Origin of the sequence: Streptococcus sp. IsoGale021 (assembly GCF_031142795.1) — a bacterium.
Taxonomy (GTDB): Bacteria; Bacillota; Bacilli; order Lactobacillales; family Streptococcaceae; genus Streptococcus; species Streptococcus hominis.
This window is the reverse complement of the sequence record NZ_JAKZJH010000004.1, coordinates 115,344-173,014: the sequence shown is the minus strand read 5'-3', so window position 1 is coordinate 173,014 and position 57,671 is coordinate 115,344. Positions and strand designations below refer to the sequence as shown.

At 38.9% G+C, this 57,671-nt stretch carries 52 protein-coding genes, 5 pseudogenes and 1 riboswitch (2 of these 58 cut by a window edge); of the genes and pseudogenes, 7 read left to right on the top strand and 50 right to left on the bottom strand.

Annotation, left to right across the window (positions count from 1 at the left end; translation table 11 throughout):
• On the top strand, window positions 1-479 hold the 3' portion of the coding sequence (locus tag RG565_RS04870; RefSeq protein WP_247905526.1) for a YitT family protein. It extends 385 nt beyond the left edge of the window; 479 of the gene's 864 nt are visible here — the last part of the coding sequence; its start codon lies off the left edge, out of view; its stop codon occupies window positions 477-479.
• A 66-nt stretch (window positions 480-545) separates the two neighbouring features.
• Here the strand turns inward: RG565_RS04870 and RG565_RS04865 are convergent, their stop codons facing one another.
• The 13 genes from RG565_RS04865 to RG565_RS04805 form a co-directional block, all read right to left on the bottom strand.
• Entirely contained in the window at window positions 546-1,202 is a 657-nt protein-coding gene (locus tag RG565_RS04865; RefSeq protein ID WP_003025613.1) for a CBS domain-containing protein, read from the bottom strand.
• A gap of 146 nt (window positions 1,203-1,348) precedes the next feature.
• Window positions 1,349-2,059 (bottom strand): ABC transporter ATP-binding protein, encoded by a 711-nt coding sequence (locus RG565_RS04860; RefSeq protein ID WP_003034327.1) that lies wholly within the window; start codon window positions 2,057-2,059, stop codon window positions 1,349-1,351.
• Entirely contained in the window at window positions 2,059-2,823 is a 765-nt protein-coding gene (locus RG565_RS04855; RefSeq protein WP_003034299.1) for an ABC transporter ATP-binding protein, read from the bottom strand. The genes RG565_RS04860 and RG565_RS04855 overlap by 1 nt, the downstream gene beginning before the upstream one ends.
• On the bottom strand, window positions 2,823-3,773 hold the full coding sequence (locus tag RG565_RS04850; RefSeq protein WP_268732233.1) for a branched-chain amino acid ABC transporter permease: 951 nt from the start codon (window positions 3,771-3,773) through the stop codon (window positions 2,823-2,825). Before RG565_RS04850 ends, RG565_RS04855 begins: the two co-directional genes overlap by 1 nt.
• Before the next feature lie 3 nt (window positions 3,774-3,776).
• Window positions 3,777-4,646, bottom strand: coding sequence for a branched-chain amino acid ABC transporter permease (locus RG565_RS04845; RefSeq protein WP_247936808.1), 870 nt, complete (start codon window positions 4,644-4,646; stop codon window positions 3,777-3,779).
• A gap of 397 nt (window positions 4,647-5,043) precedes the next feature.
• A complete protein-coding gene (locus tag RG565_RS04840) occupies window positions 5,044-6,207 on the bottom strand; it encodes an ABC transporter substrate-binding protein (protein ID WP_049512488.1) in 1,164 nt (387 codons plus the stop codon).
• An 82-nt stretch (window positions 6,208-6,289) separates the two neighbouring features.
• On the bottom strand, window positions 6,290-6,559 hold the full coding sequence (locus RG565_RS04835) for a YlbG family protein (protein ID WP_247936807.1): 270 nt from the start codon (window positions 6,557-6,559) through the stop codon (window positions 6,290-6,292).
• 91 nt (window positions 6,560-6,650) lie between these two features.
• Window positions 6,651-7,265 (bottom strand): ATP-dependent Clp protease proteolytic subunit, encoded by a 615-nt coding sequence (locus RG565_RS04830; RefSeq protein ID WP_223349572.1) that lies wholly within the window; start codon window positions 7,263-7,265, stop codon window positions 6,651-6,653.
• A gap of 88 nt (window positions 7,266-7,353) precedes the next feature.
• Window positions 7,354-7,983, bottom strand: a complete 630-nt coding sequence (gene upp / locus RG565_RS04825; protein WP_003025639.1) for a uracil phosphoribosyltransferase — start codon at window positions 7,981-7,983, stop codon at window positions 7,354-7,356.
• Window positions 7,984-8,080: 97 nt separating this feature from the next.
• On the bottom strand, window positions 8,081-10,735 hold the full coding sequence (gene mgtA / locus RG565_RS04820; RefSeq protein ID WP_247936806.1) for a magnesium-translocating P-type ATPase: 2,655 nt from the start codon (window positions 10,733-10,735) through the stop codon (window positions 8,081-8,083).
• Window positions 10,736-10,985: 250 nt separating this feature from the next.
• A riboswitch (M-box (ykoK) riboswitch) is annotated at window positions 10,986-11,138 on the bottom strand.
• A 69-nt stretch (window positions 11,139-11,207) separates the two neighbouring features.
• On the bottom strand, window positions 11,208-12,374 hold the full coding sequence (locus tag RG565_RS04815; RefSeq protein ID WP_247936805.1) for a MalY/PatB family protein: 1,167 nt from the start codon (window positions 12,372-12,374) through the stop codon (window positions 11,208-11,210).
• Window position 12,375: 1 nt separating this feature from the next.
• Window positions 12,376-13,470 (bottom strand): cystathionine gamma-synthase, encoded by a 1,095-nt coding sequence (locus tag RG565_RS04810; RefSeq protein ID WP_195673655.1) that lies wholly within the window; start codon window positions 13,468-13,470, stop codon window positions 12,376-12,378.
• Between the two features lie 235 nt (window positions 13,471-13,705).
• Window positions 13,706-15,334 carry a polysaccharide biosynthesis protein gene (locus tag RG565_RS04805; protein ID WP_247936804.1) on the bottom strand — a complete coding sequence of 543 codons (1,629 nt, stop codon included), beginning with the start codon at window positions 15,332-15,334 and terminating at the stop codon, window positions 13,706-13,708.
• A gap of 85 nt (window positions 15,335-15,419) precedes the next feature.
• Here RG565_RS04805 and RG565_RS04800 point away from each other — a divergent pair, with 85 nt between their 5' ends.
• The gene (locus RG565_RS04800) at window positions 15,420-16,865 is read left to right on the top strand and encodes a UDP-N-acetylmuramoyl-L-alanyl-D-glutamate--L-lysine ligase (protein WP_247936803.1); all 1,446 of its coding nucleotides are present in this window, start codon (window positions 15,420-15,422) and stop codon (window positions 16,863-16,865) included.
• Window positions 16,866-16,978: 113 nt separating this feature from the next.
• On the opposite strand, the gene RG565_RS04795 is transcribed toward RG565_RS04800, so the two are convergent.
• From RG565_RS04795 to treP, 8 genes are all read right to left on the bottom strand, one after another.
• The gene (locus tag RG565_RS04795) at window positions 16,979-17,737 is read right to left on the bottom strand and encodes a CPBP family intramembrane glutamic endopeptidase (RefSeq protein WP_151379954.1); all 759 of its coding nucleotides are present in this window, start codon (window positions 17,735-17,737) and stop codon (window positions 16,979-16,981) included.
• A 101-nt stretch (window positions 17,738-17,838) separates the two neighbouring features.
• On the bottom strand, window positions 17,839-18,510 hold the full coding sequence (locus RG565_RS04790; RefSeq protein ID WP_247936802.1) for a DUF1803 domain-containing protein: 672 nt from the start codon (window positions 18,508-18,510) through the stop codon (window positions 17,839-17,841).
• Entirely contained in the window at window positions 18,503-19,015 is a 513-nt protein-coding gene (locus tag RG565_RS04785; RefSeq protein WP_247936801.1) for a YiiX/YebB-like N1pC/P60 family cysteine hydrolase, read from the bottom strand. Before RG565_RS04785 ends, RG565_RS04790 begins: the two co-directional genes overlap by 8 nt.
• Window positions 19,016-19,064: 49 nt before the next feature.
• On the bottom strand, window positions 19,065-20,000 hold the full coding sequence (locus tag RG565_RS04780; RefSeq protein ID WP_003025664.1) for a manganese-dependent inorganic pyrophosphatase: 936 nt from the start codon (window positions 19,998-20,000) through the stop codon (window positions 19,065-19,067).
• 140 nt (window positions 20,001-20,140) lie between these two features.
• A complete protein-coding gene (gene pflA / locus RG565_RS04775; protein ID WP_003043316.1) occupies window positions 20,141-20,938 on the bottom strand; it encodes a pyruvate formate-lyase-activating protein in 798 nt (265 codons plus the stop codon).
• Between the two features lie 168 nt (window positions 20,939-21,106).
• Window positions 21,107-23,317 (bottom strand): endonuclease/exonuclease/phosphatase family protein, encoded by a 2,211-nt coding sequence (locus RG565_RS04770; protein WP_247936800.1) that lies wholly within the window; start codon window positions 23,315-23,317, stop codon window positions 21,107-21,109.
• A gap of 128 nt (window positions 23,318-23,445) precedes the next feature.
• Window positions 23,446-25,077, bottom strand: a complete 1,632-nt coding sequence (gene treC, locus RG565_RS04765; RefSeq protein WP_247936799.1) for an alpha,alpha-phosphotrehalase — start codon at window positions 25,075-25,077, stop codon at window positions 23,446-23,448.
• A 206-nt stretch (window positions 25,078-25,283) separates the two neighbouring features.
• Entirely contained in the window at window positions 25,284-27,296 is a 2,013-nt protein-coding gene (gene treP, locus RG565_RS04760; RefSeq protein WP_247936798.1) for a PTS system trehalose-specific EIIBC component, read from the bottom strand.
• A gap of 179 nt (window positions 27,297-27,475) precedes the next feature.
• Here treP and treR point away from each other — a divergent pair, with 179 nt between their 5' ends.
• Entirely contained in the window at window positions 27,476-28,186 is a 711-nt protein-coding gene (gene treR, locus RG565_RS04755; RefSeq protein ID WP_025271928.1) for a trehalose operon repressor, read from the top strand.
• A 152-nt stretch (window positions 28,187-28,338) separates the two neighbouring features.
• On the opposite strand, the gene RG565_RS04750 is transcribed toward treR, so the two are convergent.
• The 4 genes and pseudogenes from RG565_RS04750 to RG565_RS04735 all read right to left on the bottom strand — a co-directional run bounded on the left by RG565_RS04750 (window position 28,339) and on the right by RG565_RS04735 (window position 33,351).
• Window positions 28,339-29,679 carry a hemolysin family protein gene (locus tag RG565_RS04750; protein WP_049507515.1) on the bottom strand — a complete coding sequence of 447 codons (1,341 nt, stop codon included), beginning with the start codon at window positions 29,677-29,679 and terminating at the stop codon, window positions 28,339-28,341.
• 116 nt (window positions 29,680-29,795) lie between these two features.
• Window positions 29,796-31,442 (bottom strand): phosphoenolpyruvate carboxykinase (ATP), encoded by a 1,647-nt coding sequence (locus RG565_RS04745; protein ID WP_247936797.1) that lies wholly within the window; start codon window positions 31,440-31,442, stop codon window positions 29,796-29,798.
• A 221-nt stretch (window positions 31,443-31,663) separates the two neighbouring features.
• Window positions 31,664-32,788 (bottom strand): AI-2E family transporter, encoded by a 1,125-nt coding sequence (locus tag RG565_RS04740; RefSeq protein WP_106384591.1) that lies wholly within the window; start codon window positions 32,786-32,788, stop codon window positions 31,664-31,666.
• 124 nt (window positions 32,789-32,912) lie between these two features.
• Window positions 32,913-33,351: pseudogene (locus RG565_RS04735) on the bottom strand (GNAT family N-acetyltransferase).
• Between the two features lie 63 nt (window positions 33,352-33,414).
• On the opposite strand from RG565_RS04735, the gene RG565_RS04730 reads away from it, so the two are divergent.
• Entirely contained in the window at window positions 33,415-33,828 is a 414-nt protein-coding gene (locus tag RG565_RS04730; protein ID WP_174721002.1) for a MarR family winged helix-turn-helix transcriptional regulator, read from the top strand.
• Between the two features lie 235 nt (window positions 33,829-34,063).
• On the opposite strand, the gene ileS is transcribed toward RG565_RS04730, so the two are convergent.
• The 14 genes and pseudogenes from ileS to typA all read right to left on the bottom strand — a co-directional run bounded on the left by ileS (window position 34,064) and on the right by typA (window position 48,750).
• Window positions 34,064-36,856: an isoleucine--tRNA ligase gene (gene ileS / locus RG565_RS04725; protein ID WP_247936796.1), complete on the bottom strand. Its 2,793-nt coding sequence runs from the start codon at window positions 36,854-36,856 to the stop codon at window positions 34,064-34,066.
• Window positions 36,857-37,118: 262 nt separating this feature from the next.
• A complete protein-coding gene (locus RG565_RS04720; RefSeq protein ID WP_003028356.1) occupies window positions 37,119-37,904 on the bottom strand; it encodes a DivIVA domain-containing protein in 786 nt (261 codons plus the stop codon).
• 9 nt (window positions 37,905-37,913) lie between these two features.
• Complete coding sequence (locus tag RG565_RS04715) at window positions 37,914-38,705, bottom strand: RNA-binding protein (protein WP_247936795.1); 792 nt, start codon at window positions 38,703-38,705, stop codon at window positions 37,914-37,916.
• A 4-nt stretch (window positions 38,706-38,709) separates the two neighbouring features.
• Window positions 38,710-38,973: a YggT family protein gene (locus tag RG565_RS04710; protein ID WP_003028359.1), complete on the bottom strand. Its 264-nt coding sequence runs from the start codon at window positions 38,971-38,973 to the stop codon at window positions 38,710-38,712.
• A 4-nt stretch (window positions 38,974-38,977) separates the two neighbouring features.
• Window positions 38,978-39,343: pseudogene (locus RG565_RS04705) on the bottom strand (cell division protein SepF); the annotation flags it as partial.
• A 96-nt stretch (window positions 39,344-39,439) separates the two neighbouring features.
• Window positions 39,440-39,523 (bottom strand): annotated as a pseudogene (locus RG565_RS09035) (cell division protein SepF); the annotation flags it as partial.
• A gap of 9 nt (window positions 39,524-39,532) precedes the next feature.
• Window positions 39,533-40,204, bottom strand: coding sequence for a YggS family pyridoxal phosphate-dependent enzyme (locus RG565_RS04700; protein WP_003028361.1), 672 nt, complete (start codon window positions 40,202-40,204; stop codon window positions 39,533-39,535).
• A 1-nt stretch (window position 40,205) separates the two neighbouring features.
• Window positions 40,206-41,480 (bottom strand): cell division protein FtsZ, encoded by a 1,275-nt coding sequence (gene ftsZ / locus RG565_RS04695; protein ID WP_003025701.1) that lies wholly within the window; start codon window positions 41,478-41,480, stop codon window positions 40,206-40,208.
• A gap of 18 nt (window positions 41,481-41,498) precedes the next feature.
• A complete protein-coding gene (ftsA, locus tag RG565_RS04690; RefSeq protein WP_049533486.1) occupies window positions 41,499-42,884 on the bottom strand; it encodes a cell division protein FtsA in 1,386 nt (461 codons plus the stop codon).
• Window positions 42,885-43,006: 122 nt separating this feature from the next.
• Window positions 43,007-44,065: a cell division protein FtsQ/DivIB gene (locus RG565_RS04685; protein WP_247936794.1), complete on the bottom strand. Its 1,059-nt coding sequence runs from the start codon at window positions 44,063-44,065 to the stop codon at window positions 43,007-43,009.
• On the bottom strand, window positions 44,062-45,132 hold the full coding sequence (locus tag RG565_RS04680; RefSeq protein WP_247936793.1) for a UDP-N-acetylglucosamine--N-acetylmuramyl-(pentapeptide) pyrophosphoryl-undecaprenol N-acetylglucosamine transferase: 1,071 nt from the start codon (window positions 45,130-45,132) through the stop codon (window positions 44,062-44,064). The genes RG565_RS04685 and RG565_RS04680 overlap by 4 nt, the downstream gene beginning before the upstream one ends.
• 1 nt (window position 45,133) lies before the next feature.
• Complete coding sequence (gene murD, locus RG565_RS04675; protein WP_247936792.1) at window positions 45,134-46,486, bottom strand: UDP-N-acetylmuramoyl-L-alanine--D-glutamate ligase; 1,353 nt, start codon at window positions 46,484-46,486, stop codon at window positions 45,134-45,136.
• Window positions 46,487-46,559: 73 nt separating this feature from the next.
• Window positions 46,560-46,844 carry a DUF3165 family protein gene (locus tag RG565_RS04670; RefSeq protein WP_247936791.1) on the bottom strand — a complete coding sequence of 95 codons (285 nt, stop codon included), beginning with the start codon at window positions 46,842-46,844 and terminating at the stop codon, window positions 46,560-46,562.
• 64 nt (window positions 46,845-46,908) lie between these two features.
• Window positions 46,909-48,750, bottom strand: coding sequence for a translational GTPase TypA (gene typA / locus RG565_RS04665; protein WP_247936790.1), 1,842 nt, complete (start codon window positions 48,748-48,750; stop codon window positions 46,909-46,911).
• Window positions 48,751-48,926: 176 nt separating this feature from the next.
• On the opposite strand from typA, the gene RG565_RS04660 reads away from it, so the two are divergent.
• Window positions 48,927-49,652, top strand: a complete 726-nt coding sequence (locus RG565_RS04660; protein ID WP_247936789.1) for a pseudouridine synthase — start codon at window positions 48,927-48,929, stop codon at window positions 49,650-49,652.
• A gap of 19 nt (window positions 49,653-49,671) precedes the next feature.
• On the opposite strand, the gene RG565_RS04655 is transcribed toward RG565_RS04660, so the two are convergent.
• From RG565_RS04655 to RG565_RS04645, 3 genes are all read right to left on the bottom strand, one after another.
• Window positions 49,672-50,052 (bottom strand): rhodanese-like domain-containing protein, encoded by a 381-nt coding sequence (locus RG565_RS04655; protein WP_003025722.1) that lies wholly within the window; start codon window positions 50,050-50,052, stop codon window positions 49,672-49,674.
• Window positions 50,046-50,270, bottom strand: a complete 225-nt coding sequence (locus RG565_RS04650) for a YqgQ family protein (protein ID WP_003043479.1) — start codon at window positions 50,268-50,270, stop codon at window positions 50,046-50,048. The genes RG565_RS04655 and RG565_RS04650 overlap by 7 nt, the downstream gene beginning before the upstream one ends.
• A gap of 274 nt (window positions 50,271-50,544) precedes the next feature.
• Window positions 50,545-51,072, bottom strand: coding sequence for a Dps family protein (locus RG565_RS04645; protein WP_003032411.1), 528 nt, complete (start codon window positions 51,070-51,072; stop codon window positions 50,545-50,547).
• A gap of 153 nt (window positions 51,073-51,225) precedes the next feature.
• On the opposite strand from RG565_RS04645, the gene RG565_RS04640 reads away from it, so the two are divergent.
• Window positions 51,226-51,885, top strand: coding sequence for an A24 family peptidase (locus RG565_RS04640; RefSeq protein ID WP_247936788.1), 660 nt, complete (start codon window positions 51,226-51,228; stop codon window positions 51,883-51,885).
• 162 nt (window positions 51,886-52,047) lie between these two features.
• Here the strand turns inward: RG565_RS04640 and RG565_RS04635 are convergent.
• Window positions 52,048-52,209 (bottom strand): annotated as a pseudogene (locus tag RG565_RS04635) (tryptophan synthase subunit beta); the annotation flags it as partial.
• On the opposite strand from RG565_RS04635, the pseudogene RG565_RS04630 reads away from it, so the two are divergent.
• Window positions 52,206-52,643: pseudogene (locus RG565_RS04630) on the top strand (transposase); the annotation flags it as partial. The pseudogenes RG565_RS04635 and RG565_RS04630 sit on opposite strands and share 4 nt — an antisense overlap.
• Window positions 52,644-53,031: 388 nt before the next feature.
• Here RG565_RS04630 and RG565_RS04625 read toward each other — a convergent pair.
• From RG565_RS04625 to hpf, 7 genes are all read right to left on the bottom strand, one after another.
• A complete protein-coding gene (locus tag RG565_RS04625) occupies window positions 53,032-53,562 on the bottom strand; it encodes a VanZ family protein (protein ID WP_247936787.1) in 531 nt (176 codons plus the stop codon).
• On the bottom strand, window positions 53,555-54,637 hold the full coding sequence (rlmN, locus tag RG565_RS04620) for a 23S rRNA (adenine(2503)-C(2))-methyltransferase RlmN (RefSeq protein WP_022525296.1): 1,083 nt from the start codon (window positions 54,635-54,637) through the stop codon (window positions 53,555-53,557). The genes RG565_RS04625 and rlmN overlap by 8 nt, the downstream gene beginning before the upstream one ends.
• Before the next feature lie 33 nt (window positions 54,638-54,670).
• Window positions 54,671-55,234, bottom strand: coding sequence for a YutD family protein (locus RG565_RS04615; protein WP_003043206.1), 564 nt, complete (start codon window positions 55,232-55,234; stop codon window positions 54,671-54,673).
• Window positions 55,235-55,373: 139 nt separating this feature from the next.
• The gene (locus RG565_RS04610) at window positions 55,374-56,429 is read right to left on the bottom strand and encodes a SepM family pheromone-processing serine protease (protein ID WP_070670941.1); all 1,056 of its coding nucleotides are present in this window, start codon (window positions 56,427-56,429) and stop codon (window positions 55,374-55,376) included.
• Window positions 56,410-56,907 (bottom strand): pantetheine-phosphate adenylyltransferase, encoded by a 498-nt coding sequence (gene coaD, locus RG565_RS04605; RefSeq protein WP_021001374.1) that lies wholly within the window; start codon window positions 56,905-56,907, stop codon window positions 56,410-56,412. The genes RG565_RS04610 and coaD overlap by 20 nt, the downstream gene beginning before the upstream one ends.
• A complete protein-coding gene (gene rsmD / locus RG565_RS04600) occupies window positions 56,897-57,445 on the bottom strand; it encodes a 16S rRNA (guanine(966)-N(2))-methyltransferase RsmD (protein ID WP_025271932.1) in 549 nt (182 codons plus the stop codon). Before rsmD ends, coaD begins: the two co-directional genes overlap by 11 nt.
• Window positions 57,446-57,632: 187 nt before the next feature.
• Window positions 57,633-57,671, bottom strand: partial view of a ribosome hibernation-promoting factor, HPF/YfiA family gene (gene hpf, locus RG565_RS04595; RefSeq protein ID WP_003025754.1) — the 3' end only. 504 nt of this gene lie beyond the right edge of the window; only the last 39 of its 543 coding nucleotides appear in the window; the start codon falls outside the window, past its right edge; the stop codon is at window positions 57,633-57,635.

Genomic DNA, 57,671 nt, shown 5'->3' with positions numbered 1-57,671 from the left:
CTGGCGGTACCGATATTATTGCTCGAATCGCTAACAAGTATACGAATATCTCCATGGGAAAATTGATGTTTACTGTAGACTTCTGCGTCCTTATTTTTGTTATACTTGTTTTTAAAGATGTTCGCTTAGTGACTTATACCTTGATTTTTGTCTTTATCGCTTCGCGAGTAATTGACTTGATTGGTGAAGGCGGTTATGCCGGCAAGGGCTTCATGGTTATCACTAGCCGTCCAGAAGAATTAGCAAAGAAAATTGACGAAGATCTCGGTCGTGGAATTACTTTTATCAATGGACAAGGCTACTACAGCGAGAATGATCTGAAACTCATTTACTGCGTTGTTGGACGAAACGAAATGCAATCCATGAAAAAAGTTATTCATAGCGTCGATCCACATGCCTTTATTACCATTACAGATGCCCATGAAATCCTTGGTGAAGGCTTTACCTTAGATGTCAATAAGCAACCTATTCAGAAATAATCTTGCTCCCATTATAAAAAACGCATGATCACAGTTAAAAGACTGCTCTCATGCGTTTTTGTTATTTTATAATGCTTTTGCTGAAGTACGGGTAATGTCTTCTACCTGAATGCCTTTGTCTTCAAATTTCGCTTTTAAAGCCGGCAAATCCACATTGCCATCGATTTGAACTTCAATGATAACCTTGCCATCTTTGCGTGGGATATTAACAGCATTAGAGATATTGAGATTTTCTTCGACAATCAAATGCACAATCTTCTCCAACACACCGACTTCATCTTCTGTAATGAAACGCACGCGAATGCCTTCTTCACCATAGCCAGCAATTTCAAGAAAGGCTCTGAAAACATCACGATCTGTAATGACGCCGTATACTTGCTGGTTGTCCACCACTGGCAAAATGCCAATTTTATTTTTCAGCATCAAGTAAGTAGCATCTTCCAAGCTAGCAAATTGTGACACCGTCACCACATCACGAATCATGACATCTTTAATTTTGGTCTTGTTTAGCAAATAATTCATCTCATAGATAGACAAGCTGGTCGCTTTTGAAGGACTTGCTTCGGCAATCGTTCCTTCAGTCACCAAACCGACCAATTGGTCATTTTCAATAACCGGAAGCCGGTGCAATCCTTGCTCCCGCATAATATCCGCCGCATGCGCTACCGTCGTATCTGGGCTAATGTATACCACTTTTCGTGTCATAAAATCTTTAACAGCCATGGAAATTCTCCTTTATCTCTAATTTTCAGTTCTATTATACTGTATTTTATAGTTTATTTCAAACGCTTTCAATCTACTTACCTATGTTTTCAAGAATATTATTAGTGAATAAAAAAGAAGTAGAAAACCACTTCTTTCTCCTTTTTTCACCCACCGAGATAAGCCTTGCGGACTTCATCGGAAGCGAGCAATTCTTTTCCTGTGCCAGACAAGACAATATTTCCTGTTTCTAAAACATAGCCACGGTCGGCAATTGAGAGGGCTTTGTTAGCATTTTGCTCAATCAATAGAACCGTTGTGCCTTGCTTTTGAATATCTTGAATAATATCAAAAATTTCTTGAATGAAGAGAGGAGCCAGTCCCATTGAAGGCTCATCTAAAAGCAGAAGTTTGGGAGTAGACATAAGAGCTCGTCCCATAGCAAGCATCTGCTGCTCACCTCCAGAAAGAGTTGCAGCATCTTGATTTTTACGTTCTTCTAAACGCGGAAAGCGTGAGAAGACTTTTTTTAGATTCGCTTGATTTTCATCACGATTTGTTTTTAAGAAAGCACCCATTTCTAGGTTTTCCAAAACAGTCAGGCCTGAGAAAACATGGCGTCCTTCGGGTACCTGAGAAAGCCCTGCTGCCACAATTTTCTGAGCAGGAACTTTTTGAATTTCATTTCCTAAAAACTCAATTTTTCCTGAACTTGGACGAACCAGTCCTGAAATGGTTCGAAGAATCGTTGTTTTTCCGGCACCATTGGCACCGATGAGAGAAACAACTTCGCCCTCGTTGACTTCAAAGCTGACATCTCGGACAGCCTGAATCATGCCATAATGGACGGAAAGATTTTCAACTTTTAGCATAGACATTAGGCTTCACCTCCCAGATAGGCTTCAATAACACGCTTATCATTTTTAATCTCGTCAGGAGTTCCGTGTGCAATCAAACGACCATACTCCAATACATAAATTCGTTCCGTCACTTCCATAACTAGGCTCATGTCATGCTCAATCAGCATGATTGTGATTTGGAATTCATTTTTTATGCGACGAATTAACTCTGTCAATTCTGCTGTTTCCTGCGGATTCATTCCCGCAGCAGGCTCATCAAGAAAGAGAATTTTAGGCTCTGTTGCTAGAGCACGTACGATTTCCAAACGGCGTTGTTGACCGTAAGCTAAATTCTTAGCAAGCGTTTCTGCTTCACCGTCTAGGTCAAAGATTTTTAGCAATTTCAATGCTTTCTCACGCAATTCTGCTTCATTTTTATAGAAAGCTGGCAAACGAAAGAAGCTAGCAAAAACATGTGCTTTGTGGTGATTTCCAAAAGCAATCAAGACATTCTCTAGGACTGTCAAATCTTTAAACAAGCGAATATTTTGGAATGTCCGACTGAGTCCTAAAGAAGCAATCTTATAAGGTGCCTTGCCATTGAGCAAATGCCCATCCAAGGTCACGCTTCCTTCACTTGGTTCATAAACACCGGTCAGTAAGTTAAACAAAGTTGTTTTTCCAGCACCATTTGGACCAATGAGACCGACTAATTCTCCCTCATTCAGCTCCAAGGTCACATCGCCAACAGCAGTCAGCCCGCCGAAATTTTTTGTTAAGTTTTTTACATCAAGAAGCGCCATTAGTTGACCTCCTTATCTTTTTTAAAGAAGCGTGATAAGCTCAATTCCCATGTGCCAAGAAGTCCTCCCGGACGGAAAATCATCACCAAAATTAAAGCAAGAGAGTAGATAATCATCCGAATGCTTGCTACATTTTGAAGCACCATGTTTAAAATTCCCAAAACAATCGCTGCAACAATGGTACCAGTCATAGAACCAAGACCACCAAATACCACGATAATCAAGACATTGATACTATTGATAAAAGTATAATCTTTCGGCACAACAGAGCCAATAAATCCTGCTTGGAGTGAGCCTGCGATACTAGCTGTCATCGCTCCAAAAACAAAGGCAATGACTTTGATTTTAGTGGTATTGACCCCCACAGATTCTGCTGCAATTTCGTCTTCGCGAACCGACAATGTTGCTCGACCAATTGAGCTGCGCAAGAAATTGATGGTTAAAATAGTTGTGATAACTACAAAGAAATACACCATTTGCCAATTGGTAAAAGCAGGAATACCCAAGATACCTGCGGCTCCGTTGGTTAAATCGCCTCCGTTGATGATTAAAATCCGAATGATTTCAGAAACCCCAAGCGTGGCAATTGCTAGATAATCGCCCTTCAAACGAAGAGTAGGAATCCCGACAATCAAAGCGACTGCTCCTGCAATCAATGCCCCTAACACCATGGCTGCAAAAAAGGCAGGATAGGTAGCAGATTTCGAACCAATAATTGCGGCTACATAAGCACCAATTGCCATGAAGCCAGCATGTCCCAGAGAAAATTGACCAGAAAAACCGACAATCAAATTTAAACCTACCGCCAAAATGATGTTAATACCAATTTGTTGTAAGATTTGTAGATAAAAATCATTCAAAACTCCTGCACTAGCAAGCAAGGTAATCAACCCATACCCAGCAAGAAGGAGAACAAACCATAAAATATTTATTTTTAAATTCTTCTTCATAGCTTACACCTTCTCTTTCACATTCTTACCAAGAATCCCTGCAGGACGAACAAGCAAGATTAAGATTAAAATACCATACACAATTGCATCGCGGAAATCTGACATACCAAAAGCTGTCGCAAAGGTTTCTAATAGACCAATGACAAAGCCCCCCAGTGCTGCTCCGGGGATAATACCAATCCCACCAAGTACCGCAGCGACAAATGATTTCAACCCTGGTGTCATTCCCATCAAAGGCTCAAGGGAATTATAATAAAGCGCGATGAGTACACCTGCTGCTCCTGCCAAAGCAGAACCTAAAGCAAAAGTGAAACTAATCGTACGATTGACATTGATTCCCATTAACTGCGCTGCATCACTATCAACAGAAACTGCCCGCATGGCCTTTCCCATTTTGGTTTTTTGAACGATAACCTGCAGCAATACCATTAAAATCAAGGAAATAAGCAAAATCATCAATTGGATATTGGTGAGACTAATCGGGCCAAAATTATAACGAACCGTTTCAATCACTTGTGGGAACGAACGAGTATTGGCTCCCACAAAATAGACCATCACATATTCCAAGAAAAACGAAACACCAATCGCAGTAATCAAAGCTGCAATCCGAGTCGAATTTCTCAATGGACGATAAGCCAGAAACTCAACCAGCACACCTAAAACTGCCGTCCCAATCATTGCCAAAATCAAGGCAAGGAAAAAATTAAGATGAAGAGAGTTAATCAGGAAATAGCCCATAAAAGCGCCCATCATATAAATATCTCCATGAGCGAAGTTGATAAGCTTGATAATCCCATAAACCATGGTATAGCCGAGAGCGAGCAAAGCATAGACACTCCCTAAAATTAGACCATTAACAAGTTGTTGGAGCATGGCCACCACACTTTCTAATTATAGTATAATAGTATAGAAGAAAGAACTATGTGATCGTTCACATTTTCTTATCTATCGTGAAAAAAGAGCGAGTCAAGTCATCATTTCAAAAAAAATTGATTTTTCTCACTCATCTATTCTAAGTTTGAGAAAATGAGACCTTTAAACCTTTTAAGTCTCACTTCACAGTTGATTACTTTTCAATAGCTTAAAACATATCTAACAATCAATCACTATGTCTTACAAACCTTAATGAAACATATTTTTAAGACTAAGACTTTTATCCCGCCTCTTTTCTTTTAACCCGTATAAAGAGAAGTAACTATCTACGATGTTCACCATAAATAGTTACTCTTTTATACACTATAAAATATATTTTAAGCAATCCTGCAAATGATTATGGCTTAACTGTTTCAGCTGCTGTGACTTTCCCATTATTCATGGTCATCATAAAGGCTGTTTTAACAGTATTATGATTCTTGTCAAAGCTGGTATCACCTGTTACACCTTCAAAATTCTTTGTCTTGGCAAGATTGTCTTTGATGTCAACAGATGTTTTCGCACCTTTGGCAGCATTGGCAACAAGATAAACAGAGTCGTATGCTAACGCTGCAAATGTTGAAGGTTCTTCATTGTTGTATTTCGCTTTGTAAGCTTCAAGGAATTTCTTAGCTTTCGCTGAGACATCAACTGTTGAAGAGAAGCCTGAAATATAGTAGATATTTGAAGCTTTAGCTGGTGTCGCTTGTTGGACAAATTCTGCGCCATTAAAGCCATCACCACCAACGATTGGCTTATCAATGCCCATACCACGCGCTTGGTTGACAATTTTACCAGCTTCCGTATAATAACCAGGAATGATAATCGCATCAAAATCTTTTCCCTTCATCTTGGTAAGTGCTGCTTGAAAATCTGTATCACCAGCGACAAACTTTTCATCTGCAACAATCTCACCTTTGTAGGCATTACGGAAAGCTTTTGCGATACCTTTGGCATAATCACTTGAGTTATCTGTATAAAGTACAACTTTTTTCGCTTTTAACTTTTCTGTAACGTATTTAGAAATGATTTTCCCTTGGAAACTGTCTTGGAAAGTTCCGATGAATAAGTATTCTTGATTTTTCGTCAAACCGTCTTGTGTCGCACTAGGTGAAATCAAAGGCACACCTGCTTTTGTCGCATTGGGAACTGCCGCTGCTGTTGCACCAGAAGTTGCAGGTCCTACGACTGCATTTACTTTTGATTGGGTTACCAAGTTAGTCGTGACAGAAGCTGCTTCTGCTGTTTCAGATTTATTATCCTTGTCAACAACTTCAAGTTTCTTGCCATCAATACCACCAGCTTTGTTGATCTCATCAACAGCCAGTTGGGCACCTTTTTGTTCGGCTGTTCCATAAGCTGCTGTTGCACCAGTTTCTTCAAAGTTGAATCCGATTTTAATAGTCTTATCAGCAACTTTTGTACCAGTTGCATTGGAGCCACCTGACTTTACTTCCCCACAAGCGGCAAGAAGGGCAACACTTGCAAGGGCAACAAATGATAGAGCAAATTTTTTCTTCATATTCTTATCTCCTCGTTCCGAAATGATATGTTTAGAATATATCGAATTATCTGACAATTGTCAAGTGGTAAATGAGATTTTTTTATATGTTTACGTTTTCTTTATCTCTAAACAAGTTTCCAACAAAGTCTGTGTCCAATTCTTGAATGTGACAAACCCGTACTTGTTTGACATATTTTTCTTTAGGTAACTTTTGCATCGTCTCTTCTACTTGCTCTGTCGGAATATACAACTGGAGGTAACGATGCTTTTTAGAATGGTAGACAATATCGCCAATAGTTTCTATTTTTTTCACATCTCGATTGTAATACAAATACACAATCAAACCTGTTCGTTCTTCTTTTTTAAACATGAATTTTCTTTCTAATTTATTTTTATCATTTATAAGTATATCAAAAAAATGCCCATCAGAGGACATTTTTCGTACAGTAATAAACAAATGATTAGTTTAAATTATTATTTGCCATGATTTCATCAATGAAACCATAATCCAAGGTTTCTTGAGCACTCATCCAATAATCGCGTTCTGCGTCTTTATGTACTTGCTTAATGGTTTTCCCTGAATTATCCGCAAGGATTTTCTCCAAGTTATTCCGGGTTTTCAGCAAATGCTCAGCCGCAATCGCCATATCAGTTTGTTGCGTACCGCTACCAGTTCCGCCCATTGGTTGGTGAATCAGGTATTCTGCATTCGGCAACATGAAGCGCTTGCCTTTAGCACCACTTGAAGCAATAATGGTTCCCATGGAAGCAGCCATCCCCATGACAATTGTTTGAACATCTGATTTGATGAAGTTCATGGTATCAACAATCGCTAGACCAGCTGATACAGAACCGCCTGGCGTATTGATGTAAAGATAAATATCTTTGGTATTATCCTGCGCATCAAGAAAAAGTAATTGCGCAATAATGGAATTAGCCATATTGTCCTCAACAGGACCCGTCAGCATAATAATGCGATCTTTTAATAAGCGTGAGTAAATATCGTAGGAACGTTCTCCACGGCTTGTTTGTTCAATAACTACAGGAATCATTGTATTCTCCTTTTCATCTGATATTTTAATCTGACTAACAATTTTTAGTGAGATTTTTCAAATATGAGACTATTATAGCCTTTTGGTCAAAAAAGGTCAAACATAAAACTCATTATTTTGTACCAAAAAGACGATCTCCTGCATCTCCCAATCCTGGAACGATATAGCCGTTTTCATTCAAATGATCATCAAGGGCTGCTGTAAAGATTTCCACGTCTGGGTGAGCTTCTTGTAAGGCTTTCACACCTTCTGGCGCTGAAACAAGACAGACAAATTTAATATTGTGCGCACCGCGTTTTTTCAATGAATCAATGGCTAAAATAGCTGAACCACCTGTCGCCAGCATGGGATCTACCACAAAGATTTGACGTTGGCTAATGTCTTCTGGTAACTTCACAAGGTACTCAACTGGTTTTAGGGTTTCTTCGTCGCGATACATGCCAATATGTCCGACTTTAGCAGCTGGCACAAGGCTCAAAAGACCGTCCACCATACCGATACCTGCACGTAAGATTGGGACAATGGCTAATTTTTTACCAGCCAATTGTTTTTGAACCGTCTTTGTAATGGGCGTTTCAATTTCCACATCTTCTAATGGTAAGTCACGTAAAACTTCATAGCCCATCAGCATAGCAATTTCATTTACTAACTCACGAAAAGCCTTAGTAGAGGTATCCGTACGACGTAAGATAGACAATTTATGCTGAATGAGCGGATGTGCGATCACTTGAAATTTTTCCATGATTGGTGTTCCTTCTTTCAATTTATTCTTCTTATTATATCAAAAAAACATAAAAAAGGCTCGTGACAAACAAGCCTTTTCAAAGATTGTCAATTGCTTACAACCATTCATGGTATTTCTTAATATAAAGATGCTTCACAAACGTAATACTTGCCATATACAAAATCATGACAAGGATTAAGAATAAGAAATAAGTACCGTTTAATGGAGCCACTTTTAAAAGCGCTGCAAAAGGACCGTAGGGCAATAAGGTTACAAAGAACACGGCTGCTAGCGTTGTCATAACTACAGACAAAGCCGGTCTGCTTTGAATAAATGGCAGTTTAGGTGAGCGCAGCATATAGATAACCATGGTTTGCGTCCACATGGACTCAATAAACCAACCTGTTTGGAAAATGGTGATGAATTCGCTAGACATCCCATGATGGTAAACAGAACCTGTCATCATCGGTGCAACGATAAAGAACAAAATCAAGAAGGTCATACAGTCAAAAATAGAACTGATTGGACCAATCCAAGCCATGAAACGAGTAATGGATTTTGCACTCCAAATGCGCGGTTTTTGTAAAAATTCACAGTCGACATTGTCAAACGGCAAAGCGATACAAGAAATGTCATACACCAAATTTAGCACAATCAGATGAATCGGTGCCATAGGCAAAAATGGTAGGAAAATACTTGAAATCAACAAGGAAAAGATGTTCCCGAAGTTGGAACTGACTGTCATCTTGATATATTTGGTCATATTAGCATAGACTTTGCGACCTTCCACCAAGCCTTTTTCAAGCACCAACAAGTCCTTATCTAATAGGATAACATCAGCTGTTTCTTTAGCAATATCGACAGCTGTATCAACTGAAATCCCTACATCAGCTACTTTCATAGAAGGTGCATCATTGATGCCGTCTCCCATATAACCAACCTTGTGCCCATTTGCTTTCAGCTGCAAAATGATACGCGCTTTTTGGTCAGGAGATAATTTTGCAAAAACAGTTGTAGTTTCAACTACCTTGCTCAATTTTTCATCTGACATCGTTTCAATCACAGAGCCAAGTAGGATATGTTCTGCATCTAAACCAACTTTCTCACAGACCGCTTCTGTGACTTTTTCATTGTCACCTGTCAAAATTTTGGTGGCAACACCATATTCTGCTAAAGCCTTGATAGCAGGCGCCGCAGAAGGTTTTGGCGGGTCAAGAAAGGCAAGATACCCCGTCAAAATCATATCAGATTCATCTTCTACTGTGTATTCATAGTCAGCATCTAAGTCTGAGCGATAGCTGACGCCCAGCACGCGCAGTCCTTGTTCATTTAACTGTGAAACTTCTGCTAAAATTTCTTGACGAATTTCTTCCGTCAAAGGAAGGATTTTCCCTTTATCTTCGACATAATTTGAAATGGATAGCATTTCCTCCAAAGCACCTTTTGTTACCATGCTAACGACATTTTCATCATCTCGAACTAGCACACTCATGCGGCGGCGTTCAAAATCAAAAGGCAATTCATCAATTTTCTTAAAAGTTTGGTCTAAATTACGAACAATTTCGTGCTTTTCTGCTTCTTTTTCTGTCCGATTGATAATAGCACGATCCATCAGATTTTTTAACCCTGTTTGATAATACGAATTGAGATACGCCCTGCGAAGAACGGCTAAATCAAGGTCTCCATGAATATCAAGCGGATATTCCAAGACAATCTCATCTTGTGTCAGCGTTCCCGTCTTATCCGTGCAAAGAATATCAATCGCTCCCAAATCTTGAATGGCATTAAGTTTCTTGATAACAACTTTTTCTTTTGCCATAAGAATGGAACCCTTAGCCAAACTCGCAGTGATGACCATAGGCAGCATTTCTGGTGTCAAACCGACACCGACACTAAGTGCAAATACACCAGCCTCCAGCCAATCTCCGTCTGTCAGACCATTGATAAGAAAGACAACGGGTACAAGTACCAACATGAGACGAATGAGCAACCATGAAATGCTGTTCATTTCCCGCTCAAATGAAGTTGGTTCATCATAAGTATTGAGCGTTTGCTCAATAGCACCCATCTTGGTATCATCTCCAACGACCAGAACAAGGGCAATGGCACGACCAGAAATCACATTGGTTCCCATAAAGCCAAGTGCTTCAGATTCAAGCAAGCTATCTGCCTCTTTTGTCTCGCATTTATCCAGCGCCATTTTTTCAACAGCATCACTTTCGCCTGTCAAACCTGACTGTTGCACAAAGAAGTCGCGCGAATCCAAGATTAGCACATCTGCTGGTAGCATATCTCCTGCACTCAAGCGGATAATGTCTCCTACTACTAATTCTGTAATCGGAATTTCTTGCTCTTTTCCCTCACGAACAACTGTCACTGTATTGACAATCATACGTGAAAGATTGCTGGCTGCTTTGTCGCTCCGCAATTCTTGCACAAAGCGAATGCTGCCAGACAACAAGACAAGGACAACGATAATGATAAATGTTGTCGGGTCTTCTTGCCCAGGCTTTGCCAGCCAAACATTGGTCACCAAAGACACCAATGCAATGAGTAAGAGAATAACGGTAAAGGGATTGATAATGGACTCATAAATCTTTTTAAAAATTGAATCTTCTTGCCCTTTTGTCAATTCATTTTCGCCATATAAGTCGCGATTTTCTTCAACTTGCTCTTCTGTCAGTCCTGCTCTGGAAGTGTTGAAAAAGGTCATCGTGTCCCCTACAGACATACGAAGAGCATCTGTTAATCTTTCTTTTGCTGTTTTCACTGATTTTCTCCTCTATCTAAGACTATCTGAGCTGCAATATTTCTATTGATCTCAGATTCCTTCATTTGTTAGAGTCGATTACAAAGGGAGCATGAGGAATACTCATGTATGGTAATCGACTGATTTTCTGTTGACTCGGGTGATCATCATTTGCCATATTCCTCACTCCTTTCCCCTGCAGTTTCCTTTTAAAAAATCAGCTAAAAAACAATAAAATCCTACCATGAAAAACATGGCAGGACTGTATGTCTTGTGTTACCGTTCAAGCTTTAACTCCGTAGGGCGGTGAAATGACATTAGTCGAAACCTTAGCGATCTCAACTGCTAACCAACGCGTAGTGTCTCCACTACTTTGCGGTAGTCATCCATATCCCTATGGTAGCCTCACCTACCGATTTTTCATACTAACTATACTCCACTTAAGAATGATTGTCAACCCCAAATGGCTGTTTCTGAAAATTTCTTTTCATTCTTATTGTGGCAAACAACGTACAATTCTCTTGCAAATCTCTTCTACTAAAGACTTAGGCGCTGCAATATTCAGCCTTGCATGAAGTTCGCCCTCTTTTCCATAGTCACTTCCTCGATTGAGAATGACTTTGGCTTGGTCATGCAACAAAGTAAAAAGTTCATCATCTGTCAAACCATAATCGCTAAAATCAAGCCAAATTAGATAAGTTCCTTGTGGTTTCATAACTTTTAATCGCGGAGCTTCTTTGGCAAAATAATCCACCGCAAATTTAATATTTTCTTCTAAAACAGCTTTTAGTGCCACTAACCAAGGTTTGCCATAACGATAGGCCGTTTCTGTCGCAATATAACCTAAACTTGACACTTCATGGTGGTTATTGGCAAGCTGCTGACGTTTAAACTGCGCACGTAATGAAGGATTTTCAATAACAGCATAGGAATTTTTAGTCCCTGCAATATTAAAGGTCTTGGTAGCACTAGACAGTATGATGGCAAATTCTTTAAAATCAGGTGAAATGGTATTAAAGGAAACATGCTCATGACCAAACAAGGTCAAATCTTGATGAATCTCATCTGATACCAAGATAACCTGGTGTTTTTGACAAAGATGACCGATTCTTTCCAAAACCTCTCTTTCCCAAACACGTCCTCCGGGATTGTGCGGACTGCAAAGAAGATACAATTTCACATTATTTTCGACAATCTCTTTTTCCAATTGCTCAAAGTCAATTTGAAACAAACCGTTTTCTTCTTTGAGAGAATTAGATACCAATTTTCGATTGTTTAAGCGAACGCTACGAGCAAAAGGTGGATAAACAGGAGAATTGATTAAAACAGCGTCTCCCTCTTTGGTAAAGGCTTGAATCGCAAGAGAAATAGCTGGCACAACACCTTCTACAAAAACGATATCTTCCTTATCAAACGAATACCGATGTTCGCTCTTTTCCCAATCCAACACCGCTTGGAGCAGCTCATCACTCGCATAAGTATAGCCATAAACCAACTGCTCTGCATAGTCATGAATCGCATTTTTTACTTCCGGCATGACCTCAAAGTCCATATCTGCAATCCACGCCGGCAGTAATTGAGGGTCTGTCTCTGTCTCTTTCCACTTATAAGTGTGGTGAGATAAGCGATTCGGTGCTGTTTGAAAATTGTATTTGCTCATATTATACCTCCAAAGCAAATTTTAAATCTGTGATCAAGTCTTGGCTGTCTTCGATTCCAATGGACAATCGCAATAAGTCATCTGTTAAACCGTAGGATTTCCGCACGTCAGCTGGAATATCTGCGTGTGTCTGAGTCGCAGGATAGGTAATCAAACTTTCTACTCCCCCCAAGCTTTCTGCAAAGGTAAAGACTTTTAACGTATTTAGCAAATGTGGAATAACTGCTTCATTTTTGATTTTAAAGGAAATCATGCTGCCTTTTCCCGGATAGAGAACCTCTTTTACTGCTGGCGAATCTTTCAAGAAAGCTGCTACAGCTTGTGCGTTTTTTGTTGAACGTTCCATACGTAGAGACAAAGTTTTCAAACCTCGAAGCAAGAGATAACTATCAAATGGAGATAAGACAGCTCCTGTCGTATTGAGATTGTAGAATAGATTCTTATAAAGCTCTTTGTCACTCGTCATAAGAGCACCAGCCAGAACATCATTATGTCCTCCTAAGTACTTAGTTGCTGAATGTAGCACAAGATCCGCTCCATTTTCCAAAGGACGTTGATAGATTGGAGTATAAAATGTGTTATCTACAATAACCTTTGCACCTTTTGCATGAGCTTTTTCTGCAATAGCCGCAATATCAAACTCAAGCATTAACGGATTCGTCGGGGTTTCCAGATACACCACATCTATATCCTCTGTTAAAGCGGCAAGTAATTCTTCTTCCGTATTTGCATATGTAAAGTGAAAGCGCCCTTCTTGCTCCACTTGATGAAACCAGCGAAAAGAACCGCCATAAAGGTCACGAACTGCTAGAACCTTGCTTCCAACTGGAAAAACACTAAAAGCCAAAACAATGGCGCTCATTCCTGAGCTCGTAGCTAATGCATAATCCGCATACTCAATGGCTGCTAACGTCTTTTCCAAGCTGCTTCGCGTTGGGTTTTTCGTGCGCGTATAGTCATATCCAGTGGATTTTCCAAATTCTGGATGCTGATAGGTCGTTGAAAAATGCAAAGGAGTTGTCAATGCACCTGTTGCTTCATCTGTTTTAATACCAGCATGAGCTAAAAGAGTATCTAATTGTAATTTTTTATCCATAATAAGCTCCATAAGATCGAAATAGAATCAATCAACCTTTATTATTCTAAGTGATTCTATTGTAACATCTTACGAAAATACTGTATTTTGTTCTTTTCAAGAGCTAGATATAGTTAATAACTATAATAGCTATTAAAAGATTATCAAATCATAGATGTTTATTCTCACAATAACCAATTTCATTATATCTTAATTCTTATAAATTTTCTACAATATTAAAAAGCCTTTCGGCTTTTTAATGAATATGAAATTTTTGACGTAAGGTTTGAGCTTTCTCACCAATAAAGCGGTCTAGCAAACGGACTCGCAAAGCCATTGCTCCATAAATAGCCATGCCCAAGCCACCGATGATAACCAAATAAATCATACTCGAAATGCGTCCACTTGGATGAAAGACAAAGCCAAGTACGACTTCCACAATGGCAATCAAAAGAGCCATAACTGCTGTTAAAATCCCAATCAACAAACTCCGTTTGAAGAGAATGGTTTGATTGAGTCCAGTTACTTGACGAATGTGTTGGTACATCAGAATGATTGGAACAATAAGTCCAATAGTAGTCGCAAGCAAGGGGCCGTAAGCTCTGAACAGATAAATAAATGGAATTTGCAAAATGAGCTTAACAAGAACTCCATAACCAAAATAGATAATTGCTTTACGATTTTGGAAAAGCGCCTGAATCATTGGCGATAAGACAGTATAGACGCCAAGAATAATCGTCTGTAACATAGCAAAAATGAAGAGCCCCAAGGCCAAACTATCTGGTCGTCCGTAGAAAATCGTGTATAATGACCGCGCTACTAAGACAGAACCAATCGTTGCTGGTAAAAGAAACAGCAGTAACATACTCAAATTATCTTGAACTAAGCGCGCAGCCGCCTTTAAATCACCTTTGACATAGTTTTCTGTCAGCAAGGGAATCCCCACACCGCCGATCGAAGTTGCTACTGCAATCAAAATCATGGTAATCTTATTTGGATTGGCAGAGAAATAACTGAACATAACCACCAGCTGAGAATTGCTATAATTGGTGAACCATTTCATCGTATTGATAAATGTCATCTGGTCAATGATTTGGAAAAGCTGAATAGCAGAACCCGTGATGATAAAAGGAATGGCTTCACGAATCGTATCCACCAGCAAAGCACGGCTGTTGATTTCAGCACTATTAGCCGGTTTGTGTAAGATAGATGTCAAGAGATTGGTCTTCCAAAGAAAATAAACCAAAACCGCCATACTGGCAAACATACCGACAAAGGCTGCAAAAGTAGATTGGGTCACTGCAGCAACATAATCTTTAGTGCCCAATTTCATAATGAAGAATGTTGCAAGTAACATCCAAATCACACGAATGACTTGTTCAGCAATCTGGCTCATGGCATACGGTTTTAAATTGTTAAAACCTTGGAAAAATCCACGAATAACACTCATGGCTGGAAATACTAGCACAGCCCACGACAAACTTTGCATGACCGGAATCAGCTCTTTCCCAACTCCTGATACACGCGCAAAGAACGGTGATAAAAGATACATCACAACTGCAAAAATGACCCCCAACAAGAGCATGAATTTCAAAAATTCACGAATGAGAGTAAAACTATGATCTTTTTGATCCATCGTATTGTACTTGGCGACTTGCTTGGCGACTGCAACTGGAACTCCTGCCGTAGAAATCAGAAGAAACCAAGCATAAATATTGTAGCCCATAGTAAACAATCCATTGGCCTCTGCACCGTGTTTCCCCATCCAGATATACCAAGGAATGATATAAATTGCCCCTAAAAAGCGGCTAATAAAGTTACTAGCTGTCAGCCAAGCTGTTCCTAGCAGCATTTGTTTTTGTTGATTTGTTGTTTGTTGGTCCATACATAACCTCTAAAAATAGTCTCATCTTATTATAAACTTTTCCTTTCCGCTTGTAAAACCTCGCCATTAAGTTTACAATAGAAGTATGATAACAATTGAAAACGCATTAAACATTTTAAAAAACGATCACAATTTCCGCGAGATTATCGACAAGGGACAATATTTTTATCATTATCGTAATCTTGTTTTTGAAAAAATCAGCTATGACAGTCGTGAAGTGGATGCTTCCACTCTTTTCTTTGTCAAGGGTGACAATTTTAAAAAAGAATTCTTGGAAAACGCAGTGACAGCAGGTCTACGGCTTTATATCAGTGAAATGGATTTTGAAGTGGGAATTCCTGCTCTCATAGTCAATGACGTAAAACAAGCCATGAGCCTTCTTGCCATGGAATTTTATGGCAATCCACAAGATAAACTCAAATTGCTCGCTTTTACAGGAACCAAAGGAAAGACCACTTCTGCTTATTTCGCCTATCATATCCTCCAGCAAAGTCATAAGCCAGCCCTCTTGTCTACTATGAACACGACGCTCGACGGAGAACATTTTTTCAAATCTGCTTTGACAACACCGGAAAGCTTGGATTTGTTCAAAATGATGGCGACAGCTGTTGAAAATGGACGGACTCATCTCATCATGGAAGTTTCCAGTCAGGCTTATCTGAAAAAGCGGGTTTATGGTTTGACCTTTGACGTTGGTGTTTTCCTTAATATCAGCCCTGATCATATCGGACCAATTGAACATCCGACATTTGAAGATTATTTTTATCATAAGCGACTCCTCATGGAAAATAGCCGAGCTGTTGTCGTTAATAGCGAAATGGACCATTTTGAAGTTTTGGCTGAGCAAGTTGCTTCCATGGAGCATGATTTCTACGGACAGCATTCAGACAATCAAATTCATCATTCGCAAGCCTTTTCTTTTGAAACAAGCGGAATCCTCACAGAAAAATTTGACATTCAGCTAATCGGACGTTTTAACCAAGAAAATGCACTTGCTGCTAGCCTTGCCTGTCTACGCTTAGGTGCCACTATTTCTGATATAAAAAAAGGCATTGCTGCTACGCGTGTCCCTGGACGTATGGAAGTGCTGACTCAAAAAAATGGTGCCAAAGTGTTTGTGGACTACGCACACAATGGTGTCAGTCTCGCTAATCTCCTATCGGTCGTTCAAGAACATCAAAAAGGTAAGATTATTTTGGTGCTCGGTGCAACTGGAAATAAAGGAGAAAGCCGTCGCAAAGATTTTGGTCTACTAATCAATCAACATCCAGAATTGACCGTTATCCTGACAGCAGATGATCCAAATTACGAAGATCCAATTGCCATCGCAAAAGAAATTGCTTCTTACATATCCTTTGATGTTGATATGATTGCTGACCGCAAAGAAGCCATTAAAACAGCCCTTAGCTTAACTAACAGAGAAGGCGATGCTGTCATTTTAGCTGGTAAAGGCGCAGATTGTTACCAAATTATCAACGGAGAAAAAGCAGACTATCTAGGTGATTATGCCATCGCTGAAAAATATTTATAGAAAACAATAAAGGTCGAAACAAACGTTTTCGACCTTTAATTATTTAAGAAAATTTATACTAGCAAGGAGAGATGAGCACAATTCTTCAGAAATCAAAATCTTGCTTTATGACTTTACTTTCTCCAACTAATCAAAACATACATCAGACTTGACCCAAACATATCTGCAAGTGCATGCACGAGGAAGAATGGTAAGAGGTTTTTAACCTTATATTTGTAAAGAAAATAATAGAGAATTCCAAAGCCAACACCAATTGTCAGTGCCCAGAGCATTCCTTGATAGGTATGGAAAGAAACGCGAATAATCGTCGAATAAAGAAGAACCCACCACTTATATTTATCTTTTACTGAGGTCAATAAACCTAAAAAGAAAAATTCTTCATAGAAGCCATTGAGCAAAGCATAGAGAATAGCCATAGGTGTCAAATCAATAAATTTGCGGAAAATTTCCGTCAGATCAATATATTTCCACAATTGCGGATCAAAATAATTGTATTCTCCGCTAAGGGTCGTCACTGTATCCGCGAGAATCCCCATAACCGCAAAGATAAATGGAACCCAAAAGAGTACAGACCACGATAAACGAATTGGCAACTGCTTAAAGTCAAAACGGCGAAGTATTAAATAGGCTATCGTCAAAGCTAACATGAGAAGCTGCAATTCTAAATTACTGGAATAAGCTGCTCCGTCACTTGCTATTTTACTAGCTGTATCTGTTACTGCTGCCGTAGTGGACGGTGACAAGCTCGCAAGATAAAGTTCTGTTGAACGATAAATAAATTGTCCAAACAACAGAGCTGTCACAATGACAATATCAAACCATTTCAAATACTTCAACGGCTGAGACGGACGAATTTTTGCTAAAAGATTCACGATACATTCCTTTCATGAAATGATTTAGTGACTACCAATTCTTGCTAAACTTAAACCTTATACTTATAAATCTATCAAATAAACCTTAAAATTTTATTATTCTAAGGTTTATCTAATGCTTTCTTTACACGAAAGGTCAATGTTTCCTTATCAAAATCCAATTTTAATTCATATTTCCCAGTCTCGTTAGGCGCAATATAACCTAAAATCACTAGAGCATCTACAAAAATATCACGCCGTTTCTGCATCAGCTCAGTTTTGCGACCATATTTTAAGAGGAAGGTCGTCATATATTTTAAAGCATACTCAGGATTCACATCTCCTACCAAATCATAGAGTTTTCGTTGCTGATTGGTCAATGGATATTGTTGTTTCAACCTATAAAAATAATTGGAAAGCGTCAACTGCTCTCTGAGAAAATCCGTTTTTTCTACTAAAATAGCTTGGTTTGTTTGATTGGTTAAATGCGTCTCAAAACGCATATTCAGCAATTCTTGATAAAGAGGACTGTCATCTCGCACAAAGACTTCCTGATCCAAAGACAAAGCCGTCACATTTTCCAACAGAGGAACGCTTTGATGATAGCGTTTATTTTCCCGAAGCACATAGCCTGCCTTGATATAATCCTCTATAGAGCGATCAATATTGGGAAAATTTGCAAACTCACGCTTTATCTCTCGCAAAGTAACATCGTCATGTTGATCTAAGTAATTTATCAATTCATGAAAAAAGGGCTGATGTGTCAAACGACTGGGATTGATTACTTTAATCATCTAATCTTCCTTTGTAAACTAATTTTTCGGATTGAGCCAATTGGCTAGGATTGGTTCCCGGCTGATGAAGAGGAACAGCTAGCCCCAATTCCTTGTAATACTGCTGCCAAAAAGGAGCAACTTCCTCATCTTCATCACCGAACTGCATAGCAATGGTTTCAAAAATGGGGAGGACTTCCGCAATATATTCAGAACAGTAAAAACCTGTCGTATTTGGATAAAAGCTATTATTATAAGGCTTGTAAAGATGCTGCTCCGCTCTTTCCCAGACAGCTTTCGCATCTATGTCAGGAAAAGCATAAACAGTATAGGATTCATCAACCTGTAAAAACTCTTCTATCGGCTGCTTTATGACCCCTTGCTCACTTGTCGCATGGTACATCCAGCCGTCAAAAAAGATTGCCACATGGTTATACCGCCCAGTTGATTGCTGAATAGCTTCTGCCATATCAGATTGACTAGACACAAAAAGCAAATCCCCGTTTTGTAAATCTTGAGTCTTCATAGAACTATTGTATCAAAAAAGGAGCCGAAACTCCCTTTTTGTTCTATTCTTAAGCATTAAAACTTTCTGTTAATTGCGGAACGACTTGTTTCTTACGAGAAACAGCTCCAGCAAGGAAAGCGTGGTTGTTTTCAAGAACAAAGTTGAAAGCTGCTTCTACCTTGTCCATATTGCGACCGATTGCCAGGATTTCCGAGTTTGAATTAACAATGTCAGTAATCATTAAAACAAAGTCAGAATAACCATTGGCTGCGTTTGTTTTTTCAATAGCTGCTTCCAGTTCTGCTTGGCGTTCTAAAACTTCTGCAATATCAACTGTGTTGACCTGTGCCACACGAACTTGATTTCCGTTTAATTCAAATGTTTTAGCATCAATATCAATCAATTCTTCGGCAGATTTGCTTGCTAAGTTCGTTCCAGCTTTAAGCATAGCCAAACCGTATTTTTCCAAATCAACTCCTGCAAGCTCTGCCAACTCAGGTGCAATCACTTTATCACTCGGATGAGTGGTTGGTGATTTCAGAAGAAGCGTGTCTGAAATCAAACCTGAGAGCATCAAGCCTGCAAGTTCTTTTGGTACAGCTACACCAGATTCTTTAAACATACGATAAACGATAGAAGAAGCTGAACCAACAGGCTCCAAACGCATATAAAGTGGGCTGGCTGTTTCAAAATTCGCTACACGGTGATGATCCACAACGCCATACACTTCTACTTCTGCAATGTCAGAAATAGATTGTTGAAATTCATTATGGTCTGTTAAAATGACTTGCTCAACTCCTTCTGCTTTGGCAGATGTCACCACACGCGGTGCTTTTACACCAAAAGTATCCAAGACAAACGCTGTTTCTTCATTTGGAGTCCCAAGAGCCACTGCTTCTGTATCCAAGCCATAAGCTTCACGCGCAAGATAAGCAAAGGCCACAGCTGAGCCAATCGCATCTGAATCTGGATTTTGATGACCGAAAACTAAAATTTTAGACATAATCGTACCTCGTAAACTTTTTATATACTTTATTTTAGCACAATTTTAAGATTTTCACAAAGAGAGGAATAGAAAAGCACTTAATCGTCAGTTTTTCTGGCTAACTCCTTGAGTGCTTATTAACATTTCACTTTTTTGTATCAACTATTGTGTACGCGGTTCATGTACTCGGTATAGGATTCTGTTTTCATAAGCTCTTTGGCATTTTTTACTCGGTCAGCAGTTGGTGGTTTTATGCCTTCTAATGGATAAGGAATACCCAATTCACGCCATTTGAATTCTCCCATTGTATGATACGGCAGCACTTCAAATTTATCAACTGTTTTTAAGGTTTTGACAAACTCACCTAACTCTTTTAAGTCGTCATCACGGTCTGTCAAAGTCGGAACCAAAACATGACGAATCCACATTGGAACACCTTTATCAGATAGATATTTTGCACATTCCAAAATATTTTTATTGGTATGTCCTGTTACAAATTTATGCTGGGCATCGTTGATTTCTTTAATATCCAGCAACACTAAATCAGTCACTTCAAGCAGGCGATCAAAAACTTTGAGATACTCTGGCGTATTGCGGAAAGGCATCGCACAAGTATCTAAAGTACAATGAATCCCCAGCTCTTTAGCCTTGGTAAAGAGAGCCGTCACAAAATTAATCTGCAAGAGGGCTTCACCACCACTTACTGTAATCCCACCTTTTTTACCCCAAAAACCACGATAACGAAGCGCTTCTTGCAAGACGTCTTCCACCGTTCGCTCTCTTGAATTATTTGTTTCCATTGCCCATGTATCTGGATTGTGACAATATTGACAACGCATCTTACAACCTTGTAAAAAGACAATGAAACGGATACCAGGCCCGTCAACAGCTCCAAAGCTTTCAGTTGAATGGACCATACCTGTTACTTTTCCATAATCAATGACTTCTTTTTCCATCGTCTTATCCTCTTGAAAACGTTTTATACTATTATTATAACACTTCTTTTCTAGATAGAGGCACAATTTGTCTATTTTTTAGAAAATAATCTGTTTTTCAGTTTCATTTTCAATATTTTTCAAAAAACGAGAGAAGTCTAAAACTCTCTCGTTTATCATCTATTCCTTTTAATCCACCACTTTCTTTCGCCAAAGGAGGGTTGCGTTTAAGATGACACTCCCTACAACAGCGACTTCAGCGCCTGTTGTTCCCGTAGATGGTAAAATCCTCTTTTTAGTTAGTTTATCATCTTTATTTGGTGGCATTGTGGTGTCACCAGAAGGTTTTGGTTCAGTTGGTTGTGTCAGTGTTGTATTACCTTTCTTCTGACTAAAATCAAGCTGTGCAATAACGGGATCGTGATCTGACGCCCGACCGTGTTCTTCCATAAAGGAAGCATTGATATGAACTGGTGAGAATACTGTTTTATCCGCAATATTTTTTGAAACAAAGATATTGTCTAAACTTTGATTGCTGCCACGGTAGAAGTAAGAATACCGATCAGCTGCATCATGATTGAGCATCATATTTACCAATTCATTACCAGCAACTGCTTTTGCTGTCTCTGAAAATTCAAAATCATTGAAGTCACCAGTCAAAACAAATTTAAAATTAGGATTTTGTTTCAACCCTTCTTTGACAAAGGCATTCAACAACTTAGCTTGCTCAATCCGCTGCGCTAATGTATTTTGCACTGCAGGCTGTTTTGAACCATAGACCGCATCGTCCCCGAGCTTGGATTTCAAATGATTGGCGATCACGACAATCCGTTCGCCTTTAAATTCAAACTCTGCTGCTAAAGATTTTCTAACTTTTTCAAAGACTGGATTAGCTGGGTCTATTCTGGCAGGATTTTTCACCAAATGACCGTCCTTGAAAGCAGCCGTTTCTGTGCTACTTCCTGCTTCACGTTCTACTAGCTTCACTCGTTGAGGATTGTACAAGAAAGCTACACGAATATTGGAGCCAGGTTTTCCTCCGTCTGCACCGTCAATAGGAGCTACTTCGACATACTTATACTCTTTGCCGCCTAATTGTTTAATCTTAGCAGCTAACTTTTCCCCGCTTTTAACACCACTTACTGTGCCGTCATTGACACTTCCGTTATTATCTTGAACTTCTATGAGTGTGATAATATCTGGACTATGGATTTCATTGATAAAGGATTTGGCAATTTTCTCCACTTTTGCATCAGGTGTTTCGCCCACTGCATTGTTCGCCGAGAAGTTTTCGATATTGTAAGAAGCAATCGTCAATTTATCTTCACTTGGGTAAAGTTTAGAAACCTCTCTTTGCAAGCCACCATCTTGCAATGCTGGCAATTGGGTTGTCTCCAACTTAAAGACTTTACTGCGATAACTCACGACTCCAACAACATCTTCATTAAAGTAATCTTTGGCTTTGGCAACAAACTTATTTCCTACATAAACTGGAATGGTTGCCGTATTTTGTACATTCGGACGTAAATTGACGCCACCGATATTATTTAACGGTAATTCTTGATAACCAGCAGGCAACAGGTAGATATCCCCGCGATATTGTGGTCCAAGCACATGAGGTTTTTTAACTGTTGTCAACATGCCTTCAAGACTTTCCCAATAGTCCAAAGCATCATGCTCTGGATCATAGACAGTCGGAGTATTGTCTACGACATCTTTTGGCATACGCTCTGAAATATTGACAGGAGCTGGCAATGCCGCTGTTCCGTCTTTTGTTACCTTTGAAGCTATCAATTGCGTGACAGTCAAGCTACCAGCCGGCTTTTGAAATTGTTGTCCCGGACGGACGCTGAGCGACTCCATGTAACCTTCTTTAACTTCACCTTCAATCGTCAATCGGTCTCCAACAGCTACTTTTTCCTTTGAAACTACATAGATAGCATCTGAAGTCTTTGTGTTCCCGTCAGCTTTGATGTCTTGTGCATAAAAGCCATATTGATCCGTTTTAGTGACGACTATATTTGACACACGCACCTTTTTCCCATTATAAGGCGATTCATGTGCTTCGCCTTGAATTTGACCAATATTGGCTACCTCGGTAAATTCCGAAGCAGAGGCTCTTGCTTCACTGCTTGAAGCTTCTGTCTTAGGTGTTGCTTCGCTTGTGCTACTTGGCTCATTCGTACTACTCGTACTGCTTGCTGAACTTTCAGAAGTTGTTTCTGATGATTGCGACTGAGTTGTCGAAGCAACAGAACTAGAACCTGAAGTCGTTGTTACAGAAGTTTCTGAACTTGAAGAGCTCGCCTCATTTGCCTGAACAACAGGACTTAGAACGCTACTAGCTAACAAAATAGCTGCCGCAAACAATACAGGCAATTGTTTTGAAGTTTTTTTCATATATTCTCCTTTACATCATAATTTGGAAATCAAATTTCCTTGAGATGTATTTCTACCGTAATTATTATAAATAAAACAGAAGGATAATGCAAACGCTTTCTCTTCGATTTTAGGATTTATTGCTACATTTAGTGTTTATTTACAATAATTGCCAAACTTTCATAAGGTCTTAAGGTTACAACTGCTGCTGTTTGAGCTTCTTCATAATTAGAAAGGAGCACTTCGCCATTTTGATACTCTGGTAAAATATCTATCGTAATCGGATCTGGATAGAAGTTATTGAGTACCAGAAGTTTTTCGGCCCCCAATTGACGCTCGAAAGCATAAACTTGCTGACTGTCTTCATAAACTGGTCGATAGCTGCCTTCAGCAATGATAGGAAGCTCCTTGCGAAGAGCAATCAGTTTTTGATAGAAAGTGAAAATCGGGCCCTGCATCTCATTTTCAACATTGATTTCAGGATAAGATTTCCCAGCTTTGAGCCAAGGGATGCCTGTCGTAAAGCCAGCATTCGCTGAATTATCCCACTGCATAGGAGTGCGAGAATTATCGCGAGATTTGGCCTGAATAATTGCAAAAGCTTCTTCTGGTGTTTTGCCTTGCTCCAGCAGCATCTGATAGGCATTGATAGACTCCACATCCACATAATCTGCCATAGAGTCATAGTCTGGATCCACCATGCCGATTTCTTCTCCCATATAAATATACGGCGTGCCGCGAGATAGATGAATGCTGGCCGCAAGCATGGTTGCTCCTTCATTGCGGAAATGCTGAACATCAACAAAACGATTTAAGGCACGTGGCTGGTCGTGGTTGTTCCAAAATAGAGCACTCCAGCCATCATGGTCACTCATTTCCTTGCCCCACGTATGGAAAAGACGCTTGAGTTCCTCGAAATCAAATTTTTTCAAGCTCCATTTTTGACCATTTTCATAATCCACCTTCAAATGATGGAAATTGAAAGCCATAGACAATTCGTGACGTGCCGGATCTGTATAGAGAATGCAGTTTTCAATAGTAGTCGCACTCATTTCTCCGACAGTTATAAATGAGTCAGCCTGTCCGAAAGTCGCTTCATTCAGCATGTGCAGGTAGTCATGTACAATGGGCTTATCCGTATAGGCAGGCTTACCATCATTTTTCGGACAGTTTTCCAACACCTCATCTTTTCCAATCAGATTGATGACATCAAAGCGAAAACCTTTGACACCCTTGTCCCGCCAAAAATTGACAACTTTGAAAAGTTCTTCGCGGACATAAGGATTGCGCCAGTTGAGATCAGCCTGCGTCACATCAAAGAGGTGCAGGTAATACTTGCCCGTTGTTCCAAAAGGCGCCCAGGCGCTGCCGCCAAACTTAGACAGCCAGTCTGTCGGCTCATCACGCAGAAAGAAAAAATCTTGGTAGTACGGATCGCCAGCTAAAGCTTTTTGAAACCATTCATGCTCGGTCGAGCAATGATTTAAGACCATATCCAGCATGAAGTCAATGCCGTATTCTTTCCCAACTTGGACCATCTCTTCAAAGTCAGACATCGTCCCAAAAAGAGGGTTGACAGCCGTATAATCTGAAATATCATAACCATTATCACGCTGCGGGCTGGGATAGAAAGGATTGAGCCAGACCATATCCACTCCTAATTCTTTGAGGTAAGGAATTTTCTCAATAACGCCTTGAAAATCTCCTAGCCCATTGCCAGTCGTGTCTTTAAATGATTTTGGATAAATTTGATAGACGACTTTTGTCTTATCTAATGCCATTTGTCTTCCTTTTCTATTTTCTAAAAGAAAGAGGCGGGGCTTGCGCTCCTCCCCTTTATCGTTACTTTTATTCTTTGTACGAGCCTTTTTGCCTCTCGTTAAGAGATTGCTGCTTGGATTTCCAGTAGTGAGGCAAATGGATTACTGAGATAAATTTGTCCATTCGTTAGATAAAATCCTGCTCACCATAGATCGTATCAAACATTTTACCCGATTCGAGTAGCTGTCATCAGCTTATCTCCACGTTCGACAGTCCGCGGTAATGTTCTCTGTTCATCAGCCTGAAATTGCTCTTGATTTGTGATAATCACAGGTGTTTCAGTCACTAAGCCAGCTTCCTGAATAGCTGCTATATCAAAACTAACCAGTTTCTGACCTACGCTCACTCTGTCTCCTTGAGCCACATGAGCTTCAAAACCTTTGCCGTCGAGATTAACTGTGTCCATACCGATATGCATGAGTAATTCGACACCTTCATCTGACACGATTCCAACAGCATGATTGGTTGGGAAAAGCACTGATACCGTCCCGTTCACAGGGGCCACCAGTTCTCCCTCACTTGGAAGGATGACAACTCCTTGTCCCATCACGCCTTGAGCAAAGACAGGGTCGGTTGCTTGGCTTAATTCTTTGACTTCCCCAGCCAGTGGGCTAGCAATTTCTGCAAAATCTACTTTTGGAGCGGCTTCTTTTGCTTCGTCAATGGCTTCAATTTGCGGTGATTTGACACTTTCATCTTCTGTCTTTGTAAACATGCCTGTCTTGCGGAAGAAGAAAGTCAAAATCATCGGTACTGCAATAGCTACTAACATAATAAGGAAGAATGGAAGCATGTATTTAGCTTGGATAGATAAGATACCTGGAATTCCACCGATTCCGATAGCATTGGCTGTTACGTTAAAGGTTACGGATAAGAGACCTGCGATAGAAGAACCAATCATCCCTGCCACAAATGGGTAGACGTACTTCACGTTGACCCCGAAAAGGGCTGGTTCTGTAACACCTAGATAAGCAGAAATCGTTGCTGGCAGAGAAATCTGTGCTTCACGTTCATTATGACGGTTCATCAGATAGTAAGCAAATACAGCTGAACCTTGAGCGATATTGGACAAGGCAATCATTGGCCATAGCGCCGTACCGCCTGTATCTGCAACCAGCTGTGTATCAATGGCATTGGTCATGTGGTGCAGACCAGTGATAACAAACGGAGCATAGAGGGCACCAAATATCGCACCAAAGAGCCATTTAACAGGACCAGTCAGACCAGCAAGCACCGCTGTTGACAGCCATTGTCCAAGTGTCCAACCAATTGGACCAAGGACTGTATGCGCTAGAATCAAAGCTGGAATCAAGGATAAGAATGGCACAAAAATCATGGACACAACTTCTGGAATGCGTTTGCGCCAGAAGATTTCAAGATAAGATAGCGACAATCCTGCAAGCAGAGCTGGAATAACTTGTGCTTGGTATCCAATTTTTCTAACTGTGAAGAAACCAAAATCCCATACCCAGTTTTTAGCAATTTCTGAAGCTGGCGTACCAGCTACTGCATAAGCGTTAAGTAACTGAGGAGACACCAGACAGATTCCCAAAACGATACCGAGGATTTGGCTGGTTCCCATTTTACGAGAAACAGACCAGACAATACCAACTGGCAAGAAGTGGAAAATCGCTTCACCCGGCAGCCACAAGAATGAGTTTACTCCGCTCCAGAACTGTGATACATCCACAATCGTATTGTAAATCGGAGTACCGTCTTTAGCAAACTGAGCAACACCGTCAACCATTTTTTGACCGAGTGCCTGAATCTGTACACCTTCCAGAATATTGCGGAAACCGAGAATCAGCCCCCCAACGATAATGGCTGGAATAATTGGAGTGAAAATTTCTGCCAGCATTGTCATGACACGTTGTACTGGATTCTGATTGCTTTTGGCAGCAGCTTTGGCTGCTTCTTTTGATACTCCTTCAATCCCTGAAACAGCTGTAAAATCATTGTAGAAAATCGGCACATCATTTCCGATAATGACTTGAAACTGCCCTGCATTTGTAAAAGTTCCCTTTACAGCTGGAATGGCTTCAATTGCTTGTACGTCTGCCTTCTTTTCATCTGCCAATACAAAGCGCATCCGAGTTGCACAATGGCTGACAGCTGAGACATTTTCCTTGCCGCCGATAGCCTCTAATAGGGTCTTGGCGTCTTTTTCAAATTTTCCCATTTTCTGTTTGGCTAGGCTTAACCTAACACTCTCCTTCTTTTTTTCATCATTGTACAATTGATTGATACATTTATTGTAAACGATACCAAAGATGTCTGCAAGATGTTTGTAGTAAAAAAAGCTCTTTTTTGGTAAAATTTATTTAGTTGTATGCTAAAAAGAAAACAAGTGAGGATATCATGAAAAAATATGAACAAATTTTTAAACTCTTAGAACAAGATATTCTAAACGAGAAATATCAGATGAATGATTATCTTCCTAGCGAACACGAACTTGTCCAAGCCTACAAGGTCAGCCGTGACACGATTCGTAAATCGCTTGATTTGCTTCAAAAAGCTGGTCTCATTCAAAAAATGAGAGGTCAAGGCTCTAAAGTCATCCAACAAGAACAGATTGACTTTCCCGTTTCCAACCTAACTAGTTACCAAGAACTTGTCCGGCAACATGGAATGAATTCTAAAACCAATGTCATACAGTTAGAAAAAATTACAGTTGATAAAAAATTATCCAGTCTTACTGGTTTTCCTGAATACCGTCTGGTGTGGCGGATTATTCGCCAAAGGGTCGTTGACGGGATTGCCTCCGTCTTGGATATTGATTACCTTGATAAGAGTTTTGTCCCTTCTATTAGCCGTGAAATTGCAGAGCATTCAATTTATGCTTATTTAGAAGATGAACTGGGACTGCACATTTCTTACGCCCAAAAAGAAATCACAATTGATCCAGCCACCAATCGCGATAAAATATTGATGAACATTGGAAATGACCACCATGTCGTCTCTGTCAAATCCAAAGTTTATCTTGCAGACGGACAGCAATTTCAGTTTACAGATAGTCGTCATAAACTCGAAAAATTCCGTTTCGTTGACTTTTCCAAACGGCAAAAATGATAATGAACCTTCACAAAATTCACTCTTCAATATTAAAAATAAAGGAAGAATGTCGTTGTCATCAATCTGCTTCCTTTATTTTTAATGTCATTCACATATTTATAAAAAGTAAAGTAAACTTATCAATTTTTGAAAAACGAAAGAAGCTGAGACTATTTCTCAACTTCTTCCTCTTCTTCTACTATTTCAGAAACTTCTACTTTGAGCTTTGTCACACGTCCATTTTTTACCTTATCATTGGTTAAAATGAGCTTTTTGCCCTGACTTTCCACTTCATAACTCAAACGCTCTTTCACGTCGGGTATCGAACCTACGCCCGTCAAATAATAACCCGCAATGGTATCAACGTCATCACTTTCCAGTTCAACTTCAAAATACTCGTTAAAGTCATTCAAACTCATGGTTCCAAGGACGAAATAAATATGGTCAGAAACCTGATACACCTCTACTTCAGCCTTATCTGTTTCATCATCTATCTCACCGACAATTTCTTCCAGTAGGTCTTCCAACGTTACCAGACCAGACATACCACCATATTCATCTAACAATATCGCCATTTGATTTTGCGTATTCCGCAACTCTGTCAGCAAATCATCCACGAAAATCGTTTCTGGCACAAAGAGCGGTTCCTGCAAAATTTTTCGTAGTACAATATTATCAAAACCATTAGTAAACGCCTCATTTAACAGACGTTTGGTGTGAATAAGTCCAATAACATTATCCTTGTCATCATCATAGACTGGGATTCGTGAGAAATTCTGCCTCAAAATACTTTCGATAATTTCCTTGGTATCATCATTGATGTCCACCATAAACGCATCGGTACGCGGCACCATTACCTCACGCGCCACCATCTCATCTAGTGAAAAAATCCCCTGCAGCATTTCAATTTCATCTGCATCCAATGTTTCTTCACTATTGGTCAGCATATACTCAATCTCATCACGTGTCATTTTCTCATCTGCATCATCAAAAGTCATGGGAGTGATTCGACTGAGCAGATTGGTAGAGGCTGATAAAAGCCAAACAAAGGGACTGACAATTTTTCCCAAAAAGATGATAACTGGCGCTGTACGAACCGCTAGGGAATCTTTGAGGTTCAGAGCGATTCTCTTTGGATACAATTCACCAAAAACAATCGAAATATAAGTCAAAATAGCAACAGATAAGAAGCTTGCAATAGCTCTTGCGGTCTCAGAATTTCCCATCCAAGAAGCAATTTCCCGACCGAGTGTATTAGCCAAACTAGCTCCTGACAAAATTGTAATCAAAGTAATTCCAACTTGAATGGTGGATAAAAAGTGATTAGGTTTTTCCAAGACTTTTAACAAACGAATGTATTTTGCATCGCCTTCTTCAGCTTTTTGCTCTACACGAGCGCGATTTAAAGATACCATCGCCATCTCTGCTGCTGAAAAAAAGGCATTTAAAAGTGTTAAGACTAGTAATAGTAAAGCTTGCAGTAACAAGGTCTGACTGCTAGGGTCTTCCATGAATGTTCTCTCCTCATATATAAGTAATCTTAATTATAGCATACTTTTTGACTTCTTGCACAGGGAGTGTTAAAAAGAAAGTTTGAAGGAAGATTGCAAAGAAGAAAATCGATTGTTTAGGCTTCTAAATTTTGCAGAACTGTTTCCAAGCGTGAAATTGCATCAACAGGAAGTGCCGTTTTAGGGTATTTTTGATTAAAGGCAAGCAAGAAGTTCAGCCGTACTTGCATTCTTTCTCTAAGTAATTGTTTGTAGCGAGCATCAAAATTCGGAATCGGATACCCTTCACATTCCATGTATTCAAAACCCTCCAATGGCCCAAATGGTTTAAATTCTGCTTCTTCATCAACAATTTTTTCAATAATATTCAAGCTAACTTCTTTTGAAATTCCCTTGCCCATATAAAATCCAGTATTGATGATATAGCAGTCGACACCAGATTCAAAGAGACTACGGAATTTCCGATAATCTTCTACCAAGGGATACACTCTAAATGGATTAGCATAAGGTTCAATCACCAAATCATCATGCTTGCCAATCACATTTTCAGCATTGGAACGCTTGGTCATCAAAGTACAGCCCATCGTAGAAGCCATCAGCGAATCGTTAATTTTAACCAAGGGTGGAAGAGAATCATCTTTCATAATCCAGAAAATGGCTTGGATAGGTTCATCAATTCGATCGACCCGATTTGGTGTTGCAAAGCGAGACTTGACTGTCCGACCATTTCCATTTCGAATGTCCTCTGTCACTAATTTTTTTAATCCATTGTCATCCAGTGTCACACCACAATTCTGAACTGTTACAAAAAAGTCCTGCTCCCTATGCCCAATGGGATAGTCATTTGTTTTATCAAAATAGGACGGTTCCAAAGCAATGGAAGACCCATCTTTGACAGAAATAATAAAGGCATCATCATGCAAAACCTTAATATCATATTTTCCATTATGTTTTGCATGTGTCAGCGTGGATTTTCCTGAGCCAGATAAACCAAAGAAAGAAGCTACATAATCTTGTTTATCCGCTTCTTGTTTAAAAATTTTCAAGCCGCCATGACACGCCACATAACCATTTCTGGCAGCTGTTGCCCAAGCTAAGGTTAAGGTTGCTTTTTTTAACTCACCAAAGTAATTTAAGCCCAAAATAATGACACAATTGTGCTGAGTATCAAAATAAACCAACCCTTCAGGATAATCTGGATGCTTCCATTTGGGGTCAAAAAAGACAAATATATCATTTTCATCGTACTTTTTAGAAACTCTCAAACGATTTTTAAACTCTTCATCCAAAATTTGGAAATTTAAAAGCCACGAATACAGGTTGTTAATTTCATCCTCAGGAACCATAAGATGAGCACAAGCCATGAAGGCTTCATCAAGTCCTACAACTGCATCTGCCTTATAAAATTTTCGATGATGAGCCTGATAAATTGCACTGCGTACTATCGAAAGCAACTTCTCATCTTCCTCACTGTCCCTACCAAAAATCCGTCGAGCTTTAGCCGTTCGACCAACGACTGCTCCAGAATTCGTTAATAAAACGCGGGCATAAGAAGGCAAGCCCAATTCCTTTGTATGAATGACAGGCATATCTAAGACAACTGTCCCAGCAGCTGCGGAAGCCAATTGATAAGCTTCTTCCACTGTTTTTATTGCAACAACTTGATTTTCATAAAAAGCTGTTTCAATTATTGCCTTCAAAGGAGAGAAATAAGAAGAATTTTTTCTTATTTCCTGCGGAGAATATTTACGACGTGTTACCATAAGTGTACCTCCTCTATCTTATTAGTTCTATTTTAGCATAAAAATACACTTATGGTTTTAATAAAACGTATTAGAAAAAAAGGAGTGGAATTCCAAACTAAATTTTTGTTGCATTTAGTTTGCTTCCACTTCCCTATATTCATCATTCTAAAACATTAAGACATAGTCCTTCTGAATGTCTATTCATCTTTCAGACTTTGAAATTATTCAGCGTCCTGCTCTTATTTATTAATAATTCCGTACTCCTCATTTTTCTTTTGCTCCTGTGCAGCTCGATGATTATCATATAAATTCGCTAGGAATTTTGCAATTTCTTTCAAAATAGAATAAATCGGAATCGCTACAATCATCCCAACAATCCCATAAATATTACTTGACAAAAGCAAGAGAACCATAATGGTAATTGGATGCACCTTCATCACGCCACCTACAATCCGTGGATAGAGAATATTTCCGTCAATTTGCTGCACAATTAACATATATATAACTGCAATCACCATTTTTTTCGGATCAGCAATCAGATAAGTGATAACCATCGGAATCAACCCAATGCTTGGACCCACATAAGGAATAAGATTAGCAATCATAGAAAAAATAGCAAATATCAAAGCATATTTCAGACCAATAACACTATAGCCAATGAAAGCCAACGTTCCAATAATAAACGCATCAATCGAAATCCCACTAATATACCGAGCAATCGTTGCATTAAGATTGGTCAATAATTTCGTGATGTTGAGCTTATCCCGCTTCAAAACAGTTCTTTCCAACATGGGCAGTAATTTATCCCCGTCAATTAAGAAATAGACCAAAAAGATCGGCGTCATGATGAGAATCAAAAATGTATTCACTACTGCTGAAACGACACTCCCCAGACTATTGGTGACACTATTTAAAATATTTTGCAAAATATCCACATAAGACAAATTTAACTGCTTAATAATAGACTGGATATTCAGATTTTTAAAGAGAGAGTGCTGCGATAGCTGGTTAATCCAATTTTGCAATTCTCCATAAACATTTTGACTAGAAGAAATCAAACTTGTCAACTGCGTAATCAAAATAGGTAGCAGATAAATAATGCCCAGAGCAATAATCCCAAACAAGAGAACCAAGGTAATCAAAATTCCAAAAATCCTCTTAATTTTCAGCTCTTTCTCCAGGAATTTCACTAAAGGATTCGTCACATAGTACAAAAATCCCGCAATTAGAAAAGGAATTAAAACCGTATTTAAAACGCTCACAAAAGGGGAAATCAAGCCGTCCATTTGCCGCCAGATAAAAAAGATAATGGTTAGTAGTAAGACTTCTGTTGTCCAAAAAAATAACTTACTTTTATGAAACATACTGTTCCTCCTATCAGCTATTCTATCATATTTTCCACTAAAATAGAGTGCTTTTCTTAAAATGGCTTAAATTATTTTAGGAACAGACTCTTTCGTTTCCCACTATCAAAACTTATTTTTCCATTTATTTTAATTTGTAAACCATTTTCACATGTACTCGTGATTCTAAAATGAAGGGTTCACTAACAGCTTCAAATCCAAATTTCTCATACAAGCCCACCACCTGCTCTTGCGCCTCTACGTGAATCTCTTTTTCAGGCCATTTTTCAGCACAAGTCTCCATAATAGCTTGGACCAACTTACGACCAAGCCCTTGACCTCGAGTAGAAGCCGCTGTTACGACACGTCCAAAATGAATAGTAGTACCCGTTTCAAATACTCTCGCATAAGCGTCTACCTCGCCGGCTTCATTTTCATGAAAAATATGGATCGCTTCTAAATCGTGCTCGTCCAAATCATTATAAACACTATTTTGCTCTACGACAAATGTTTCCAAACGTAATTTCAAGCATTTATAAAATTCTAAGGTGGTTAATTCCTCAAATGCCTTTTTTATACCACATACTTGTTTTCCCTTCTTCTTTATTATATAATAATTGTAAATGCAACTATAAAAGGAGCCTTTTATGGATTATCGTCATCTCTTTCGTCAAATGGGCATAATTTCTCGCCAAGCCATGATGAATATGAATCATGAAGCCAGCCAATACAACCTAGATAATAATCTCTTTCTTATCCTTATCCGCATTGTTGAGCATGAAGGACTGAATCAATCTCAACTTTCTCATATGGTAAAAATTGATAAAACAACACTTAGTCGCTCCCTTAGAAAACTAGAGGACAAAGGATTTATCACAAAGAAAGTCAACTCTAAAAATAAGAAATTTAAAGAGCTTTTCCCTACGACGAAGGCTTTGCAAATCTACGACCGATTGATTGGATTTGAAACAATCTATATTCAGTCTGTTATGAAAAATCTGACATCTTCCGAGCTCTTTCAACTAGAAGCCATTCTCAATAAAATAGAAAATTCTCAATGAAATCAGTATAACATGCATTAGTTGCATTTGCAACTTTAAAATTGAAAAATGACGAGGCTGGGACAAAAGTCCTTAACCTCGTCAGATTTTTATGAGTTTCTTGCAAGTCGCAGTGATTGAGTGGGTTCTATGCGGTTGATAAATCAACCTTTACAGCCCTACTCAACTATGCGGGGATGGAACGACAAAATCAACTTTCTTCGAAATTACCGATTTTTGTCCCACTCCCTTTTGATTATTTCGTTTCAAATCCTTCTGCAACTGCTTGAGCAAAATGTTCTTCAACGATTTCTGCACAGTGGTCACAAACAATTGCATGATAACTGCGTTCTTTGACTGTTTCATCTACCCGACGGCAACGCTCACAAACTTGTCCCTCTGCATGCTCAACTGTAAAGGCTACATCCTCGAAAGCAATAGCATTTTCAGGAGCTGTTTCATCTGCGATTGTTAATTTAGAGACAATGAGAAGTTGCGCAACGTCGCTATTAACCGCTTCAAGTAGCGTTCTCACGACTTCATTTGGATAAACAGTTAAGTGAGCTTCCAAAGATTTTCCAATTACTTTTTCGTTACGTGCTTCTTCCAAAGCCTTTTGGGCTTGGCTACGGAAGTTCATAAAGGCTGTCCATGTATCCAAAATTTCTTCCTCATTAGGGAAAGTCAGCGCATCTGGCAATTCTGCTAATTGAACAAATTCTTCTGGCTCATGATCTAAGTAAGACCAGATTTCCTCTGCTGTATGTGGAAGAATTGGGGTCAACAATTTTGTAATTTTTACTAAAATATCATAAAAGACGGTCTGCATTTGGCGACGTTCCAATGATTTAGCTGCTTCAATATAGACAACATCTTTTGCAAAATCAAGATAGAAAGCTGATAAATCAACTGTCACAAAGTTTACAATCGCTTTGTAAATATCCAAAAATTCAAAATCTGCATATGCTTCACGAATCGTCTTGACAAGTTGGTTAAAGCGAACAGTCATGTACTTATCAACAGAGCGAAGGTCATCATAGGCAACAGCGTCTTCTTTTGGATTAAAATCAGAAGTATTAGCAATCAAGAAGCGCAAGGTGTTACGGATTTTTCGGTAGGTTTCAGACACTTGACCAAGAATATCCATAGAGATACGCACATCATTGCTAGAATCCACACTCGTCACCCAAAGACGCAAGATTTCAGCCCCAAATTGTTTTTCAACATCACTTGGAACAATGGTGTTGCCGAGGGATTTCGACATCTTCTCACCTTTGCCGTCCAAAGCAAAGCCTTGTGAAAGGATTTGTTTATAAGGAGCCACTCCATGATTTGCAACAGATGTGATGAGAGAAGAGTTAAACCAGCCACGATATTGGTCAGAACCTTCAAGATACAGGTCGGCAGGATAAGTCAATTCAGGACGATTGACCACTACACCATTCCAAGAAGAACCTGAATCAAACCACACGTCCATGATGTCTGTTTCTTTAGTGAACGTACCATTTGGTGACCCTGGATGAGTAAATCCTTCTGGAAGCAAATCTTTCGCTTCTCGTTGCCACCAAATGATAGAGCCATGTTCCGCAAAGAGCTCAGCCACATGCTCAATTGTTTGCTCTGTCATAATCGGTGTGCCGTCCTCCGCATAGAAGATTGGAAGTGGCACTCCCCAAGCCCGCTGACGCGAAATGACCCAATCTCCACGGTCACGGATCATATTGTAAAGACGAACTTTACCCCATTCAGAGTGGAACTTCACTTTTTCAATCTCATCAAGAATTTCCTGACGGAATTTTGAAACTGAAGCAAACCATTGCGGTACTGCACGCCAAATAATTGGCTTTTTCGTCCGCCAGTCAAATGGATAAGAGTGAGAGATTTCTTCTTGCGCAAGGAGAAGTTGACCTAACTTTTCAATTACTGTAGGAACTACCTTGTCATAAAATTGCCCTGCAAAATCTGGACCAGCATTTTCCATCATGATACCACGTTCATTGACTGTAACGGCTACTTCTAAGCCATTTGCAATCCCAACATTGTAGTCGTCCTCACCAAAACCAGGAGCAGTATGGACAATTCCTGTACCGGAATCTAGTGTAACGTGGTCACCAAGAATCACCAATTCATCTACTTCCTCATCCCACGGGTGCTCTGTCACGATATGATTCAGTTCAGCACCGCGATGAGTTGCCAAGACCTCTACATCTTCCCAGCCGAATTTTTCAGACAAGCTATTGAGCAAGTCAGCAGCAACGACAAATTTACGACTTTCCCCAGCTGGTTTTACCACAACATAATCAAAGTCAGCACCTACTGTCAAACCGCGAGAAGCCGTAATAGTAAATGGTGTTGTTGTCCAAACCACAATATAGGTATCTGTGTCTAGCACATTTTTGCCGTCTTTTACCTTATTTGCATAGTAAAGAGAGGTTGAAATCAAATCATGATACTCAATTTCTGCCTCTGCAAGAGCTGATTCAGATGACCATGACCAATAAACTGGCTTCGCACCGCGGTAGATATAGCCTTTTTTCGCCATTTCTCCAAATACGCGAATCTGAGCAGCTTCATAATCCGGAGTCAACGTCACATATGGATGCTCCCAATCACCAGAAACACCTAAACGTTTGAAATCTTCTCGTTGTTTGTCTACTTGGCTGAGTGCGTAATCTCGACAAAGTTTTAAATACTCTGCCAAATCCATTTCTTTTCGCTTCACACCTTGCTTTGCCAGAACTTGCTCAATCGGAAGACCATGAGTATCCCAGCCTGGAATGTAAGGCGCATAATAGCCAGACATCGATTTTGAACGAACGATAATATCTTTAGAAATCTTGTTCATGGCATGCCCAACGTGAATATTTCCATTAGCATAAGGAGGGCCATCGTGAAGTGTAAAGTGTGGTTTACCTTCGTTCAATTCTTGACGGCGTTGATACAATTTTGCATCTTCCCATTCTTTTTGCCAAAGAGGTTCTTTATTCGGCAAACCAGCACGCATTGGAAAAGCTGTTTTCCCAAGATTAAGAGTTTCCTTTAATTTCATAAGTTCTCCTTTTTCATATTAGTAACATATTAAAATAAAAAAACCACAAATTCATCCAAAGGACGAAAATTCGTGGTACCACCTTCATTTAGATAAGAATAAGATTCCTATCCCTCTTACTCGTAACGTGAGTTAAGCGTTAAATCTTACTATTTTCAGATCTAAGTTTGCAAAATGATAATCCTAACAAAAGGGATTGCAGGTCTCTCACCGTCACCTGCTCGCTGCGAATATTTTGTTAGCATCTTGTTTTTACATTCTCTTATAAAATATCTACAGATTCTGTTGAAGTAGCTTCTGAATCATCTGTTGAAATCTCAGCATTTGTCAGATTTAATCCTAAGACAGACTCATCTAATGTTTCAAACGCTTGTGTTTCGGCTAATTCACGATTTGCTTCTTCAATGCGTCTTTGTAATTCTTCCATTTCCTCTGGAGAGAACTGACGCGTCACATCCACTTCATCTTCTTCTGGAGTCGTTACAACTTCACCCAAAGCAGACTGAACAACTTCTTTAAAGGCTTCATCACTAGTCTGCAAGTAAGTAGCTGTTGGGCGAAGAATATCTTCCCATTCTGAAGAATTCACAATGCTTAATTGACTTTCAATGGTTGATTTTAAACGTTGGTGGAAAACACGCGTTTTATTTTTCAACTCTTCTGTTTCAACAGCCACTTTCTTAGCATTATCAGTCGCTTGACGAAGAATTTCATTAGCCTTGTATTTTGCCTCATCCAACAAATGTTGGGCCTCTTGCTCAGCCTTATGAACAATGTTTTCAGAACGGTCATTTGCCGCTTGTTTTACACGTTCTGCCGTATCTTGTGCAATCAATACAGACTGGCTAAGGGAATCCTTCATCTCATCAAAATAGGTCAAACGTTCTTCCAGATTTTTAATTTTTGACTCTTGTTCATGATTGACACGAACTAAATCTTCATAATCTTGGACAATGATGTCAAGAAATTCATCAACTTCGTCAACATCATATCCTCTAAATTTGTGAGCAAAAGCTTTATCTTTAATTTCTAACGATGTAATAGCCATATTTTCTCCTTACTTACTAGACAATAATTCAACAGTTAACTTGTACTTCCCATTTTTTGAAAAGCCATTTTCTCTTAAAACTTTTACTCTCCCATATCCTCGTATACTGATCAAGTCATTCAATAACAATTGATGACTGGGATTATCCAGCATGGAATAGTTTACCTTAACTTGCTTTGTTGCTATCAGCTGAGCGGCAATGCTTCGTGACAAATGAAATGAGGCAGCTATCACTTTATCCAAACGCATACTAGAGACAAGCACATCTCTTGGCTTTGAATCAGTTTGAGCGATAATTTGTTGTGAAAAATCTACTTGCTTTAATTTTACAGGTGTCTTTGCTATCCTTGAGATATGATTGATGAAAAATTGAGTGAATTTCTTATCTACCATAATTTGTGCTCTACCTGAAGCTACAAGAATATCACCAAAAACTTTACGTTCAACCCCTAATTGATTCAATAACGTTCCCATTATTTGCGAATGAGTTAAATGGTGAAATTTATTCGCATAGCTAATTTCTAACAACTCCATTTCAAAATCACTTAATTGCAACTCATAGTAGAGAGGAGCAATAATGACTTTAGCAAATTCACTCGTATAATAATCCGAACTTGAAAATATTTGCAATTGTAAATGATTTCCAAGATTGCGTAAAACTTCAACTTGATATGGATTTACAAACGAAGTTACTTCAAAAGAATAAGAATCCTCAACTCGCTGCATCTTTTCTAAGCTTTTATCAACAAATTCACGATCTTCTTCTGTAAAATGTTGGTATAAATGTTTAATATTCTTCATGAATTTAAGCTAAAAGCAAAAGAGCATTCAAAATGATGCCAGAAACCAAATTCAAAAGAAAGATAACGATAAGAATCGTCCAATCAAGACCAGCAAATTGTAAATTGAAACGTTGAAATGGTTTCAAAACAGGCTCTACTATCCGTAAAATCAACTGACCAAGTGATGTTTGATAGGCACCCGGAAACCAAGATAAGAGAGCATACACCACTAAAATAAATGAATACACTCTTACCAAATTATAAAGTATGTTTACAATCCAAACCATGTTTTTATCTACGTTTCATATCAAAATCAAATTCGCCACTTTGCAAATCATCAGGCAATTTTAAATCCTCAATATTTACAATAACATTGATTGGTGTTAAAAGGTACATTGTACTCGCAACTTTTTTTATGTTCCCAGCAAGCACATAACGCGCACCATCCAAATAATCCAAACAACGACGAGCTTGCACTTCTGTCATATATTGAAAATCAATCAAAATGCTTTCATTAACAATTAACAAATCAACAATTTCAGTTGTTTCTTCATATTTTCTTGGATAACGAACATTGATTGTCACTTTGTCATCTGAAATTGTCCGATGTTGTGCCAATTCTTGCTGGCGCGCATGAAGACGAGTGATATTCTCATTTGCTCCTGACCTTGTAGAAGATTGTACAGAACTACTTGCTGTATGTACTGTTCTTTCTTTAGTAGGTGTTACAGATTGACTACTCGCACGTGGTGGTAGCTCAGGCGTTTGAACGCCAGCATCTTCACCATCTTCCGTAAAGTAATCAATGAATTTATCAAATCTATCTTTAAGAGACATAATACTTTCCTATTTAAAAAATGCGGTACCAATTCTGACAAAAGTCGAACCATTTGCAATAGCTATTGTATAATCACGGCTCATTCCCATACTTAAATCAGTAAAAGGCATATTAGGTAACTGTTTACGTTGTAATCTTTGCTGTAATTGATAGGCTTGTTGGAACATGACATTTAATTCCGCTTCATCTGCTTCAATTGGTGCCATTGTCATCAAACCTACAATCTGAATGTTTTCAAGTTTTTCTAGCTCAGGTAAAATCGTATCTATTTCCTCTACAGCAAAACCATGTTTACTAGCTTCTTTGGAAATATTTACTTGTAAAAAGCATTTAATGATATGTTCAGCTCTTTTGTTGATTTCTTGAGCTAATTTTACTGAATCTAAGGCATGGAAATAATCAACATAATTGATGACGTCTTTCACTTTCCGCCTTTGAAGTGTACCAATTAAGTGCCAAATTACACGTTCATCTTTCAGAGCCTGATATTTCTCTAGAAATTTATCAACTCGATTTTCACCGATATGATGAATTCCTGCTTTAACCAGCTCTTTAGCAGTAGAGCTGTCAACATATTTGGTGACAGCTATTACTTCTACTGAATTTTTTGAGCGATTAGCTTTTTGAGTAGCTTGTGCTACATTTTCTAAAACTTGATATGTATTCTTTGCTAAATCCATTTTATCGGTTTTTAAAGAATGGTGGTGTTTCTAATTCATCGTCATCAGAACTGGTGTCTTCATAACGTTCCACAGCTGGTGCGGCACTCGCATCTGTTGAGCGAACAATATTCTCACGACGCAAATCCCAATCACCAAATGCTGAAGCCTGTGGCGCTTCTGTCCGTTGACGACTTGGCTTTGGAACTTCAAGATTTTCAGTCAAATCAAAGTTACGGTCATAACCTTGGCTTCCTCTAGAATTACGATTTTCACGAGTTCCAGCTGCATAAGAATTTTGTTGAGCAACTGGACGAACACCACTTACTCGATCAATTTTTTCTTGACGAACACCCGTTGCAACAACTGTCACACGAATTTCATCTTTCATGCTGTCGTCAATAGAAGTACCTAACCAGATATTAACACCATGACCTGCTGCTTGATTGACGATTTCTGACGCTTCTTCTGCTTCAATCAAGGTCATATCAAGGCCACCTGTAACGTTGATGATGACATCTTCAGCTCCATCAATTGTTGTTTCAAGAAGTGGTGAATAAATAGCCTTACGTGCAGCTTCAATAACACGTTCTTCGCCACTACCAATACCAATTCCCATAAGAGCATCACCTTTATTTGCCATAACGGTTTTCACATCGGCAAAGTCAAGGTTAATAAGTCCTGGGCTTGTAATCAAGTCCGTAATTCCTTGTACACCTTGACGAAGGACATTGTCTGCTTCGCTCAAAGCTTCAAGAAGAGGAGTTTTCTTATCAACAATTTCAAGTAAATTATTGTTTGAAATGATAAGAAGTGTATCTACATGCTCACGAAGTTCATTGATTCCTTCAATCGCAAAGTTACCACGCTTACTTCCTTCAAAGCCAAACGGGCGAGTAACAACTGCAACAGTTAAGGCACCAAGACCCTTTGCAATACGAGCAATAACTGGTGCAGCACCTGTACCAGATCCACCGCCCATACCAGCAGTAATGAACACCATATCAGCTCCCGTAAGAGCTTCCGTCAACACTTCTTCGCTTTCTTCAGCCGCTTTACGACCGATTTCAGGCTGTCCTCCAGCACCTAGACCGCGAGTCAACTTTGGTCCAAGCTGAATAACGGTTTCTGCTTTTGAGCCACTCAGAGCTTGCACATCTGTATTGGCAGCGATAAATTCAACGCCTGATACTCCTTCATCAATCATGCGGTTAATGGCATTACCACCACCACCACCGATACCAATAACTTTAATTACTGCTCCTTGTGCCGCAGCTGTATCAAATGAAAATGTCATAATGTATTACCTTCTCCTTTAATCAAACATATTGCCAAGTAGATTTCGAACACGATCTGTCAATTTTTCTTTTGGTTGTTGAGATTGTGTTGGAAGTGGTTCGGGACGTTCAACTTCTTCTGCTGGTTCAGCAATCGGAGTCACAATTGTTTGTTGCGGCTGAGTAAAGCGCTGCAACGGATTGAACGACTGACTTTGTTGAGTCGGACGAGAAAATTCAACCGGTTGATGACGCAGAAGTTCATCACCGTGAACAGCAACTTGTGCTAAAACATCCACTTCAGATAGATTTCCAGCATATTCTGATAAGCTAATGACATGAGCAAAAGCTGGATTACGAATACCGATTTGATTTGGTACGTATAGTTTAACAGGAACACCGAAAACTTCTTGCGCCAATTCCACCACACCTGGTAAAATTGCACCACCACCAATAATAACAATTCCACCTGGAAGTTCTAATAAGTGTCTTCTTTCTAAATCTTGCTTGATTTGTTCAAAGATATGTTTAACACGTGCTGAAATAATTTCTGCTAAATAGCGCTCTGTTACTTCAACTGGTTCAACTTCTCCAATCACTTCCACTTGGAAGGACTCATTGCTAGCAGCAGGTACGTATGCTTCGCCATAGTTAAACTTCAAGCTTTCTGCAAGTTTTTTAGAAGTTTTTAAAACTTTTGAGATATCTTTTGTGACGTATTCGCCACCTTCTTGATAGATATTGGTAAATTGCAGTTCTTGGTTGCGAACAGAAGCTACTGTTGTTTGACCACCACCCATATCAATGACAGTTGCACCAAATTCACGTTCTCCTTCATTTAGAACAGATTTGGTCATAGCAAGCGGAGAAATGATAATATTTTCTACTTGAACTCCTGCTCGCTCAACTGTTTTTCGTAAATTATGAAGAATAGTGCGTGGTCCTGTGTAGAGAAGCCCACGCATTTCTAAACGAATGCCCATCATTCCACGAGGATCACGGATACCTTGGAAGCCATCTACAATGAACTCTTCAGGAATAAAGGTAATAACTTCACGGTCTGGAGTCATACTTTTTGTCAAAGCAGATCTCACAACATTTTCAACATCTGCATCTGTAATTTCTTTCGTTTCGCTTGTTACAGGAATCATACCTTGCGTTGGCTCAATCTGCAACAAGTTAGCAGGCAAGCCAACATTCACCAGCTTAATGGAAATACCTGCTTTTTCCTCTGCTTGTGAAATTGCAGATTTTATAGCACTTGCTGCTGCTTCGATATCTACAATGATACCATCTTTTACGCCAGCACTTTTGGCATTACTAACCCCAATTACATTTAATTCATTGTTTACGTGTTCTGCTACCAAGACCTTAATGGAGCTTGTTCCGATATCTAATCCTGTAAAAAAGCCATCTCTAGCCATTAGACCATTCCTCTCTATCTACCAAGTTTCTCACTTATCAATTTAACTATCAAAAAAGTATAGTTATTCAAAGCATATTATAACATAAAAAAATAAAAATTGGGTAGATTTTCTGCATTATTTTAGCTATTTCTATAACTAAATATTCCTGCTTCCATATCCACAACGCTTGTTTCCGTCAATTGTGGTTTAATTTTTTCATAATAAGGCAGTTTTTTAGCTACTTCTGACAAAGGAACTAGAATTTTATTTCCATCTGTCATAGTGATTGTCAGCAAATCTTCAGTCGCTTTACTCGGTGTATGCTGAACCGTTTGAATTTCTGATTTGATTGTATCAGAAATACTTGATAATTGTTGCACAAATTTCTTAAGCATTGCTTTATCTGAAAAATCAAGCGTTATATAACTTTTTGGCAACTGTGATTTTTTAACCGGAGTAGCAATTTCTTCTCCACTAGATAATACTGGGAAATACTGCTCCCCAGAATAATCATACGCAACCACTGTGTATTCTGTTATTTTTATTTTAAATGTAATCGGAAATTGGTAACTTATCTCTGCTTTTTTCACCCATAGATTTGACAATTTAATATTTCTAGCATGTGCCTTTTGACTCAAATACGTCGTCAAGGTATAATCCTCTTTTTGAATACCAGAAGCATCCAGCACCTCTGTTTTTGAAAGCTGTTTATTGCCCGTCACCTCTATGTTCTTTAATTTTGAATAGGGACTTATAAAATAAACAGCTAAAATTAACAAAATAGAACTTAGAATCAATACTGGCAAAGCACGGTAGATATGGCGAGGAGCAATTTTTTCTCTTGTCTCTTTTGCTTCCTGCTTAGCTTGTTTGCGTTCCGCTTTCTTCTTTTTTCTCAAGGTCGCTTTATCAAGAAGTTCATCTTGTTCTTCCTCGGAGAACTCTGTTACAGTGGATTCTTCTAAGTCCTCTGATTCTGCTTCTTGAGTATCAGATGTTACTTCTGCTTTTTCATCTTCCTCGCCTACATCTGATTTTTCAGGATTTGGCAAATGCTGCTTTTTTTGCTCTGCCAATTCTTTCTCTTTTTCAGCTTCTTCTTGGGCCTTTTTTTCAAGGTATTCCTTGTTTCTTTTCTGCCACTCAGAAAGTTTTTCTGTTTCTTGCTCTTTCTGATCCTCTTGCTTCTTTTTTGTCATTTTCTTCCTTTGTCCATGTCATTTTTTAAAAGGTTATAAAATTCATCTAACGATTTTATTTCGTGGGACTGTTTCATGTTTTCTTCATAAAATTCTTTCTGTTCAAGCAACTCTGTTATCATTTTTTGAAGATTTTCCAAATTCAATTGAGGCTCGTCTAATTTTTTGGCATAGCCTTTTTTTACAAAATAATCTGCATTTTCAATCTGGTCACCGCGACTTGCTTCGCGTCCCAAAGGGACAATTACATGAAGCTTTACCATAGCCAACAATTCAAAAATAGTATTAGATCCGCCACGTGTAACAACGACATCCGCCAAGTCCATCAACGGTTGATAGAGGTCAGTCACATAGGCAATTCGGTACAGATGATTTGATAATTCGTCTAAGCTAGCATCGCCTGATAAATTGATAATATTGTAATGCTGAGTTAGCTCTGCTTTATTTGCCGTTACAAAATCATTAAAAACCTTTGCTCCCGCTGACCCACCAACAAACAGAAGTGTCGGAAGGTTTTCATCAAAATGCTGCTGAATGGCTTGAATCTGATCATTTGGAGCAGTTATTTTTTCTCCTACCTTTGTTACAGCTCCCACATGCTCAATTTTTGTCAACGCATGGGCTTGTTCAAAAGTAGAATACATTTTTGTCGCACATTTGTAAGCAATTTTATTTGCTAGACCAATAGAGAGGTCTGATTCATGTACATAAACTGGAATCCCAGCTAAGCGAGCTGCAATGACAGGAGGAACTGATACAAAACCACCTTTAGAAAAGAGAGCTTGCGGACGAACCTTTAACATAATTCCTAAAGATTGCAAAATGCCCCAAGCCACTTTGAATACATCTAACATATTTTGCCAAGAAAAATAACGGCGTAATTTCCCCGTTGCTATAGAATGAAAAGTGATATCCAAACCTGACTTCTGGATTTCTTGGTATTCAATCCCATGCTTGTCCCCAATATAGTGAACTTGCCAACCTGCTTCTAGGAATTTTGGAATGAGCAAAAGGTTTAGAGTCACATGACCAACCGTTCCTCCACCTGTAAATACAATCTTTTTCATCTTAACCCTTTAATTCTTCAAATGTTGCAATAAATTCATCGCCACGAACTTCAAAATTTGGATACATATCCCAGCTAGCATTTGCAGGACTGAGAAGAACAATGTCACCTGCTTGAGCTTCAGCAAAAGCTTTTTGCGTCGCATCTTTCACATCAGTAGCATCCATATAACTAACACCTGCTTTATCTGCTGCTCTCTTGACACGTGCTGCAGATTCTCCAAGAATAACCATTTTCTTCACCCCTTGAATATCTGGCACCATTTCGTCAAATTCATTGCCACGGTCCAGTCCACCAGCAATCAAGATAACCTTGCTATTGTCAAAACCAGACAAGGCCTTTTGCGTTGCAAGAATATTTGTGGATTTGCTATCGTTATAAAATTTAACATGGTTGATTTCACCGACATATTGAAGGCGGTGCTTAACGCCACCGAAACCTGCCAATGTTTCTTTGATGACTTGATTTTCAATGCCACGCAGTTTCGCAACTGCAATAGTTGCAAGGGCATTTTCAACATTATGGCTACCCGGAACGCCAAGCTCATCTGCTGCCATAACAGGCTCTCCACGGAAAGTCAGCATGTTTCCCTCTAAGTAAGCTCCGTCTACCTTTTCCGTCGTTGAAAATGGTACAACGGTCGCTTGCGTCTTTGCAGCCAGCTCTTTCGCTAATGTTTGATTGAAATTCAATATAAGGAAGTCAGATTTGCTCATATTTTTTTGAATGTTCCATTTAGCCGCCACATAATTTTCAAAAGAGCCATGATAATCAATGTGAGTTGGCATCAGATTAGTAATCACTGCAATCTCTGGGTGAAAGGTTTCAATGCCCATGAGTTGGAAAGAAGATAACTCCATGACCAATGTATCATTTTGGGTTGCGGTTGTTGCAACTTGACTGGCTGGAAAGCCAATATTCCCAGAAAGCAGACCATTTTGACCACCTGCAGTCAAGACTTCCGCAATCATCGTTGTCGTTGTTGTTTTTCCATTAGAGCCCGTAATCCCAATAATTGGGGCATCTGAAATCAAATAGGCCAACTCCACTTCAGTGATGACTGGGATTTTCTTTTCCAAAGCTCTCGCTACCATAGGATTGTCGTAACGAATACCGGGATTTTTGACCATCAGTTCAAACTCTTCGTCCAAGAGTTCCAAAGGATGACCACCTGTTACCACTTTGATGCCTTCCTCAAGAAGAGACTGAGCAGCAGGATTTTCCTCAAATGGCTTTCCGTCATTCACTGTAACAATCGCTCCCAACTTATCTAGTAAACGAGCAGCGGCTTCACCAGACTTGGCCAAGCCTAAAACTAACACTTTTTTATTTGCAAAATTTGTAATGTGCTTCATAACACGCCTCTTTTTAATTCTTTTGTATCTATTTTACCTTTTTTTCAGAAAATAAAAAAGCCTTTACGGCTTTTTATTCTTGTCTGTTACGAAGTTTTGAGCGAAACGATACTTTTTTATCTTTTTGTGATAATTTTGAAATATCACGTAGGGAAAAATATGCTACGCCTATCATCAAAATTCCTATGAAAAACTCAGACGGTAATTGAAAAATCTGAAATACTGCCAATCCTAGTAAAATAATAAAAGCGACTAGGGCAATCACTAAAACTACTACATTTAAAGTTCCTTTAATGCTCTGTGGAGCAGCAAAAATGTAAAATAATAGAATGAGAATTCCAAAGATTAAATAAAACATTTCTGCTCCTTTCTAGCCTATCTACTTCTTTCATATATTAGCAGCAAAGCAAATCGTTCTTTCATTATTCAGCTGATTTTTTCTTTTTAGCAGCTTTGGCACGTTGGTTTTTATCAAGAATTTGTTTCCGCAAACGAATCGATTCAGGCGTCACTTCCATGTATTCGTCATCGTTCAAGAATTCAAGTGATTCTTCCAATGTCAAAATACGAGGCGTCTTAATAACCGCTGTTTGGTCTTTCGTTGCAGAACGAACATTGGTCATTTGTTTGGCTTTTGTAATATTAACCGTCAAGTCATTTTCACGTGAATTTTCACCAATAATCATTCCTTCGTATACTTCTGTACCTGGATTGACAAAAATCGTTCCACGTTCCTCAATAGACATGATAGAGTATGTCGTTGCCTTTCCTGTATCAATTGACACAAGAGCTCCACGACGGCGTCCTCCAATCTCACCTGGAATCAATGGTAGGTATTGATCAAAAGTATGGTTCATAATCCCGTAACCACGCGTCATAGATAGAAATTCAGTTGAATATCCAATCAAACCACGTGCAGGTACAAGGAAAATCAAACGTGTTTGTCCGTTTCCGGTAGCCACCATATCCAACATTTCACCCTTGCGCTCAGAAAGGCTTTGGATAACTGAACCTTGGTATTCTTCTGGAGTGTCGATTTGCACACGCTCAAATGGCTCACATTGTATACCGTCGATTTCTTTGACGATAACTTCTGGGCGCGATACTTGTAACTCATAACCTTCACGACGCATGGTTTCAATTAAGATTGACAAGTGTAATTCCCCACGACCTGACACAATCCATTTATCTGGTGAGTCAGTCGGATCCACACGAAGCGAAACATCCGTTTGCAATTCAGCCTGCAAGCGTTCTTCAACTTTCCGAGATGTTACCCATTTTCCTTCACGACCAGCAAATGGTGAATTGTTAACTAAGAAAGTCATTTGCAGCGTTGGTTCATCAATGTGAAGAATTGGCAATGGTTCTACTGCATCTGTCGGAGTAATCGTTTCACCAACGAAGATATCTTCCATACCAGATACGGCAATCAAATCGCCTGCTTTGGCTTCATCGATTTCACGACGTTCTAGTCCAAAGAAACCAAATAACTTGGTGACACGAAAGTTTTTCGTTGTGCCGTCTAGTTTAGAAAGCGTCACTTGGTCTCCAACTTTCACAGTCCCGCGGAAAACACGACCAATACCGATACGACCTACAAAGTCATTGTAATCCAAAAGAGAAACTTGGAATTGAAGCGGCTCATCTGAATTATCCACTGGTGCTGGAATGTGTTCAATAATAGTATCAAAAAGCGGTGCCATGGTATGCTCTTGGTCAGCAGGGTCGTCTGACATAGAAGACGTTCCGTTGATAGCAGAAGCATACACAACTGGGAAATCTAATTGGTCATCATCTGCACCCAGCTCGATGAAAAGCTCCAAAACCTCGTCCACTACTTCTGCAGGACGTGCAGACGGTTTGTCAATTTTATTAACGACAACAATCGGCACCAAATCTTGCTCAAGAGCTTTTTTTAACACAAAACGAGTTTGTGGCATAGTTCCTTCATAAGCATCAACAACCAGAACAACCCCGTCCACCATTTTCATGATCCGCTCAACTTCTCCACCGAAGTCCGCGTGTCCTGGAGTGTCCATGATATTGATACGAACACCGTTGTAAGCAACAGCTGTATTCTTAGCAAGAATGGTAATTCCGCGTTCTTTTTCAAGATCGTTGGAGTCCATTGCGCGTTCTTGCAACTCTTTTCGATCGTCCAAAGTATGTGATTGCTTCAATAATTCGTCCACCAGCGTTGTTTTCCCGTGGTCAACGTGAGCGATAATAGCGATATTGCGAATATCTTCTCTTAATTTTGTCATTTTATCCTCTAAATCTTAAGTTTTATTTCTAACTGAACAATTATACCACAGATTAAGGCAAAAATCACGGTTAAACTGGGTGTAAATGTTTTCATTAGAAAATCAATGTCCTACAAATTTATTTACATTCTTTATTGCAAAATTATGATATGATAAGAAAAAACAAAGGAAACTGTATGCGTTTAGATATTCTACTAGCTCAAGCTCACATTAGCCGTAAAAAAATGAAGCAAGCTCTACTAAAAAAGAAAATCTTAGTAGATGACTGTCCCGCTCGAAAACTCAGTCAAAATGTTGATACAGGTTTGCAGACGATTACGCTAGAAGAACAACCTGTCCTTGGCAAGCCTCATCAGTATTTTATGATGAATAAACCCCTTGGCGTTGTGACAGCTAACTCCGATGCCAAATTCCAAACAGTTCTAGATCTCATCAGACCTGAAGATTTCAGTGAAGATCTATATTCTGTTGGACGGCTCGATCGAGATACTTCTGGACTGCTGTTAATCACTGACAACGGTCCGCTCGGTTTTCAATTGCTTCATCCTCAATATCATGTCACAAAAACATACGAGGTTGAAGTTAATGGTCTACTAGATGACCAAGCAGTGCAATCCTTTCAAAAGGGCATCGTTTTTCTTGACGGAACAAGTTGTAAACCAGCCACTCTTACAATTCGTTCTTCTAGCTCAAACAAGAGCCGTGCTACTGTCACTATTTCTGAAGGAAAATTTCACCAAATCAAAAAAATGTTTTTAACTGTCGGTGTCAAAGTTACTTCTCTGAAACGAACTCATTTCGGAGATTTTGAATTAGAACCAAACTTAGCCGCAGGAGAATATCGAGCATTGAACCAAGCAGAACTCGAAATAGTGAGGCACTACCTAGAAAAAAGCTATTAAAAGTGAGCAATCCTTTGGATTACTCACTTTTGATTTTTCCTTTCCATCCATCTAGTCCTGTAGAGAGGATATAAATATTTTGATAACCTTGTTTTTTCAATAGAATAGCTGCATTCATAACACGTTGTCCACGGCTATTTTCGTACAGTAAAACAGCCTTGTCCTTACGAATAGCTCCCAAACTCGTTTTTAACTGCTGTGACGGGATATTTCGCGCTCCTAAAATATGTTTCCGGCGAAAATCAGCTGGGTCGCGCAAATCAATCAACTGACCTTGCCGAATCATATCACCAAATTCTGCATTGTCTACTACCTTAGCCGCACGACGAACACGGACATAGTTAAAGCCCATCCAGCCTAACGTTCCAACAATAATTGCCAATAAAATCCAGTTTAACATGTTTTCTCCTCGTTCTTCTTCAAATATTGTAATTCCAACTGATGTTCCCTTCGCAAGACCCGCTCAGCTTCTAGATAGTCCATTCTTTCTATCAAGCCCGCATCATAAATCCTCTCTAACTCAATTTTCATCATTTCAATATCATACAAGCGCTTACCCATATAGATAATAATGCCAAAACTTTTGAGGTATTGCTGCACATCATAAAGTGTTTTCATGAGGCTTATTTTACCAGAATTTTAGGAGTATTTCAAGGTTGAAAAGAACTCATTTTGCAAGTAAAACATTCTTCAAGTGCTCAAAAATAACAAAAAAAGCCGCCGATTGGGCGACTCTTATAGGGAGATTATTATGAAAAAGAAAAGTTTAGGATTTTTATCAAATAAAGTTAGGAGGTCTTCATCTGATGATGTTAGTATAACGCCACCTCCTTAAACTTATCTTAAATTCTAAAAGATTTTAAAAATTTATTTTCTACTCTCAAAAATTTACTTACAAGCCCGGAGTTTGACCGATTTCTGCTGTTAACATCCAGATATTCTTTTCAAGTTCTGCTTTTGCACCGACAAAAATATCGTTGGTTACATCATCTCCTTCTTCATCTGTTACATCCAGAGCTTCTTGGTAGAGACCTACCAAGTAACGGAAAATTTCGATGACACGTTCCAAACTTTCTGCAACATTCTTACTGAATTTTCCTTCTTTTTCTTCAATATTACTGTGTTGGATAAATTCACTCAAAGTTGAATACGGCGTTCCACCTAAAGTAATCAAACGTTCACTTACTTCATCTAAAGTCGTATCCAAGGTTTCCATATACTCATCCATCTTAGGATGCCAAACCATAAAACCAGCTCCACGCATGTACCAATGTACTTGGTGAAGAGCAATGTGAGCAGTGTATAAATCCGCTACCACTTGGTTTAAAACTGCTTTTGTTTTGGGAAGAGACTTACTGAAAGACTCAACACTTGAGAAAGTTGCAACATCTTTTGCTGCTTCATTTTTTAGATTAACCATTATCCTACCTCGCTTTTATTTAGAATGATTCTAATCTTTTTGATTATGATTTAATTATAATGTTTCTAGATAAGAAAGTCAAATGATTGAACTCTGAAATTTCTTTTATTAGAAAAGTTGCAATTTTTTAGAATTATTTACGAATAAAAAAGTATGATTCATTTTTATTTTTTCTTGGTTGGAAGCATTGTGGCTTCTTTTTTAGGGTTGGTTGTTGATCGCTTTCCTGAACAATCTATTATCAGTCCTTCCAGTCATTGTAATGCTTGTGGACAGAAATTAGCACCTCGTGATTTAGTCCCTGTCCTTTCTCAGCTTATCAATCGACTGCGCTGTCGGTTTTGTCAGTCAAAAATTCCCATTCGCTACTTGATATTAGAGTTGGTAGGTGGTTTACTCTTTCTCGCAACTTCCTTAAGCTACTTAAATATCAGCCAGCTTGTCTTGCTCATAATAGGAATTACACTAGCTCTTTATGATCAAAGAGAACAGGAATATCCTATCCTCATTTGGTTGTTCTTTCATCTTCTTCTCCTATTTTTGGTAGGTTTTAATCTTCTAATGATTAGTTTTTTAGCCCTTGGAATAGTAGCTTTTTTCTTTGACTTACGAATTGGCGCAGGAGACTTTCTTTTTCTATCTTCTTGTTCAACTGTTTTCAAGTTGACAGAGATTCTTTGGCTGATTCAAATTGCCAGCTTAGTGGGCTTATGTCTCTTTTGCTTCAAAAAAAGAAAAGACAGGATAGCTTTCGTTCCCTGTCTTTTGATTGGAGTGATTGTTCTGCTTTTATGCGAACTGTTGCTTCAATAAAATTAGAATAATGTCCTATCATGAGTCTGGGATGAATGTCTCCAGATTCAGCGGAGCCTCGAAACAAGAAAGCGATGATTACAATTTTCAAATTTTAGTTTTTTTACGTCATCTTCCCAGATTTCATATTTCTGTAGGTATTTGTACTCATGGGCGTCTATTTCACTCTTGATTTTTCGTGTTTCTTTTTTCTAAGTAATCAGCAATAGCGGCTACATCTTTATCACCACGCCCAGATACATTGACGATAATAATATTTTCCTTACTTAGCTGCGGCGCGCGTTTAACTGCTTCTGCAATAGCGTGGGAACTTTCAATGGCAGGACAGCCGCAAGCTTAGCCATAAGCGTTTTTACAGACCAGCTTTTCGGGCGCATTTAACCAATCAGGAGATTCTCCATCAGCTACTCAGCTATTCGGACCAACTTCGACAACACTATAAGCTTTATCAGCTTCTGCTCTTTCACTTTCAGGAAAAGCAAACTAATCATTTCTTTGACCTAATGGAGGAGAATCTTTCAGCTGTCCACCCGATTTTTCAAACCGTCTGTCGGACTTTCCTGAAGGACAGAGACAAGATTACCAACGCCTTGGAACTACCCTACTCCAACGCCAAGCTGGAAGCAACCAACAATCTCATCAAGGTCATCAAGCGAAACGCTTTTGGATTCAGGAACTTTGACAACTTTAAGAAACGCATTCTCATCGCTTTGAACATCAAAAGAGAGAGAACGAATCTCGTCCTCTCTAAAGCTTAGCTGACATCAACCCACTACAGTTGACAAAGAGCCGAATGTAAACAACAAAATACCCCCACACAAAAACTGTGTGAGGGCGTATGAGTGCGGTGTCACCTCAGTTATGGGAAAAGTAGACCTTATCCGCATATCTCTATCTTGTCTATCAACAAGTTACACTGTAAGGTGTGCACACCGAATTTTTATTGTTTCAAATTCATATCATTTACATCAGCTCATTTCATAAATATCTACTGCTTGTTTACACCTAACACAAGCTCTCTGGAAGCATCAATTTACTACTTTTCTGATGTTTGAGCATTATTATAGAGTTTTTCTACCATTCTATCAATAAAATAGTGAAAAAACCATGGAAAAGCATCCTAAATCCGAACAATGACTCTTATTTTTATTTAGAAGTCAGAAACTTATCTTTCCAATAGCTGACACAAGTTTTATACAATAGAAAAGCCAGATATCCGCCTAATGTATTTGTCCATAAATCATCTATTTCAAAAACACGATTGGCATCAATTAAAATATCTAACAAAATCTGCGTGCATTCGATAAAAAGGCTTATCACAAAGCTGACAGAGAGTACACGTTTGGTATTTCGCAAGTTCGGAAACAACCAGAGAAGCTGAAAAATTAGTGGGCTAAGCAGAAAAATATTCATTATATTTTGCACAAAAACCTTAATTAATTGAAAGAAAGAAGTAATTTGCCCAAGATTGACCAAAGAATTAAAAGGAATGAGAAGCACTACAATACGACCAAACTGCTGAATTCCTGGTGTTTCCATCCCTTCTTCTGTCACCTGAGGGAGAAAACACATTAGACATAATAATAAAATGTAGAAAATGCTTCCCCAAGTCAGAATTTTACGTCCTTTAACTGTTAATTCTCCATTGGATTGCAGCCACACTTTTAACCTAGGCATGTTTCGCAAGTGCCTTCTCCTTGTCTTTCTTCATCGTATTGGAGCGCAATTGACCGCAAGCTGCATCAATATCTGTACCATGCTCTTGACGAACAACACAGTTAATGCCATTCTTTTTCAGAGTATCGTAGAAAGCCATTACACGTTCTTTGGGACTGCGACTATATTGATCATGTTCGCTAACTGGATTGTAAGGAATCAAATTGACATACGATAGCTTTTTGATGTTTTTGAGCAATTCAGCTAATTCCAATGCCTGCTCTACTCCGTCATTGACTTCATTTAGCATGATATACTCAAAAGTAACCCTGCGGTTGGTTGTTTCAATATAATATTCAATCGCCGCAAACAGCTTTTCAATTGGAAAGGCACGATTGATTTTCATAATGCTAGAACGCAATTCATTATTGGGTGCATGAAGAGAAACAGCTAAATTAACCTGCACTCCTTCATTTGCAAAATCACGAATTTTATGTGCTAGACCGGAAGTGGAAACCGTAATGTGACGAGCTCCGATAGCCAGCCCTTTGTCATCATTGACAGTTCGCACAAACTTGAGAACATTGTCATAGTTATCAAAAGGCTCGCCAATCCCCATAACCACAATATGGCTGACGCGCTCACCTTGTCCACGCTCATCAAAATATTTTTGCACCAGCATAATCTGAGACATAATTTCCCCATTATTCAAGTCACGCTGCTTTTTAATCAGCCCGCTAGCACAAAAGGTACAGCCAATATTGCAACCCACCTGAGTGGTTACACAGACCGACAGACCATAGTGCTGACGCATGAGAACTGTTTCAATCAACATACCGTCTGGCAGTTCAAAAAGATACTTTACTGTGCCGTCAGCCGATTCCTGCACCACTCTTTGCTTTAGCGGATTGACAACAAATTCATCTTCTAACTTTGCTAATAAACCCTTTGAAATGTTTGTCATTTCTGTAAAAGACTGAACCCGTTTGCGATAAAGCCACTCCCAAATCTGAGTAGCTCGAAATTTCTTTTCTCCTTGACTTTCTACCCAGTCTATCAAATCCTGACGGGTCAAACTATAAATTGATGGTTTCATTTTCTTCCTCTCTGTTCCCATTCTCAATTTCCACTATTTTTGACGAATGACAAAATGGCGCTGGCTGCTTGTTTGTTGTTGCTTCGTTGAATTTTGCTTTCTTGCTCTTTGCTTTTGATTTTGTCGCTTACTGCGCTGGCGATTTTCTCGCTTGGGTTGCTCTTCTTTATAGGAGTGAGCTTGTTTAGAACGACGTGGCTTGTTATCACTTTCTTTCTTGTGATGTGATTTTTTATCAAACGATGCGCGACGCGGCTGTAAATTTTCCAAGACAAAATAAGCACAACCATAATTGCAGTATTCTAACAAATAATCTTCTAAGCGACTGATTTTTTCCTCGCTTTCATTTGCCTTGTCATCTTTATAAAATCCACGCAAACGTAGCTGCTCGTTCCCCCAGTCACCAACAATATAATCAAATTTTGTTAAAATATCGGAAAAACGCTGATTAAAAGCCGTTATATCAAAACCTTCCTTGAAATTATCTACCAAGTCAAATTCAATTGTCTCAGTCAAAATTTTGGTTCCTATTTGCCGAAACTCCGGTCCAGGAAATTTATTGTAATTGTATAATTCAGGTGCAATTTCTTTTCGCATAGTCATCCTTTATCATCTTATTTCTTGTATTAAACTTATTTTACCATAAAAAGAAGTGTTTTTAATAGTTGAAATAGAGAAAGAAAAAAGGAGCAAAGTCAAACTTCTATCATTAACTTGCTCTTTTATTGAACTATTTTTATGACTTCTTTGTGTTCTTGAGGTAATCAATGGCATCTTGTAAAGTTTTCACGGGTACAATTTTCATATTGGTCTTAATTTTTTTAGCAGCTTCCAAAGCGGTCTCATAGTTAGTTTTCGCTTTAGGATTAGCTTTTTTAGCTTCCTTAGTAACTGGATTATTTGGTGCAAAGAAAATTTCTGCACCATTTTTTGCTGCTGAAACGACTTTTTTGTCAATCCCACCAATGTCGCCAACTTTTCCTTCGCGGTCAATTGAGCCTGTCCCAGCAATATTTCTACCGTCTCTCAATGTTGGATCTGCAATTTGCGTATAAATTGCCAAACTAAACATCAAGCCCGCACTTGGTCCACCAATACCGGCAGTTGAAAATTCAATTGGTGTGTTGCTTGTGACTTCTGTTCGGTCAATCAAACTAATGCCAATCCCGTTTTTCCCATTTTCAAGTTTAATAATTTTACCTGTAGCAGATTTCTTCTGACCGTCTTCTACATAGTTCACCTTGACCTTGCTGCCAATCTTTTGCGCTCCGACATAGTCTATCAATTCTTTTGAACTATTGAAAGTCTTATCATTCACACCTGTCACGGTATCTGCAATATTTAAAATACCTTTAAAAGTAGAATTCTTTGTGACTTGCAAGACGTAAACCCCTAGATATTTCAGAGTAATGTCTTTGCCAGCTTTTTTCAACCCTTGGTATTTAGCTAGGTTTTGCGACGTTTCCATATAAAACTGATTGATCCGCATGTATTCTTTATCAGAAGTTCCACCAGTCAAATCCTTCGCCGAATAAATATCCGTAAAAGGTGTCAGCCAAGCATAAACCAAATGAGCGAAGGTCGCATGCTGAATTCCAACCGTTACAAAATTATAAGAACCTTTTTCCTTATCTTCTTTGTTGTCCACGCGCAATACCTGACGGACATCCGCTGCACCACCTGGCACCTCAATATAATAAGGCAAGGGAACTACAAAAGATAAGAAAAGCAAAATCAACCCTACTACTGCAATTATCGGCCATTTTTTAAATTTATTTCTTGGTTTTTCCATATTGTTTCTTTAACTCCTTTATGACACTTTCGGGCACATACTTTGAAATATCCTGCTCAAAGGAAATCAATTCACGAATTCTTGATGAGCTGAGATGCTGATAAGCTGGTTTGCTTATCAAAAAAATGGTTTCTATCTCAGGTGCTAATTCATGATTGAAAAAGTTGAGATTCCCCTCATAATCCAAATCCTGACTATTACGTAATCCCCGTACAAAAGTTGTCACTCCTAGCTTTCTAGCTACTTCCACTGCCAATTCATCATGAGAAGTAACAATTTTTACATTCTCCAAATGAACTAGAGCAGCTGCTATCATTTTTTCTTTCGCTTCAATACTAAAAAAACTCGTTTTCTCAAGATTATAAAAAATACCAACATAAAGGCAATCAAAGAGCTTACTAGCTCGCTTAATCAAGTCAATATGCCCCTTTGTAATCGGGTCAAAAGAGCCCGCAAATAATCCAATTTTATCTGACATAAACCGTCACCTTTGAAATTCCATATATTTTTTGCTTCCAGATACCTAGCCCTGCGATTTCTTCTGGTAAATCCACCGACTTGTCTGTCTCACAAACAACCAGTACATCATCGCTCAGAAGCTCTCGTTCAATCATTTTTATAATATCTGAAACAATCTGTTCTTTTGCATAGGGTGGATCTAACAAAACCAAGTCAAACTGTCCTGTGACCAATTCAAGTGCTCGATTGGACTCCATTTTCAGAAGTTCAAATCGTTCTTTTTCCTTAGTCATACTGATATTTTGGCTGATAATCGCTTGCGCCCTGCGGTCTTTTTCAACCAAAACAGCCGAAACCATGCCTCGCGAAATAGCTTCAATCGCTAAACTGCCGCTTCCAGCATACAAGTCCAGAACCTGTCCTCCATCAAAATAAGGACCAATCATATTAAAGATAGCTCCCTTAACCTTGTCTGTCGTCGGTCTGGTTGTTTTGCCTTCCAATGTTTTAAGAGGACGCCCCCCATATTTCCCTGCAACAACTCTCATAAAGAATATTATAACAAAATCTCTAAAGAATGTATCAGTTTTTCTTCTATGATAGCTGTAAGTCAATTGTTTTTTCTGTCTAACTTTTGAAATGCAGTTCAAACATGATGATTTTTAATACAGTTTTTTGCAATTATCTCGAGCTGATTGCAGACCACATAAAAAATCCCCTGATATGAATCAGAGGATTGATTGATTATCTCACTTCAAGCAAGCCAACGTCACCGTCTTCACG

Coding starts and splice junctions, on each gene's coding strand:
- RG565_RS04865 (WP_003025613.1), bottom strand. CDS start 1,202: ATGGCTGTTAAAGATTTTATGACACGAAAAGTGGTATACATTAGCCCA.
- RG565_RS04860 (WP_003034327.1), bottom strand. CDS start 2,059: ATGTCTATGCTAAAAGTTGAAAATCTTTCCGTCCATTATGGCATGATT.
- RG565_RS04855 (WP_003034299.1), bottom strand. CDS start 2,823: ATGGCGCTTCTTGATGTAAAAAACTTAACAAAAAATTTCGGCGGGCTG.
- RG565_RS04850 (WP_268732233.1), bottom strand. CDS start 3,773: ATGAAGAAGAATTTAAAAATAAATATTTTATGGTTTGTTCTCCTTCTT.
- RG565_RS04845 (WP_247936808.1), bottom strand. CDS start 4,646: ATGCTCCAACAACTTGTTAATGGTCTAATTTTAGGGAGTGTCTATGCT.
- RG565_RS04840 (WP_049512488.1), bottom strand. CDS start 6,207: ATGAAGAAAAAATTTGCTCTATCATTTGTTGCCCTTGCAAGTGTTGCC.
- RG565_RS04835 (WP_247936807.1), bottom strand. CDS start 6,559: ATGTTTAAAAAAGAAGAACGAACAGGTTTGATTGTGTATTTGTATTAC.
- upp (WP_003025639.1), bottom strand. CDS start 7,983: ATGGAAAAATTTCAAGTGATCGCACATCCGCTCATTCAGCATAAATTG.
- RG565_RS04815 (WP_247936805.1), bottom strand. CDS start 12,374: ATGAGCAAATACAATTTTCAAACAGCACCGAATCGCTTATCTCACCAC.
- RG565_RS04810 (WP_195673655.1), bottom strand. CDS start 13,470: ATGGATAAAAAATTACAATTAGATACTCTTTTAGCTCATGCTGGTATT.
- RG565_RS04805 (WP_247936804.1), bottom strand. CDS start 15,334: ATGGACCAACAAACAACAAATCAACAAAAACAAATGCTGCTAGGAACA.
- RG565_RS04800 (WP_247936803.1), top strand. CDS start 15,420: ATGATAACAATTGAAAACGCATTAAACATTTTAAAAAACGATCACAAT.
- RG565_RS04790 (WP_247936802.1), bottom strand. CDS start 18,510: ATGATTAAAGTAATCAATCCCAGTCGTTTGACACATCAGCCCTTTTTT.
- RG565_RS04785 (WP_247936801.1), bottom strand. CDS start 19,015: ATGAAGACTCAAGATTTACAAAACGGGGATTTGCTTTTTGTGTCTAGT.
- RG565_RS04780 (WP_003025664.1), bottom strand. CDS start 20,000: ATGTCTAAAATTTTAGTTTTCGGTCATCAAAATCCAGATTCAGATGCG.
- pflA (WP_003043316.1), bottom strand. CDS start 20,938: ATGGAAAAAGAAGTCATTGATTATGGAAAAGTAACAGGTATGGTCCAT.
- RG565_RS04770 (WP_247936800.1), bottom strand. CDS start 23,317: ATGAAAAAAACTTCAAAACAATTGCCTGTATTGTTTGCGGCAGCTATT.
- treC (WP_247936799.1), bottom strand. CDS start 25,077: ATGGCATTAGATAAGACAAAAGTCGTCTATCAAATTTATCCAAAATCA.
- treP (WP_247936798.1), bottom strand. CDS start 27,296: ATGGGAAAATTTGAAAAAGACGCCAAGACCCTATTAGAGGCTATCGGC.
- treR (WP_025271928.1), top strand. CDS start 27,476: ATGAAAAAATATGAACAAATTTTTAAACTCTTAGAACAAGATATTCTA.
- RG565_RS04750 (WP_049507515.1), bottom strand. CDS start 29,679: ATGGAAGACCCTAGCAGTCAGACCTTGTTACTGCAAGCTTTACTATTA.
- RG565_RS04745 (WP_247936797.1), bottom strand. CDS start 31,442: ATGGTAACACGTCGTAAATATTCTCCGCAGGAAATAAGAAAAAATTCT.
- RG565_RS04740 (WP_106384591.1), bottom strand. CDS start 32,788: ATGTTTCATAAAAGTAAGTTATTTTTTTGGACAACAGAAGTCTTACTA.
- RG565_RS04730 (WP_174721002.1), top strand. CDS start 33,415: ATGGATTATCGTCATCTCTTTCGTCAAATGGGCATAATTTCTCGCCAA.
- ileS (WP_247936796.1), bottom strand. CDS start 36,856: ATGAAATTAAAGGAAACTCTTAATCTTGGGAAAACAGCTTTTCCAATG.
- RG565_RS04720 (WP_003028356.1), bottom strand. CDS start 37,904: ATGGCTATTACATCGTTAGAAATTAAAGATAAAGCTTTTGCTCACAAA.
- RG565_RS04715 (WP_247936795.1), bottom strand. CDS start 38,705: ATGAAGAATATTAAACATTTATACCAACATTTTACAGAAGAAGATCGT.
- RG565_RS04710 (WP_003028359.1), bottom strand. CDS start 38,973: ATGGTTTGGATTGTAAACATACTTTATAATTTGGTAAGAGTGTATTCA.
- RG565_RS04700 (WP_003028361.1), bottom strand. CDS start 40,204: ATGGATTTAGCAAAGAATACATATCAAGTTTTAGAAAATGTAGCACAA.
- ftsZ (WP_003025701.1), bottom strand. CDS start 41,480: ATGACATTTTCATTTGATACAGCTGCGGCACAAGGAGCAGTAATTAAA.
- ftsA (WP_049533486.1), bottom strand. CDS start 42,884: ATGGCTAGAGATGGCTTTTTTACAGGATTAGATATCGGAACAAGCTCC.
- RG565_RS04685 (WP_247936794.1), bottom strand. CDS start 44,065: ATGACAAAAAAGAAGCAAGAGGATCAGAAAGAGCAAGAAACAGAAAAA.
- RG565_RS04680 (WP_247936793.1), bottom strand. CDS start 45,132: ATGAAAAAGATTGTATTTACAGGTGGAGGAACGGTTGGTCATGTGACT.
- murD (WP_247936792.1), bottom strand. CDS start 46,486: ATGAAGCACATTACAAATTTTGCAAATAAAAAAGTGTTAGTTTTAGGC.
- RG565_RS04670 (WP_247936791.1), bottom strand. CDS start 46,844: ATGTTTTATTTAATCTTTGGAATTCTCATTCTATTATTTTACATTTTT.
- typA (WP_247936790.1), bottom strand. CDS start 48,750: ATGACAAAATTAAGAGAAGATATTCGCAATATCGCTATTATCGCTCAC.
- RG565_RS04660 (WP_247936789.1), top strand. CDS start 48,927: ATGCGTTTAGATATTCTACTAGCTCAAGCTCACATTAGCCGTAAAAAA.
- RG565_RS04655 (WP_003025722.1), bottom strand. CDS start 50,052: ATGTTAAACTGGATTTTATTGGCAATTATTGTTGGAACGTTAGGCTGG.
- RG565_RS04650 (WP_003043479.1), bottom strand. CDS start 50,270: ATGAAAACACTTTATGATGTGCAGCAATACCTCAAAAGTTTTGGCATT.
- RG565_RS04645 (WP_003032411.1), bottom strand. CDS start 51,072: ATGGTTAATCTAAAAAATGAAGCAGCAAAAGATGTTGCAACTTTCTCA.
- RG565_RS04640 (WP_247936788.1), top strand. CDS start 51,226: ATGATTCATTTTTATTTTTTCTTGGTTGGAAGCATTGTGGCTTCTTTT.
- RG565_RS04625 (WP_247936787.1), bottom strand. CDS start 53,562: ATGCCTAGGTTAAAAGTGTGGCTGCAATCCAATGGAGAATTAACAGTT.
- rlmN (WP_022525296.1), bottom strand. CDS start 54,637: ATGAAACCATCAATTTATAGTTTGACCCGTCAGGATTTGATAGACTGG.
- RG565_RS04615 (WP_003043206.1), bottom strand. CDS start 55,234: ATGCGAAAAGAAATTGCACCTGAATTATACAATTACAATAAATTTCCT.
- RG565_RS04610 (WP_070670941.1), bottom strand. CDS start 56,429: ATGGAAAAACCAAGAAATAAATTTAAAAAATGGCCGATAATTGCAGTA.
- coaD (WP_021001374.1), bottom strand. CDS start 56,907: ATGTCAGATAAAATTGGATTATTTGCGGGCTCTTTTGACCCGATTACA.